Here is a 55,382-nt window from a genome sequence, read left to right as displayed (position 1 = left end):
TGGGTCGGGTAGCGGCGGAATCCGCGCTCCAGACTGTTGCCCTGACCGTCGTAATAGTTGCCGTCATCGGAGAGCCAGGCCGACACCGTCTTGCCCTGGCTGGTCACTTCCACACCCAGCAGCTGGCTGTTGCCAGTGCTCTTGCCTTCCACCGTCTCCTGGCGTACCAGCACTTTGAACTTGTCGCCCTTCTGCAGATCTTTGGCGAAATTCATTCGCCACTGGAACAGGTTGGCAATTTTCTGGATATGGTTGGCCGGAATCCCCGCATTGCGGGCGCTGACATAGAAGCTGCCGTTGATCACGCCGTTGTAACGCTGCGGTTGCCACTCAACCTTCTCATTGATCATGGAGGCGGTATAGGCATCGTCGCTGCGCGCCATCACCAGTGTCTGCTTGATGTTCAGGCGGATTTTGAGTTGCTGCAGGATGTTGTCCTGATCGATCAGCAGCTCGATATTCTGGCCCGGCTTGAGGCGCGCCAGATAGTTCTTGTTGTCCGCGTCCAGCACCTTGTAGAGGGTGGTGGTGGATAGACCGAGATTGTTAAAAATAGCGGTCAGGTTTTCGCCGTTGCGGACCCGGTAATCCTGCCACTGGGGGGTGGTGTCGACCGGGATGTCGTCATCCGGCGCACTCTGATCAACCAGTTCGTGATCGGGGATTTCGTTAAAGTCGGTGTTGTTTTCGTTGGTTGCCGTACCGGCGGTATCAATGGGCAACTCAAGACGCAGCGGCCGCTCGAGGATGTCACCCGGAGCTGGCAATAATGCCACTGCTGACAGGGTCATGGCCGTCAGCATCAGCATGGCGTAAAAGTGTTTGCGGGGAACCGGTGGTTCCCAATTGGCAGCCTGTACTACCAAGGGACGGAGACGTTTCATCCGCTATCCTGTATTTAGATCTAAAGAGTGTGAGTTGCGATGTCAGTTGTGACAAAACCGTATAAAACTGTTTGTTGGACACAAATAGTTACAAATAGTTCATCACAATCTGCATGAACCTCACATTTTATGCATAACCCGCCCGGATGGGCAGAAATGATCGTCTTTTTTAACCATTTTTTCCTATTTTTAAGAACCGGGTCGGATTCGATACTGAATAGAAACCTGAAATGTTGCGATAACTTTTCCATGGAGTGGATATGTCGTTAGCAAAACTGTTAATCAGAATAATTGTCGTCCTGTTCCTGATCGGTGCAGCGCTGCTGTTTGCACTGGAAGTCACGACGGTCCGCCAATCCATTCTCGACCAGATGTCAGCCAACCTGGAAACCGCCATCACCGCTCTCGGGCTGGTGCTGCAAGGAACCCTGCTCAATGACGACAATGTGCTGGCCGAGACCATAGTCAATGCCATGTTCGATGGCGGTTTCGTCAGCTCGGTCATTCTGGTGGATCCGGATGGTCAGGTGCTGTTTCAGAAGGTCTTCCACTCTACCCAGCAAAATGTCCCCGGCTGGCTTCCCTCGGTTATCGGCATGCCCCCCGTCAAGATTGAGCAAGAGTTGACCGATGGCTGGCGCATGCTGGGTACTCTGACCCTTGAGGGGCATAGCGGCTACGCCTATCAGCATCTGTGGAATGCCATCAGTCGCACCGGTCTGGCGCTGCTGGCGGGCCTCGTCGTATTTACCCTGATCATCTCCCTGGTGTGCAAACGCCTGCTGCAGCCCCTGGAGCAGATCAACCTGCAGCTGATCCGTATCCGCAAACACCAGTTCAACAGCACCCTGCCCACTCCCTGGTTGCAAGACCTCAAAGAAGTGGCACTTTCCATCAACCAATTGGTTTCCGAACGCAAACGGGATCTGCTGCAACAACGACTCAAAATCACCCAGCTGGGAAAACAGCTGCTACTGACGCCCCCACAGCCGCTGCAAGGAGTGAGCCCACTGCCGGAAGGCGGGCAACTGCAAAAATTTGTCTCCACACAAGGGGAGATCGCGCTCTATCAGCGTTTCTTGCCCAGTCAGCCCCTCGGTGCCGACAGCGATCTCGCAACCATCCAGAGCGCCCTGCAACAGTGGCAGCACTCTCATATAGAAGGGGTCTTGCTGCCCCTCTCCCTGCTCAATCACCCGCAATGGTCCGAGATTGCCCCTCTGCTAAGCCAGGGTCGAGGAAAAACACTGGATTGGCGCTGGGATGTGGCCACATTCCCCGCCCACGGCCAGTCCACATTGGCCGCGCTACAGGAACAGGGGTGTGAGCTCGCCTTCAGCGCCATTCCCCTCAATGCAGATACCTTCAATCAACTTGATCCGCTCAATCCCATCTTTATCAGCTGTCAGCTGACCGATGCGCCGCTCTACTGGAATCTGCTCTCCCAAACCATGCATGCTGCCGGTTATACCCTGCTGGCAGAATCGGGAGAGTGCCGCGACATCGACAAACTGCGGACCTGGGGTATCGATGGTTATGCCAAGGAGGCGCAATCATGAAGAAGCTCGCCATGCTGTTGCCCCTGATGTGGCAACCCGGCCTGATGGCTGAAACCGTCACTATCACCACCGGGGGTGAGCAGGGGATTTATCACCAGATAACCAAAGAGTTTTGCCGTCTGGCTCATGAGGTCGACGAGCAACTTGCGTGCACATTGCAGAGCTCATCGGGTTCAATAGAAAACCTGAAGCGGCTGAAGAGTGGCGAGACCGCCTACGCCATGGTGCAGTCAGACTGGCTGTATCAGGCAAGCCAGGGCTTGGGCCCTTTTGCCACGCAGCCGCAACCTGAGCTGCGCGCCCTGTTTGCCACCCATGCCGAGCCCTTCACCATAGTGATCCGTGCCGATGGCGATATCACTTCACTGGAACAGCTCAAGCTCGCCCCCATCGACATGGGGTTGAAGAGCTCGGGTACCCGCCAGACGGCGCTGGCTCTGTTCAACATCCTGGGAGCGAAAGAGCAGGATCTCGATCTGAAGAGCATGGCCAACCTGCCGGATGCACTCTGCAGCAAGCAGATCGACGCATTTGCACTGGTGATGGGACACCCTAACCGGATTGTGCTCGACACCGCCAAACGCTGCGCGGTCAGTTTCCTCCCCATCGATGGGGCCACCCGTGATCAGCTACTCAAGGGGGTCAAATATTACCAACGCAGTCAGGTGCCTGCCCGCATCTACCCCGGCAATCTGAAGGCGACGCCCACCTTTGCCATTGCCGCCACTCTGGTTACCAATGCCACCATGCCGGAAGAGTCTGTCTATCGCCTGACCAAGGCCATGCTGACCCAGCAGACCAAGTTCAATGAGCAGACTTATGGCTACGCCAATATGTTTCACCGGGCACGCAATAAAACCGGCCCGGTGCTGAGTATTGAGCAGCATCCGGGCGCAGCGGAATATTTCGATGAGTTGAAGGCGGCGGGCAAGCTATAGCTGACGACGGGGAGAGCGCAGTTGCTCGCTGGAGAAGCGGGTCTTCATAGATGTCCACTGCGCCAGCCGATCGGCACTCCCCGCCAGCGTCCCTTCCCGCCGTGACTTCATGATCCAGATGCTTTTGGCATCGAAACTGTAAACGGGAATGAGGTCGGTACGCTTACTGCCCGGCAGGATCCGGCTGTTGATGTTGTCGAGCACCAGTGGATCAGCCTTGGGCGTCGGGAAGTAGAGCGTCACCATGTGGAATTGGTTGTAACGCACCGCCTTGACGTAGGCCAGCCGCAGCTTCTTCTCATCCACCCCCAGCTCCATCAGGGTGTAGTACTTGGAGATGCTGTAATCCTCGCAATCCCCACCCCGGGCACCGATGAACTCCAGCGGATTGGCCCAGTAATCCTCATCCCCCCACAGCTTGGGATCCTCGCTGTAGGTGAGATTGTTGAAGTAGTTGTTCACCAGCTCGATCTTCTGCTGGTCGGTTGTACCCGCTCTGGGGGTGAGCAAGCGAGAAAATGCCTCGGCCCGCTGGATGGCCCTGCCACCATACACTTCCTGCAGCTTGGCCCGCAGGTCCGGACTGGCAATATATTCGGAAAGACGCGAAGCCTGTACGTTGGCGCAACATAGCGCCAGAGTACAGGCCGGGATCAACAACCATTTCATACCGGACACTCCATGTCAGATGCTGGAGGTCAGTATAGTCCGTCCGGATGAGAGGCTCAGCCGCTGATCAGCGACACTGGGCGAATGCGTCTGCCAGTTGCTGCATGAATTGGGGATAACCATCCGGGCCGAGCGGTACCTGCTCACCCACCTCATCAAGCAACAGCACCTTGGCGCCGGTATTGCGAGCCACCGATTCGATCACAGCCGGTGAGAATTGCGGCTCGGCATAAATGCAGCTCGCCTGCTTCTCTTCCAGCGCCTTGCGAATATCCACCAGGGTCTTGGCGCCCGGGCGACGCTCAGGGCTCACGGTAAAGTGACCCTTTGAACTCATGCCGTAGTGGCGCTCCCAGTAGCCATACGCCTCGTGGAATACAAAGTACCCCTTCTCATTCACCGCCTTCATCTGGCCAGCAATCACCTTGTCTTTGGCATCCACCTTGGTATCAAATGCCGCGAGGTTGGCGTCATAGCGAGCCTGATTGGCCGGATCCAGCTTGCCCAATTCACTTGCGATCGCCTTGGCAATCACTTTGGCCTGCGTCGGGCCAAGCCAGATATGGGGATCGACCCCTTCGTGATGATGTCCCTCATGCCCTTCATCATGGTCACCGTGCCCGTGGGCGGCATGATCGTGATCATCATGGTCATGGGAATCGTGACTATCCTGAGTCGCGTAGTTGAACAGCGGCATCCCCTCAACCTGAGTCAGGGCCAGAGCATGGGGATGGTTGGCCAGCGGCTTGGCCATAAAACCTTCCAGCTCGGGGCCAACCCACACCACCAGATCGGCACTGTTGATGCTGCGAATATCGGACGGACGCAGGGAGAAATCATGGGGAGAGGCACCGGTCGGCAGCAATACCTTGGGCTCGCTCACCCCGTCAGTGATCGCCGCGGCAATGAAGCCTAGCGGCTTGATGGTGGTCAGTACCTCAATGGCACGAACAGGCAAACTCACCGCCAGCAGGGCAGTGAAAAGCGCAATAATTCTCATTGGTGAATCTCGTCAGGGGGTAAGTATGTGATAATATAACAGCTGCTTTTTGTTATATTATAACTCTCAATGGCTGTAAACCCCGGAGTTGTCATGAGCCAACTGGTAGAGCTGAAAGAGGTCTCTCTCTCGTTTGATGGACGCTCTGTGCTCGACAAGGTCTCCTTTACCCTCAATAAAGGCAAAATCACCACGCTAGTCGGCCCCAACGGGGCGGGCAAGAGCACCCTGAGCAAGCTGGTGCTGGGTCTGCTCACCCCGGATTCGGGCAAGATCACCCGCAGCCGCGATCTGAGAGTCGGCTATGTGCCACAGCGCCTCTATCTGGATCCCACCCTGCCGCTGACGGTGCGCCGCTTCCTGCAGCTGGGCAAAAATAGCCGCCTCTCCATCGAGGAGGCACTGGCCCGGGTTGGCGCAGAGGGATTGCTTGAGAACCGGATGCAAAAGCTCTCCGGTGGTGAGATGCAGCGGGTACTGCTGGCTCGCGCCCTGCTGGTCAAGCCCGAGCTGCTGGTGCTGGACGAACCTGTGCAAGGGGTCGATATCACCGGCCAGATCGAGCTCTACGCCCTCATCGGCCAGCTCGCCGCCGAATTCAATTGCGCCGTGCTGATGGTCTCCCACGATCTGCATCTGGTGATGGCCAGCACCCACGAGGTGATCTGCCTCAATCGCCACGTCTGCTGTCATGGCGAGCCGGAAAGCGTGGCGCGCCACCCCGAATTTGCCCGTCTGTTCGGGCGACCGGAGCAGGAGGTGCTGGCGGTCTATACCCACCACCACCACTGCGATGGCGAACACCATCATAATGAACCGCAGGCCCCCGTCATCCGCCTGCCCTCTCGCAACAACGCTCACAGCAAATAGCGCAAGCAACAGGACATTCAAGTGGACAGCTTTCTGTTATACGCCCTCGCGGCCGGTCTCGGCATCGCCCTGCTGGCCGGCCCCCTCGGCAGCTTCGTGGTATGGCGCAAGATGGCCTATTTTGGCGACACCCTCTCCCATGCCTGCCTATTCGGCATCGCGCTGGGCATCCTGCTGCAGGTCGATCTCACCCTGGCGGTGGTGGTCTGCTGCCTCGCCATGGCGATGCTGCTGGTAATCATGAGTCGCAACCAGCAGGTGGCAACTGATACCCTGCTCGGCATTCTGGCCCACAGCGCCCTGTCCCTCGGTCTGGTTACCTTGAGTTTTATGGATAACGTGCGGGTGGATCTGATGGCCTACCTGTTTGGCGACCTGCTCTCGGTACAACCGATGGACCTGCTCTGGATCTATGGCGGTGGCGCGCTGGTGCTGCTCACCCTGTGGCGGTTGTGGGATCCCCTGCTCTCCATGACCATCTCGGAAGAGCTGGCACGGGTAGAAGGGATCCGGGTCGATGTGCTGCGCTGCGTCTTGATGCTGCTGATTGGTCTGGTGATTGCCGTGGCGATGAAGTTTGTCGGCGCGCTGATCATCACCTCCCTGCTGATCATCCCTGCCGCCACCGCCCGTCGTTTCAGCCAGACGCCGGAGCAGATGGCTGGCTTTGCCGCGCTGATCGGCTGTCTCGCCGTGCTGGGGGGGCTGACCCTCTCCTGGTATCAAGATACTCCGGCAGGGCCTTCGGTCGTCGTCTGTGCCACCAGCCTGTTTGTACTGAGTCAGTTCAAGAGAGCGTAACGTCGCAGGCTAGAGCGGCATGCTCTGGCGTGTCTCCATCATCAGCCACTGGCGCAACCGGCTGATGGCGGGCTCATGGGCCCGCGAGCGCTTGCAGGTAAAGTAGAAGGCATCCCCCGTCTCCAGCTGGTGTACCGGCAAGGCCACCAGCTGGGGATCATCGGGTCGCAGCATGTAGTCATTCACGAACGCCACCCCCTGATCCCAGGCCGCAGCCTCCATCGCCAGCAGCACATGGCTGAAGTGGTGCATTCGCGCCTCGTCAGGGATCACCAAGCCACCTGCCTTGGCCCAGCGCTGCCAATCCTCCCCCCGCGCCTTGTAAATGGACTGCACCGAGAGCAGCGGCAGCTGCCAGATGGCCTCGGGCCACTCCCCGCTGATCTGCTGCAACAGGCGGCGACTGCAGACCGGAAAGAGCCGCTCCTGATAGATAAGATCGTGACAGTAGCCCCGCCCGTTGGGTGACACAGTGATAAAGCAGTCTGCCACCCGATCAGATAGCTCGGGATCCTCCGCCACCATCTCCAGACTCAAATCAAGCTCGGGGTAGAGCTGGCGCAATCCGGCCAACCGCGGGATTAGCCACTTCACCGCAAACGAGCTGTAGACCGCGAGCCGGACTCGCATCTCGCCGCCCCCGCGCAACTGTTCGCTGCTTTGGGCAATCTGGCTGAGCCCGGCGGCAATCCCTTCGAAGTAGCTCTCCCCCTGCGGCGTCAGCGAGAGCAGCCGACCCTGACGCAGCAGCAAGCGCTCACCCAGAAAATCCTCCAGCAGGCGGATCTGGTGGCTGACCGCACTCTGGCTGACGTTCAATTCAAGGGCGGCACGGGAGAAGCTGAGCAGCCGGGCCACTACCTCGAAATATTGCACCGCACGCAGAGGAGGAAGCTTCATTATCTAAATATCTCATGAGTGGTCATTTTTTATCATTTTACTGGATATCAACCGGCACGCTACCCTCCGCTCATCTGAAGTGGGAGGTGGTATGAATGCAGTAGGGATCGGCATCCTTTATCTGGTGCTGGGCAATATGGTGGCGGTTTTTTCCGATGCGCTGGTCAAGGTGCTGGAGCCGGATCAGCCCATCTTCCAGTTTGTCTTTTTCCGCCAGCTCTCGGCCGCCATTCTGCTGATGCCCTGGCTGCTCTGGTCATGGCGCCGCAACCCGCCGGTGGCCATCAAGTGGCACCTGCTGCGGGCTCATATCTGGGCGGTCGGCGTCTGCCTGATGGTAGTGGCCCTCACCCGCTTGCCGCTCGCCACTGCCAATGCCCTCTTCTATGCCGCCCCCCTGATGATGGTGCCGCTGGCGGTGTGGATGGCGGGGGAAGCGATCTCGCGCCAGAAGGTGCTGACCGCAGTCATCGGATTTATCGGGGTTTTGATCGTGCTGCGCCCGACTGAAGTGAACTGGGCTGCGCTGGCGGCGCTTGGGGTGGCGCTGTCGATGGCGCTCAACAACCTGCTGATCAAGCGGATCCCGCTCAAGCAGCCCATCGCCCAGACCCTGTTTTTCACCAACGTGCTGAGCATGCCCTTTATCCTGGCGCTGGCACTGTGGGAAGGGGGCGACTGGCAGTGGCAGATGTGGTGGCCCGCCTTCGGCTCCTCGGCGCTGATCATGGTCTATGCGGGATTGTGCGTGGTGGCCTATCGCAAGGCGGAGGCGAGCAAGATCGCCTCGGCGGAGTACACCGGTCTGCTGATGGCGGTGGCCATCGGGGTATGGTTGTTTGACGAGCAGCCCGGTCTGCCGCTGCTGCTGGGCTGTATCTGCATCGTCCTGCCGCTCATCGCCATGGCGCGCAGCAAGCCAAAACCGCTGGCCGAGCCAGCGCTCTAATACTCAGGGTCTCCCCAGAAGCGGGGCGACCCTTTGCTGCAGATGGGGGACGATCTCATCCTCGAACCAAGGATTCTTTTTGAGCCAGAGGGTATTGCGCGGGGAGGGATGCGGCAACGGCAGCCAGCCGGGGCCATAGTCGGCCCAGCTGCGCACCGTATCGGTGAGCGATCCCTTGGCTGCCCCCCGCAGATAGTAGGCTTGTGAATATTGTCCGATCAGCAGGGTCAGCTCGATATTGGGCAGCAGCATCAGCACCTTGTCGTGCCAGGTGGGTGCGCACTCGGGTCTGGGTGGCAGATCGCCGGATTTTCCCCTGCCGGGATAGCAGAGCCCCATCGGCATGATGGCGATGCGGGATTGGTCGTAAAAGGTAGCCTTATCGACACCAAGCCACTGGCGCAGCCTGTCACCGGAGGGGTCATCCCACGGGATACCGCTGGCATGCACCCGGGTGCCGGGCGCCTGACCGATGATCAGCAGGCGGGCACTCTCGGCCCCGCGGATCACCGGACGAGGCCCCAGCGGCAGATGAGCCTCGCACAGACGGCAGGCCCTGATTTGCTCAAACAACTTATCGATTCGCTGCATGACGTTGATAGTACCAGCATTTCCCTGTTTTCCCTCTTGTGGAAACAGGGCGCGCCCCCTACTATCGCCATGGGTGTTTAATTTAATAAACGGATAATAATGAAAAACTGGCTAGGTACCGGCACCGCGACCCTCTCCTTCATCCTGTGGGGGATGCTGCCGCTCTATTATCAATTCATGCCCGAGGTCAACATGTGGGAGCTGATCTCCCACCGGGTGCTCTGGTCTGTGGTGCTACTGGGGGCCCTGTTTTTGCTGCTTGGCCACAAGGTGCCTTGGGCACAACTGCGCAGCGAGCCACGCCAGCTCGGCCTCATTCTGCTGGCGGGCCCCGTGATGTCCATCAGCTGGTGCATGTTCACCTGGTGCCTCACTACCGGGCAGGTGCTGACCACCAGCCTCGCCTTCTTTATGACCCCGCTGTTCAATATCGTATTCGCCGTCATCTTCCTGAAAGAGCGGCTCACCCCGCAAAAGCATCTGGCGGTCGCCCTGGCGCTGGCGGGTCTCGCCTACATGCTCTTCTGCTACGGCCAGCTCCCCTGGTTCTCCCTCATCATGGGGGCCAACTTCGCCTGCTACGGCCTTATCAAGAAGAAGATCCACTACGACACCGGCTCCAGCCTCTATCTGGAAGCCATGGTGCAACTGCCCGTCGCGCTGATCATCATCGGCACGCTGGCGTGGCACGGGGAAGGGGCATTCGTGAACGGGGATTTGGCCGACAAGCTGCTGCTGATGGGCAGTGCGCCCGCCACCCTGCTGCCGGTGGGGCTGTTCTGCTACGCAGTGGCGAGAACCCGGATGAGCACGGTGGGGCTGCTGCAATATATCGAGCCCAGCCTCGCCTTCCTGCTCGCCATCTACTGGTTTGGTGAGGCGCCGGACCCCATCAAGGCAGTCGGTTTCGCCTTTGTCTGGGCAGGTCTGCTGGTGAGCCTGTTGCCACTACACCGGCTCAAGCGCCGCCCTCAGGGCGTACCGCGATAGGACTCCAGCACCTTGTGCCAACGGGGATCCCTGTCCATCTGCTCGGCGATGTCGTTGAAGGTGGCATGCAGCTCGGGACGGGATTTGGGCAGCAGGATATGGCGGGTATAGCTGGATTGGGGGAAGGGCGAGATAAACAGCTTGCCCTGATAGTGCTGTGCGTCGATGAAAAAGCCCAGCGATGAACCACTTACCAGCGTCACATCGATGCGACCGCGCACCAGCAGCTCAAGATTGGTCTTCACCTTCTTGGCATCCTGACGCACCAGCTCCCCGCGGCCAGCTGCATCATCGATCCCCTGATAGCGGTAGCCCTCCACCCCGCCAAACACCAGCCCCTTGAGGGAGTCTGGCCCGCGATAGGTGACCGGGTTGTCAATGTTCGAGACCAGCTCGTTGGTGTCGCGCATCACCGGAAAGGTCCAGAGATAGCGTTCGCGATGGGGATCCCCCACCCAGGCGGGATTGACCCAGACCACCAGACCGTCAAAGTCGGGATCTGCCATCTCCAGCGCCAGCCGGGCGCGATTGACCAGCCAAAGCTCGATTCTGGGTTCACCCCTCAGCTTTTCATTGAGATACTTGACCAGCTCGCGGCTCAGCCCTGCATCCACTCCGGTGTTGAAGGGGGGATGCTGATGGTAATCGTAGAGACGGATCGTCTCCCCCAGAGCCGGGACCGACAACAGTAACCACAACCAAAACCAGACTCTCATCGCACCTCCTTGAGCTGCCTCTGAGTTTGGCACAGAGAATTTGAATGAGAGAACCCGCGACCACCACACCGGTACAGCAACCTTCCGCCCCTTCCCGCTGGTCTGTCTATATGGTGCGCACCGCCACCGGCCTGCTCTATACCGGGATCAGCACGGATCCGCTGCGCCGCCTGCGCCAGCACCAGAGTGGCAAGGGCGCTCGCGCCCTGCGCGGCAAGGGGCCACTGACGCTGGCGTGGCAACAGGAAGTCGGCGAGAAGGGGGCGGCCCTGCGCATCGAATATCGTCTCAAGCAGCAGCCGAAATCCTTCAAGGAGCAGCTGATCCACAGCCCGGCACTCTGGCAGAGCTGGAGCCCCCAGTGGTTACCCGCAGCCACCCAGCCTTGAGGACGACAGGCAAAAAAAGGCCACTCGAGGAGTGGCCGGAAAGGGGAAATCAGGGAGCATCACACAACGTCTTGCACAACCTCAGGCGGGTTAGAGGTAGGTATTGGAACGCTTGCTGCGGTTGCTGATCAGCCAGCAAACCGCCAGCACCAGCAGCAACCAGGGGGCCAGCTTGATGATCAGAGCAAGCATGCCGCCCAGCGCCCCAAGCAGCACGAACAGGCCGCTCACCAGCAACATGGCTACCAGGGTAAAACCGGTCAGTGCCATGACCAGCAGCACCACCAGCAATATGAAAAATTCCAGCATAACTTGCTCCTTATCAGTACCTTGTCTGCCGACTGTTCAACCCTTCGGTCAATCCAGCCAGCGCTTCAATTCATAACGGGGCGGCATCACCAGCACCGCCAGCAGATAGGCGGCCAGAGCCAGCGGCGGCATCAGGATCAGGGCGAGCAGTGCCACCACCCGCACCGTGACTCTGGAGACCCCCAACCGCCTGGCAATACCGGCGCAGACCCCGGTCAGCTTGCGATGCACCAGATCCTTGGGCCAGGGGCTCATGATTACACCTCCGCCTTCTGGCCTTTGAGGCGAGCCAGCTCGCGCTCGATCTCGTCATTGAGCTCCAGCTCGCGGAACTGGGCCTCCAGCGAGGGATTCTGCCCCAGGGTGGCCGCCTCCAGCTGGGCTTCCAGCTGATCGACCCGGCCCTGAAAACCATCAAAGCGCGCCATCAGCTCATGCATCCGCAGGTTGTCCACCTGGGCGCGAGCACGAATGCGGCTATGGGCTGTCTGCTCGCGCAGGGTCAGCAGTTTCTGCTTCTCGCGGGCCTCGGTCAGCTTGGAGGCCAACCGTTCACTGTCGGCGGTGAGCTGGGCCAGCACTTCGGCGACCCGGGCCTTGTCCTGCTCCAGCTGTTCACATTTTTTGACCTCCGCCAGCTTCTCGGTGAGGGCGGCGCGGGCCAGATCCTCACGTCCCTTCTGGATGGCGAGCTCGGCCTTGGCCGACCACTCCAGAATCTGCGCGTGCAACGCCTGCTGGTGACGCTCCAGCTGCTTCTGTTCGGCAATCACGCGGGCGGCCTGGGTACGCATCTCGACCTGCACCTGCTCCATCTCTTCGATCATCAGGCGCAGCATCTTCTCCGGCTCTTCACTCTTGTCGAGCAGGCTGTGCAGGTTGGCATTAATCACGTCGGTCAGGCGGCTGAATACGCTCATGGTCTGGCTCCTTGTTGATGGGATGGCTATCTCTTCCCATTGCATTACAAGAGCCGTGCCAAGAAAAATTATTGTTGTTTTACATATAGATGGGAATTTACCGAGGAAATTCAATAAGCGTTTATTGGTGAGAATAGCCAACCAGGTGGTGATTTTTACCAACAAAAAAGGGAGCCTGTGGCTCCCCTTTCAATGCAGTTATGATGGCGTTCAGGCGGCGTGATGGCGACCCAGCTTGCCATCCAGCTCGGCCAGTTTGGCCTCCATCCGGGCGCGGCAGGTATCGGAGAGATCGCGAATGCCGCTGGCACCGTGCTCCTTGCTGCAGACCGGCGCCATCACTTCCACCAGCACTTCGCCGTTGTCCCAGCGATTGAGATCGACCTGACCGAAGTAGCTGGAACAGACGATGGGCACCACGGGCACTTCAGCCTGTACCGCAGTGTGGAAAGCGCCCGCCTTGAACGGCAGCAGGCCACGCCCCTGGGAGCGGGTCCCTTCCGGGAACATCCAGATGGAGGTGCCACGGTTCTTGATGCGATCCACCACCTGACCTATGGTGCCGATAGCACGGGAGCGGTTGGAGCGGTCGATCAGCACGTTGCCGGAGAGCCAGAAGATAAGGCCAAACAGCGGCAGCCAGAGCAGGCTCTTTTTGCCCACTGCCACCACGCCAGGCTGCACCGCACCGGTCACGGTGAAGATGTCGAAGTTGCTCTGGTGGTTGCAAACGTAGACCGCCGGGCCGACCGATTTGACCTCGTCGGCCACCGTCACTTTGACTCGCAGCCCGATCAGCGGGCAGACCGCGTGATACATGCGGGCGAAGACATAGACGTTGTTGGGATGGCGCGGACGAACCAGACAGAGCAGCAGGCCGAACAGGAACCAGAAAATGAGCAGCAGACCAAGCAGCAGCACACGGGCAATTTTGAGCATCGAACACCTCGAGTTTTAACTCGGCGCAGTATACTGATCCCCCTTTTAGCGAACAAGCGTTCGCCAAACAGAACCGACCACCCTCCCCGTCGCGCCACCCACAGTCCTGCACATCAATACGACGCCGCCGACTTGCCCCACCCACCATTGGTCGTTAGGATGGCCCCATCTTGATGGACGGGGCGAACATGATGTTGCAACAACGGGTAGCGAAACATCTCCTGCTGCTGGTCTGCCTGCTGGTGCTCAATTGTGCGGCCCAGCCGCTGGCCCGGCTTGCCCTGCTCGATCACGCCCTCAGCTGTCAGGCGCTGCCGGTTCCAGGCTCGGCAACGGATCAAGAGGATGCCAAACCGGCCAGCCCGCAGCCCACCAGCTGCCAGCTCAACGGCAAGTGGCTGAGCGCCGCCACCCTGCTCTGCGTCGAACAGCTCTTCTTTGCCGTGGCCGTACTGATCGCCCTGCTGGCCCCCCTTTGGCGCTACACACCGCCACTGCCCCCTCCCAGAGTCATCTCGCCGCCCGAGCGGCGTTTGCACCTCACCCTCTGCGTCTGGCGGGAATGAGTTCGGCAGCGTTCTTTCGTTAGCTGTCACTCAATTTTTGCGAGACCAAAAAGATGTCGAATCTCTTCAAGGCGGCCCTGCTACTGGGCGGTCTGCTGTGGCAATCCATGGGATTGGCCAGCGACACGGGCTGGCTCACCAGCCCACAGAATGATCACGCCCGGGTACGGCTGCAGGCCGACCGCAGCACGGCAGATCAGACCCGCATCCTGCTCGATGTCGAGCTGGAGTCGGGCTGGAAAACCTACTGGCACAGCCCGGGAGAAGGGGGCATTGCCCCCCAGATCCTCTGGGATGAGCCGGTCGGAGACTTTCAGTGGCGCTGGCCGGTGCCACGCCACTTCGAGGTAGCCGGGCTCAGCACCCAGGGTTATCAGGGGGACGTGACCTTCCCCCTCAGCCTCAATTACCCAACCGGGCAACCGCTCAAGGGGACTCTGCGCCTCTCGACCTGCAGCAACGTCTGCATCCTGACCGACTTCCCTTTCACCCTCGCGCTGGATGGCGCAGCCCCAGCCGACTTCGATTTTGCCTGGGCGAAGGCGATGAGCACCCTACCCCAACAGTTGCCAGCCGAGACCCGGGTCGAGCTCGGTTATCAGCACAACCAGCTGCAACTGCGCGCCGAGCGGGCAGAGGGCTGGCAATCACCAGCGCTCTTTATCGACGCTCTGGAGGGGGCCGAGTTTGGCAAACCGGCGCTTGAGGTCGAGGGCAACACCCTGATCGCCCGGGTGCCGGTGAGCGATGGCTGGCAGGGGGATGCGCCGGATCTGCGCGGCCAATCCCTCGGCCTGCTGCTCACCAGCGGCGAACAGGCGTGGCAGGGCAAGGGGACGATCGGCGCGCCGCTCGCGCTGCCCAACCAGAGCCATTCGCTGTTCTGGTTGCTGGGAGTAGCGCTGCTCGGCGGCCTGATCCTCAACCTGATGCCCTGCGTGCTGCCGGTGCTGGCGCTCAAGCTGGGAACTGTGTTGCAACATCAGGAGCGTGAACAGGGCGCGGTGCACAAGCAGTTCCTCGCCGCCAGCGCCGGGATCATCGCCTCCTTCTGGGTGCTGGCGGCCATGAGCAGCCTGCTACGCGCCACGCAAGGGGCCGTCGGCTGGGGCATCCAGTTCCAGAGTGCCGGTTTTATCGGCTTGATGGTGCTGGTCACCCTGCTGTTTTGCGCCAACCTGTTGGGGCTGTTCGAGATCCGCCTGCCCAGCGCCCTCAGCACCCGCCTCGCCACCAGCGGCGGCAACAGCCTCGGCGGTCACTTCCTGCAGGGGAGCTTCGCCACTCTGCTGGCGACACCCTGCTCGGCCCCCTTCCTCGGCACTGCAGTGGCCTTTGCGCTGGCAGCGCCCCTTGGCCAGCTCTGGCTGATTTTCACGGCATTGGGAATTGGCATGAGCCTGCCCTGGCTACTGGTGGCGGCCCTGCCACGGCTCGCCCTCTGGTTGCCGAAACCGGGGCGCTGGATGAACCATCTGCGCATCCTGCTCGGCCTGATGATGCTGGGCTCCAGCCTCTGGCTCACCAGCCTGCTCGACAACCATCTCGGCAGCTATGCCACCGGCTGGCTGATGGTTGCCATGCTGCTGGCACTGCTGACTGGCATCATCTGGCGTTACGGCATGCGCGGCTTCACGCTGGCGATCGCCCTCGCCGCCCTGATTGGCAGCCCCCTGCTGCTGAGCGGCGCCTTTAGCGCGCAGGGCTCGGCCAGCGTTGACAAGGTGGTCTGGCAGCCGCTCTCCGAACGCGCCATCACAGATGCGCTGGCCCAGAACAAGCGGGTCTTTATCGATGTCACCGCAGACTGGTGCGTCACCTGCAAGGCCAACAAATACAACGTGTTGCTACGCGATGAGGTGCAACAGGCCCTCTCGGCCCCCGATGTGGTGGCCCTGCGCGGCGACTGGAGCAAACCAAGCGACACCATCGCCGCCTTCCTGCGTAAGCGGGGCGCGGCGGCCGTCCCCTTCAACCAGATTTACGGCCCGGAGTTGCCGCAGGGGGTCACGCTGTCACCCCTGCTCGACAAGGACGATCTGCTGACCACATTGCACAAGGCTGGCCTGCTTCAGGCTGGCACCACCCGATTTTAAGGAGCAACCATGAAACCGACTCTTAGCGCCCTGACCCTGCTGGCCTCCCTTTCCGCAACCCTGCTGGCTCCGGCCCTGCACGCAGCCCCCTTCACCCCGGAGCAGGAGGCGCGCATCAAGGAGCTGATCCGCGAGACCCTGATAGCCAACCCCAAGATCCTCGACGAGGCCGCCGAATCCTGGGAGAAACAGAACGCGGCAGCCCAGGAGGCGCAGCTTGGCAACTTCATCAAGGGCAACAAGGATGTGCTGTTCAACAGCGCCACCAGCCCGCGCCTCGGCGCCAAGAACCCCAAGCTGACGCTGGTGCTGTTCACCGACTACAACTGCCCCTACTGCAAGCAGTTCGATCCCCAGCTGACCAAGCTGCTCAAGGCCTATCCGGACGATCTGGGGCTGGTGATCAAGCTGCTGCCGTTCAAGGGGCAGACCTCCGCCAAGGCGGCCCAATACAGCCTGACCCTGTGGCAGCAGGATCCCGCCCGCTTCCTCACCCTGCACGACAAGCTGATGAGCAAGCAGGGGATGTTGACCGAGGCGGACATCAACAAGGCGCTGGCCGCCACCGGCAACACCGCGCTCAAACCGGCCGCCAAGGCGACCGAAGAGCTGCGCAACAGCCTGCGCATCGGCACCATCCTCGGGGTACAGGGCACACCGGCGACCCTGATTGGCAACCAGCTGGTACCGGGCGCCATCCCCTATGAGGAGCTGGAGCAGCTGGTGAAGGCCGAACTGGCCAAGCAGGGGTAAAGAATGACCACCAATCCTCAACCCCGCTGGCGCCGCTGGGGCAAGGAGGCGCTCTGGCTGCTGCTGATGGCGCTGGTCATCTCGACGTTGCTGGATCTGTGGCGCAGCCCGACCCTGCCGGAGGGGGCGATGAGCGCCCCCGTCACATTGCAGGACGGCACCAGCACGGATCTCGCTACCTTAAGTCAAGGCAAGCCGCTGCTGGTCTACTACTGGGCCAGCTGGTGCGGGGTGTGCCGTTTCACCACCCCGGCGGTGCAGCAGCTCTGGCAAGAGGGGGAACACGTGCTGACGGTGGCGCTGCGCTCCGGCAATTCGGAGCAGTTAGCCAATGGGATGAGCAAGAAGGGGCTCGCCTTCCCGACCCACAACGACGAGTCGGGAGCGCTGGCCGCCAAGTGGCAGGTAGGGGTCACCCCGACTTTCCTCGTTATCAAGGATGGGACGCTTGTGAGCAGCACCACCGGCTGGAGCTCGAAGTGGGGCTTGCAACTGCGGCTCTGGTGGGCGTCGCTCTAGCCACGCAACAACATTGCCTTCAACAGGGCCATCCCACCGGATGGCCCTTTTTTATGCCGACATCAGGCGGGGAGCTGCATCCCGCGCACCTGCTCCAGCAGGGCAGTCACCGCCGCCGAGCGCAGCGCATCGGGGGCGTAGCAGAGCCCTACCCGCCGCTTGAAGGAAGAGGCCGCCAGCTCGGCGACTGTACAACCGGGCGGGCAAAGCGAACGGGGCAACCAGCCGATCCCCGCCCCGGCGGCCACCATAGTCGCCGCCAGTCGCAGCGACCCCGCCCGCCGTGGATAGAGTGGCGCCTGATTGCCGAGGATGGCGATCAGCCGCAGGTGGGAGTCGTGGCGCGGGCAGGTGACCCAGGGCTCGTCCGCCAGCGCATCCGGGGTGAGCGATCCCTTGCCCGTCAGCGGGTGATCCGGCGGCAGCACCAGCACAAACTCCTCCTCCAGCAGGGGGATAAATAGCTCGTCGCCGCAGCGCAGGAATTCACAGCCCAGCCGCACATCGCCACAGCAACCCTCCTCCAGAGTCAGCAGGATCTCCTCGTGGGCGAGTACCCCGTTGACCAGCGTCCCCACCACGCCATCGCCAAGGTCTGCCTCAATCCCCACCGTCAGCTCGAGGCAGGGGGAGGTTTCACGAAACTCGCGGGCGAGGGAATCGGTGTCGGCGATCAACCGCTTGGCGCGGGGATAGAGCCGGTGCGCCGCTTCGGTTCCCTCCACCCCGCGCGCCTGCCGCACAAACAGGGTCACCCCCAGCTCATCCTCCAGCGTTTTGATGGTGGTGGAGAGGGTGGGCTGGGTAATGAAAAGGCGGGTAGCGGCCGCCGTGATGTTGCGCTCCTCGAAGACAGCCACAAACGCACGCAGGGTTCGCACATCCATAGAATTCACCTATACCAGACAGTCATAAAAGCCATTTTTCACGGCGACACTGGGCAAATATAGTGGCTTACCTGCCACAAGGCATCCCAATTTTCTATATCAGCGTTTATCAACACCGTCAGGAGCCATCATGCGCCATCTCTCTGTCATCGGCCTCGGGGCCATGGGCTCCGCCCTCGCCACCACCTTGCTCAAGGCGGGCCATCCGGTCACCGTCTGGAATCGCAGCGCCGCCAAAGCGGCCCCGCTGCAAGCGCTGGGCGCGACTCTCGCCCCCTCGGTTGGCGAGGCCATCGCCGCAAGCGATATCACCCTTGTCTGCGTAGATAACTACGCCGTCAGCCAGCAGTTGCTGGACGAAGCAAGCGATGCGGTGGCGGGCAAGCTGCTGGTGCAGCTCTCTACCGGCAGCCCGCAGGGGGCCAGAGCGCTGGAGAGTTGGAGCCACGCCAGCACCGCCCGTTATCTCGATGGCGCCATCCTCTGCTTCCCGGATCAGATCGGCACCAGCGATGCCAGCATCATCTGCTCCGGTGCCAGCGCTGCCTTTAGCGACGCCGAGCCGGTGCTGCGCCTGCTCGCCCCCACCCTCGACCATGTGGCCGAGGCGGTGGGCGCCGCTGCGGCGCAAGATTGCGCCGTCGCCGCCTACTTTGCTGGTGGTCTGCTCGGGGCCCTGCACGGCGCGCTCATTTGTGAGGCGGAAGGGTTGCCGGTAGCCAAGGTGTGCGCCCAGTTCAGCGAACTCTCGCCCATTCTCGGTGGCGATGTGGCCCACCTGGGCAAGACGCTGGCGAGCGGCGATTTCGATCACCCCTACGCCAGCCTGAAAACCTGGAGCGCCGCCATCAGCCGTCTCGCCGGTCATGCCACCGACGCCGGGATCGACAGCCGCTTCCCGCGCTTTGCCGCCGATCTGTTTGAGGAAGGGGTGGCGCAAGGGTTTGGTCAGCAGGAGGTGTCGGCCCTCATCAAGGTGCTGCGGGCGCGCAATGGAGCGGCACAATGAACGAGCTGACCAACCAACCCCAAATTGCACTGGTCACCGGCGCGGCTGGCGGGATTGGCCGCCAACTCTGCATCGGGCTGGCCGAGGCGGGTTATCGGGTGATCGCCACCGATCTGGCTCCTCACGCTTTCGACCATCCCGAGATCCACTTTCACCCGCTCGATTTGCGGGACGAGCAGGCCATCGTGCGCCTCTTTGCCGAGGTGCGCGCGCAGCATGGCGGCCTCCATCTGCTGATCAACAACGGCGCCATCAGCAAGTTCCACACCCGCTTCGAGGATCTGAGCGCATCCCAGTTCGATCAGGTGATGACAGTCAATGTGCGCGGCGCCATGCTCTGCGCCCGCGCCTTTGTGCAGGCCAACCGCGGGTTGCCCTATGGCCGCATCATCAATATTGCCTCCACCCGCTGGCAGCAGAACGAACCGGGTTGGGATGCCTACGGCGCTTCCAAGGGGGCACTGGTCGCCCTCACCCAGTCCCTCGCCAACTCGCTGGCCGACTCCCCCATCACGGTCAATGCCATCAGTCCGGGCTGGATCCAGGCGGAGGATTACCACACCCTGACCGAGGCGGATCACCGCCAGCACCCGAGCGGCCGGGTCGGGCGCCCCGACGACATCACCCGCGCCTGCCTCTTTCTGGCGGATCCTCGCAACGACTTTATCAACGGTGCCAATCTGGTGGTCGATGGCGGGATGAGCAAGAAGATGATCTACCACACCTCCGCCTCCTTCTGGGAGGAGTAACCCCTGCGGCGGCAGCCTCGCCCCGGACTGCCGCCCGCCCCTTTTCTGCCCGTTTTTTCATCGCTTTTGCCCCGCCGCCCTTGCACTGACCAGATCGACTGGCAACAATAGACGCTCAACTGACACCTCTTCATCTCGCCCGTTAATTGATCGCCCAACTCATCGCGTTGGCGGGCTGTTTCCGTTAAAATGACGGGTTTTTGCCGTGCCTGGTTTGCCAATCCCCACCATCAGGCACTCGCAGCGTGAATCCTATGATGCCAGTGATGCAGGATCTGCCATGAACAACTACTTTCGGGTGCTGGGCGTCAAGTCCAACGCCAGCGAAAACGACATCAAGAAAGCCTATCGTCGGCTCTCAAACCAGTACCACCCCGACAAGCTGCACGGGGCCAGTGAAGAAGAGAAAGAGCAGGCAGCCATCAAGCTGCACCAGATAAAGCAGGCCTATGAAGTGCTGTCCGATCCGAAACAGCGGGCCGCCTTCATCAAGGATTTCAACAACGTCATCGTGACCGACCCCACCTCCGCCATGCAGGAGATGTGGGATCAGTTCTACCCCTGAAACAGCAGGCAGAAAGAGCAACTATGCAAAAGAGATGGGACCAGGCGCGGCTCAAGTCGCTGCAAAGCGATGCCAGCGAAAACATCGAATCCTACCGGGATCAGGACGACCCCAAGGGGCTGGAACAGTTCACCGACCAGATGAAGAGCCTGCTGCTGGCCGATATGAGCATGCTGGAGTTTATGCCCGAGTATCTGCCGCTGGCCCTCTATGGCCGGGTGCAGTTCCCGGCCAAGGCCAAGTCGCAGTGGAACAAGTGGCTCGCCAGCGGCGAGCAGCCAAGCTGGGACGAGTTCAAGGTGAGCGTCGGCTTCAACAATGCCGCCCTGCCGCTGGTCAAGGCGGTGCGGGCCCAGAGCGAAGATCAGCTGATGGAAGCCTGCGCCGTGCTGTTCCTGCTCGACAACCCGCTGCCGCGCGGTAGCCACCGCGGCGATGACGATTATGAGCTGCGCGACGAAGCAGATGAAGACGGGGAAGATGCCGACGCCGACTACCACGGCGGCAGTGACCGCTATGGTGATGACGACGGCGATCAGGATATGTACGACGAAGTCCGTTTCTAATTGGGGCAAGGCATGAGCAACAGTCTGATAGAAATTACCGCCATCGAGATCAAAGAGCTGGCCGTTATCGAGCCGAAGCAGGCCAGCGAGAAGTTCGAGCTGATCGCCAAGACCATGTCTGACGACCAGCTGGCAGAAGTGATTGAAAACATTGATATCGTTACCCTGACCCAGATTAACGGCCAGCACGATATCTCCTTCCCCTCCATCATCTCCGAGCTGATGACCCCGGAGCGGATCCGCGACATCGTCTGCCAGCAGCCGCTCTATTGGGAAGAGGCGATCAAGAACAACGCCGATGAGCTGCAACAGCACACCTTCGACTTCCTCAACTACCTGATCCGCACCCAGGATAGCGAAGCCAAGCAGCGCGAGATCCTCGAGTGCGTGGCCGAAGATCCGGCCGGTCTCTTCTACCTCGCCATCCCCTTTATCGAGTTCTATCGCGGCGATCGCTATGAAGAGGACGAAGGCTATCGCGACGTGCTGCACGCCGAAGAGGAAGATCTCGAAGAGTCCCTGCGCTACAGCGAGCGCCAGCAGAGCGAGGATGTCCACGACTATGCGCTGGATGACCCGAGAAGCCTGTTGATGCTCATTCGCGAGCTGGCCCCCGAGGTGGAGAAAGCCATCAAGGCGCTGCTGCGCAACGAGCACTCCACCTGGGACGGCATCATCAACAAGTTTGCCGCCGAGCTGGTGATGCAGGCCAAAGAGAAGAACAAGGTCGAGGAAGACGAGTACGGCGACGTCGACGACATGTTCAGCTTTCTGGATTAAGGAGCCCATTCATGCAGTTAGTCATTCGCGATGCCAACCAGGGCCCCTTTCTGACCCAGGTGCTGCGCTTTGGCCGCGACAATGAACGTTTGAGCGAGCAACAGCTGGCCGCCATCAAGGGCAAGGCGGTGCTGATGAGCCTCAAATTCGCCGACAAGTACTACAACAAGTACAAGATGCACCTGCTGGAGCAGGCCGCCCACGACGTCATCGGCGTGGTGAGCCTCGGCCTGCAGGAGCTCTCGGCGCGGGATCCGGCCAAGGCACTGGCGCTGCTGCAGGCGCCGGAAGGCCCCATCAAGCCGTTCCAGAAGGGCTGGTCGATGCTCATCACCGTCAGCCCCAAGCAGGCTGGCAACAGCCTCTACGGTGACGTGGATGCCCGCCTGCTGGACAAGATCTCGAGCCCGCCCGATGTGGAGGAGTGGCAAGGGTGGCAGGAGTACGAGAAGGCGCTGACCGAGCACAACAAGAGCCGGCTGATGGGGCTCATCGACCAGCACTTCTTCGCCTGCGAGAGCGACCACCCCACCATGGAGGACAAGCTGGCCGAAGCACTGCTCTACCGCATCCTCTGCGGCAAGGGCAGTGGCGCCGCCCCGCTCAAGGTGAAGCAGGATCTCAAGCGCAAGCTGGCGCGGGAGATTGAGCTCGACGAGGGCTGGTATGACACCGACTACCTCGCCGCCCAGCTCGCCCTGATGCTAAGCGCGCTGCCCGCCGACATGGCCGCCGCCCTGCGTCAGGAGCTGAGCCCGGGCTTTGTGCCGAACCTGCTGCACACCCTCGGCTTTGTGCGCCAGTACCAGCGGCTGCAAAAAGAGAACGCCTCGCCGGAGAAGCTCGACAACATCGAGATGCGTGCCGGGCTCAAGCACCCGCTGCTTGGCTGGCCGCTCTACCACAACTTCTAGGGCGCCCTTCGCCGCCTCTTTTGTTGCCCCCAATGTGGGATAACCCAACGCCCGGCCCGCCGGGCGTTGTTCTATCCGGGATGTCCCCTCACCCTGACCCTCTGCCAAAGTGAGAGGGGAAAAACGCAAACTCCCTCGGGCTGCCCCTTCTCTTCCCGATATTTATTCACTCAATACCCGAGGATGAATAAACAACCTGCAATACAACAACTTGGCGCCAGCTGCGTTTCGGGACAACAAAGCTGGACGCAGATCCCGTTACAGCGCCACAATCGGCACCAAATAGCCGACTGGATCACATCAACCATGCCGCAATCCCGTGGTAAGCCGAGCTAAAACCACGGCTCAATCGCGCATAAAAAGGCGGAATAGATCAATAAAAAGCAATTAATCGCGCCGGATTAAATTTCAGGTATGGCTATTTGCACCGCTTGGCCGCTAAATGACAGACCGGCCTTCAGACCAGCATGGAAGCGCACAAGGCTAGCCGGCAGCAGACCGGTACGCTCTCAGGACGAGTTATGACTTTCTTCTCTCACAGGAGACAGACCGTGAGCGCTTCGAATCAACACCCCACCATTCCCCCCGGCTCCGGGGCGCTGTTCTTTATCCAGACCTTCTCGACCCTGGGGTTTGCCGTGCTCTACTCCACGCTGGTGCTCTACGCCACCAAGCGGCTCGGCTTCAGTGAATCCCAGGCCAACGCCATGATGGGGGTCTTCGGGGCCTTCAACTATGGCCTGCACCTGTTTGGCGGTTATCTCGGCGGGCGCTACCTCAGCAACCGCAACCTGTTCGTGATGGGGATGGTGCTGCAGGTGATCGGCTGCTACTTCATCGCCGAGATGGGGAGCACCGGCCTCTACTGGGGGCTCGCCATGTTCCTTACCGGCAGCGGCCTCAACGTCACCTGCCTCAACATGATGCTGACCCAGCGCTTCGCCCCGGATGATCACCGCCGCGAGAGCGCCTTCCTGTGGAACTACGCCGGGATGAATCTGGGCTTCTTTATCGGCTTCACGGTGGCGGGCTACTTCCAGCTCACCGAGGATTACCGCACCCTGTTCCTGTTTGCGACGCTGGGCAACATCATCGCCATTATCGCCACCTTCGCCTGCTGGCCCATTCTGGCGGATATCAGCACCCCGCTGCGCCACGTCAAAGGGAGCGGCTTCTACCGCCGCATGCTGGCAGGTATCGCCATTCTGGCCATGCTGGTGCCGGCGCTGCGCCTGCTGCTGACCCACGCCAGCTTCAGCGGCAGCTTTGTGCTGATCCTGGGGGCCGTGGTGCTGGTACTGCTCTGCGTGATGACCGCCCGCCATCCGGACGCCGCCGAGCGCAGCCGCATGGTGGCCTACCTGATCCTCGCCCTTGGCTCCCTCATCTTCTGGTCGCTCTATCAGCTGGCGCCCATGGGACTGATGCTCTTCTCCGAGCACAACATCAACCTCAACGTGTTCGGGCTGCGGGTCGCCCCCCAGTGGATCCAGAACATCAACACCCTCGTCATCGTCATCGGTGGCCCCCTGATGGCGCTGCTGTTCAAGCGGCTGCGCGAACAGGGCTGGAATATCGATATCCCCTCCCAGTTTGCCGCCTCCCTGTTTTGCATGGGGCTCGGCATGCTGGTGCTGCCGATCGGCATCCATCTGGCGGGGGCCGACGGGCTGGTCGCCTTCAAGTGGATCGCCATCAGCTATGTGCTGCAGAGTTTTGGCGAGCTGCTGATCTCCCCCATCGGCTACGCCATGATTGGCAAGCTGGCCCCCGCCAGCCTGCAAGGCTTGATGATGGGTTGCTGGATGATGGTGACTGGCATCGCCTCGGTGCTGGCGGGCTATGTCTCCGGCGCCATGCCGCAGAATATCGGCAGCTCTCCGGTGGCCACCAACCCGGGCTACAGCTCGGTGTTCAATATGCTCGGCTGGGGCTCACTGGCGGGCGGCGTGGTGTTGCTGCTGCTGGTGCCCCGCCTGCGACAGCTGATCGCCTCCAAGATCACCCCGCCTCCGGCGGCCACTGCCATTCCTGTCTAATCGGGTTCGGGCCAGCCATTTCACTGGCCCCTGCCACTGCGAACGGTTGAATCAGCAACGCGGCTGATCATGCAAAGGGCCCCGCCATCATGGATGGCGGGGCCCTTCTCTTTTGGTGGGATGGGTGGATCTTTTGCTGGCTGGCAACCTGGCGCCCATTGTGATGTTTGCCCCTATAGTCAGCTTTCCCTCACCCTAACCCTCTCCCAAGGGGAGAGGGAACCAGTGCCTGCCAACCTGTAGCCATAGCTGTCACCCTTAGCTATCACGCCATACCACGGTCACTATCAATGGCTGCGATCTCTGCTCCCTTCTCCCACTCTTTGTCATAGATAAGGGGAGAAGGGTCGGGGATGAGGGGACACAAGCCATCCCAGCAGAAGCCATCGACAAGCCGCAGGGCGTTAAATCAAGCAGGAGCACGTAGGGTCGATTAGCGAAGCGTAATCGTCCGCACCGCAATCTCGGTGTCTATGGACATAGAGAAGAGATCAGCTGGAGCACCAACAGAATTACGGCAACCGGTTTTCGCGATCGTCTGATTACGCTTCGCTAATCAGACCTACGACCAGATTACGTGACAACCATCACGACAATAACCCCTCCCATTTTATAACCTGTTGATTAAATAAAAATTAGTTTTTTATAGTGGAGTTATATTTGAACTAAGTCCAAATCATTGAACTCAGCCTATTTAGTATCGGAGTTAAAATTGAATAAAGTTAAAATAAGCTCAATTAAATTCACTAATTTTAAAGCTCTTAGGGATTACTCCGTAAGCTTAAGTGACACAAATATTTTAGTAGGCCCCAATAATGCGGGCAAATCCACAATTATTAGTGCATTCAGAATCCTAGATGTTGCATTAAGAAAAGCGAGAAGACTTAATGCGGAAAGAGTCCCATTCTTCGATGGTCGAACAGGCTTCGGCCATAGAGTGCCGGAGCAATCCATTAGCCTATCTCTTGAAAATGTTGCTACCGATTATAATGAAGAGGATAGTAAAATTGAATTTAGGCTAACAAACAAAAACAAATTATTTCTATTCTTCCCTAATGAAGGTGGATGTATTCTATATTGGGAAAATGAAGGCGCGATAGTAAATACAACAACAAAATTCAAAAAGGCCTTCCCAATTAACATACAAGTAGTTCCAGTCTTGGACCTCTTGAACACCAAGAAATGTATGTCAACGAGGATACAGTTAAAAATTCATTAAATACCCACCGAGCATGTAGACACTTTAGAAACTACTGGCATTATTTTAGTGACGACTGGTTATCATTCTCAGAAATGATATCATCAACATGGCCTGGGATGAAGATAACTAAGCCAGAGTTAGATATTCAAAATAAAAAACTAAGTATGTTTGTATCGGAAAACAGAATTGATAGAGAAATATATTGGGCTGGATTTGGATTTCAAATCTGGTGCCAATTACTAACTCATTTATCTAGAGCGAATGATGCAAATATCGTTGTTATCGATGAGCCTGAAATATATTTACATCCAGATATCCAACGCCAATTGCTTAACATCCTAAGAGATATTGATGCTGATGTATTATTAGCAACACATTCAGTAGAAATTATTGGTGAGGCAGACCCATCAGAGATACTCTTAGTAGAGAAAGGAACTCACTCAGCCAAAAGACTCAAAGACATAGAAGAGATTCAGGTTGCAATAAAATCTCTAGGCTCTACACAGAACGTTACATTAACTCACTTAGCTAGAACAAAGAAGATACTTTTTGTTGAGGGATTCAGTGACTATAAAATAATTAGAAGATTTGCAAAGAATCTAGGATTCAATGATCTCTCTTCAGGTAATGACTTGACTGCATTTGAATCAGGTGGTTTTTCATCATGGGAAAAAATAAAAGCCTTTGCATGGGGAATGAAAAGCACTATCGATGCAAACATAAAGCTTTTTGCGATCTATGATAGCGATTATTATTGCAAAGAGGAAATCCATGAAATATCGAAAGACCTGAGAAGTGAACTGGCATTTGCGCACATTCATAAGCGAAAAGAAATTGAAAATTATTTGCTCATAATTCCAGTTTTAGAGCGAGTCCTTACCAATCAGGTTGAAAATAGGAGCAAAAGGTCTGGAAATATAATCAACATTGATAAAGGCATTGTGGATTTTCTGGAGGAAATATCAAACCAACTGAAACATGAAGCTCAAGCCCAGTATATCTCAAAAAAGATTTCTTTTTATAAAAAAAGCAATCTTGACACAAGCACCATTAGCTTGGATGCAATTAAAAACTTTGAATCTCTATGGAGCGACATTAATTCAAGAATGGAAATCATTCCAGGAAAATTAACTCTAAGGATGCTTAGAGATGCAATCCAAGAGAGATATAAGGTGAACCTTACAGATGTTCAGATAATAGATGCATTCAATAAAAATGAAGTGCCAACTGACTTGCTCGAACTAATATACCAGCTTGACCAATTTAGAACTAATTGACATGTGATCTATATCATTTATGACTAAGCACATGTACTTTTTTAATAAAATTGAAGGGCGCTTTCGCGCCCTTCTATATTAATTACCCTTCCTGATTTTCCCCGGCTGTCGGTTCGGTTCCAGCAGCGGGTTCAATCTCGATGCGATCGACGCGCTGCAAACCGCGGGGCAGCTTGGCGCCGCGGCGGCCGCGCTCGCCACGGTAGTAGTCGAGATCGGACGGTTTGAGGGTCAGCTTGCGTTTGCCGGCAAACAGGGTGACCGACTGGCCCTGCGGGATGACGGCAGCCATCACCACAAACTCCTCCCGCGCCTTCACGCGCGCCGACGGGATGCTGATGAGCTTGTTGCCCTTGCCCTTGCCAAGCACCGGCAGGGTGTTCATCGGGAACAGCAGCATGCGCCCCTCGTTGGAGATGGCCATGCAGAGATCGGTCTCTGGCGAGCCAATCTTCTGGGGTGCCATCACCAGACCCCCTTCCGGCACGGTGAGCAGCGCCTTGCCGTTCTTGTTCTTGCCGATGAGATCGTCATAGGTGCAGACAAAGCCGTAACCGGCGTCGCTGGCGATCAGATACGGCTCGCCTTCGTTGCCCATCACCAGATGACGCACCTCTTCACCGGCGCCCAGCGCAAAGCGGCCGGTGAGCGGCTCGCCCTGACTGCGGGCGGAGGGCAGGGTGTGCGCCTCCAGCGAGTAGGTGCGGCCAAAGCTCGACAGGAACACCGCCTGCTGGTTGCTGCGACCAAAGGCGTGGGTGAGGTAGTTGTCCCCCGCCTTGTAGGAGAGCCCCTCGACATCTACATCGTGGCCCTTGGCGGCGCGCACCCACCCCTTGTCGGAGAGGATGACGGTGACCGGTTCGCTCGGCACCAGCTCTTTCTCGGTCAGCGCCACGGCGGTGGCACGCTCCACCAGCGGGGTGCGGCGATCGTCGCCGTACTTCTCGGCATCGGCCAGCAGCTCTTTCTTGAGCAGGGTGTTGAGGCGGCGCTCGGAGCCCAGGATCAGCTCCAGCTTGTCGCGCTCTTCGGCCAGTTCGTTCTGTTCGGCGCGCAGCTTGAACTCTTCGAGCTTGGCCAGATGGCGCAGTTTCAGCTCGAGGATTGCTTCGGCCTGGGTCTCGGTAATGTTGAAGCGCTCCACCATCACCTTGCCCGGCTCATCCTCGGTGCGGATGATCTCGATCACCTCGTCGATGTTGAGATAGGCGATCAGCAAGCCTTCGAGAATGTGCAGGCGAGCCAGCACCTTGTCGAGGCGGAATTGCAGACGGCGACGCACCGTCTCGCGGCGGAACTGGATCCACTCGCTGAGGATGGTCTTGAGGCACTTCACCTGCGGCCGGTTGTCGAGACCGAGGATGTTGAGGTTGACCCGGTAGTTCTTCTCCAGATCCGTGGTGGCGAACAGGTGGGCCATCAGCCCCTCTACATCCACCCGGTTGGAGCGCGGCACGATCACCAGACGGGTCGGGTTCTCGTGGTCAGATTCATCGCGCAGATCGGTGACCATCGGCAGCTTTTTCGCCACCATCTGGGCGGCGATCTGCTCCATGATCTTGGCGCCGGAGGCCTGATGAGGCAGCGCGGTGATGACGATGTCGCCATCCTCCTCGCTCCAGACCGCCCGCTGCTTGATGGAGCCCTTGCCGGTCTCGTAGATTTTGCGGATATCGTCGCGCGGGGTGATGATCTCGGCGTTGGTCGGGTAGTCCGGCCCCTGAATGTGCTGCATCAACACATCCAGCCCCGCATTGGGGTTGTCGAGCAGCTCGGCACAGGCGTAGGCCACTTCCCGCGCGTTGTGGGGCGGGATGTCGGTCGCCATGCCCACCGCGATACCGGTCACCCCGTTGAGCAGGATGTGCGGCAGACGGGCGGGCAGCACCACTGGCTCCTTCATGGTGCCGTCGAAGTTCGGCGTCCACTCCACCGTGCCCTGACCCAGCTCGGAGAGCAGCAGCTCGGAGAAGCGCGACAGCCGCGCTTCGGTATAACGCATGGCGGCGAAGGATTTGGGATCGTCCGGCGCCCCCCAGTTACCCTGACCATCCACCAGCGGGTAGCGGTAGGAGAAGGGCTGGGCCATCAGCACCATGGCTTCATAACAGGCGATGTCGCCGTGGGGGTGGTACTTACCCAGCACGTCACCCACGGTACGGGCAGACTTCTTGTGCTTGGAGAGCGCCGACAGACCCAGCTCGCTCATGGCGTAGATGATACGCCGCTGCACCGGTTTGAGGCCGTCGCCGATATGCGGCAAAGCCCGATCCATGATGACGTACATGGAGTAGTTCAAGTAAGCCTGTTCGGTAAAGGTGCGCATTGGCTGGCGCTCTACCCCGTCCAGACTGAGCTCGATAGCATCACTCATGTGATTTTCTCTTTCGGTTCGGGAGCCGCCACAAGGCGGCTCCGGCTAAATGCTTGCCGGCCCTGAGAGGGCCGGCCGACGGCTTAGATGATGGCGAGGTTGCCCTTCTCTTCGAGCCATTCGCGGCGATCGCTCGCCCGCTTCTTGGCCAGCAGCATATCCATCAGTTGCAGAGTCTCGTCAGCCGCATCCCCTTCGCTCTCTCCTGCCGGATCCATGGTGAGCTGCACCAGACGGCGGGTGTTGGGATCCATGGTGGTTTCCCGCAGCTGTTTCGGGTTCATCTCGCCCAAGCCCTTGAATCGGGTCACCATCACCTTGCCCTTCTTCTTCTCGGCTTCGACCCGCTGCAGCACGCCGTTCTTCTCGTCCTCATCGAGGGCGTAGTAGACCTCTTTACCGATATCGATCCGGTAAAGCGGCGGCATGGCGACATACACATGGCCCTTCTCCACCAGCGCGCGGAAGTGCTTCACGAACAGGGCGCAGAGCAGGGTGGCGATGTGCAGACCGTCCGAGTCCGCATCCGCGAGGATGCACACCTTGCCGTAGCGCAGGCCACTGAGGTCGTTGGAGTCGGGGTCGAGCCCGATGGCCACCGATATGTCGTGAACCTCCTGCGAGGCGAGCACCTGACCGGCCTCCACCTCCCAGGTGTTCAGGATCTTGCCGCGCAGCGGCATGATGGCCTGAAACTCGCGATCCCGCGCCTGCTTGGCACTGCCGCCCGCGGAGTCACCCTCCACCAGGAACAGCTCGCCCTGCATGGGGTCGGCGCAGCCACAATCGGTCAGCTTGCCGGGCAGCGCCGGGCCTTGCGTGATCTTCTTGCGCACCACCGTCTTGGCGGCGCGCATCCGGCGCTGGGCGCTGGAGATGCAGAGCTCGGCGATCTGCTCCGCCAGCTCGGTGTTGCTGTTCAGATAGAGGCTGAAGGCATCCTTCACCACGCCGGAGACAAACGCCGAGCTCTGACGGGAGGAGAGGCGCTCTTTGGTCTGGCCGGCGAACTGCGGATCCTGCATCTTGATGGAGAGGATGTAGGCACAGCGATCCCAGATATCTTCCGGGGTCAGCTTGACCCCGCGCGGCAACAGGTTGCGGAACTCGCAGAACTCGCGCATGGCGTCGAGCAGGCCCTGACGCAGACCGTTGACGTGAGTACCACCCTGCGCAGTGGGAATGAGGTTCACATAGGATTCGGCGAGGCATTCGCCCCCTTCCGGCAGCCAGCAGAGCGCCCAGTCCACGGCGGACTGTTCGGAGCTGAACGAGCCGATAAAGGGCTGCTCCGGCAGGCAGGTGAACTGCTTGACCGCGTCGACCAGATAATCCTTGAGGCCATCTTCGTAGCACCACTCCAGCTTGATGCCGGTGTTCTTGTCGAGGAACTTGATGGTGAGGCCGGGGCAGAGTACCGCCTTGGCTTTGAGCAGGTGCTCCAGCTTGGTGACCGAGAATTTGGGCGAATCGAAGTAGCTCGCCTGCGGCCAGAAGCGCACCCGGGTGCCGGTGTTGCGACGGCCGCAGGTGCCGGTGATGGTCAGCTCCTGCACCTTCTCGCCGCGCTCGAAGGCGATGTCGTAGACCTGACCGTCGCGACGCACCGTCACCTCGACCCGATCGGAGAGGGCGTTTACTACCGAAATACCCACCCCGTGCAGACCGCCGGAGAACTGGTAGTTCTTGTTGGAGAACTTGCCGCCCGCGTGCAGCTTGCAGAGGATCAGCTCCACCCCGCTGACCCCCTCTTCCGGGTGAATATCGACCGGCATGCCGCGGCCGTCGTCGATCACTTCGAGGGACTGGTCTTCATGCAGGATCACCTCCAGATTGCGGGCGTGACCTGCCAGCGCTTCATCGACGCTGTTGTCGATGACCTCCTGGCCGAGGTGGTTGGGCCGGGTGGTGTCGGTATACATGCCGGGGCGGCGACGCACCGGTTCAAGGCCATTGAGGACCTCAATGGCATCCGCATTGTATTGAGTAGACATGGAGGGCCTTGCGAATTGACGTTTGGAGGGAATCTTAACTGCTAGGCGGGGGTAGAACAAACTCCCCGCACCGAAAGCTTGATCTGGAGAAGAACAAGCAGGGCGAGACCACCCTTATTGACTCAAAACCTGACTATAACCCGAGGAAGCGGATGATCTGGGCGGGGTAGCGCTCGAACGCCACAAAGGCATGGTCGCCGCCGCACTCCAGCGAGAGGTGGGCAAAGCGGTATTCGTCCAGCGCCTTGCGATAGTCGAGCACCTCGTCCCCCTGCTGTTGCAGCACCCAGAGTCGCTCCGGCACCGTCACAGGTACCGCCAGTGCCCGCAGCTCGTCCATGTGTTCAGGCAGCAGTTCGTACTGCTCACCCGTATAGGGATTGGTCTGGGTGCCGAGGTAGTCGCAGAGCAGCTCGTGCGGGCGCACTGCCGGATTGATCAGCGCAGCGCGGCAGCCGTACTGCTCGCTGACCCGGGTCGCCATAAAGCCGCCGAGGGAGCTGCCCACGGCGCCAAGCTTGAATTCGTTGCCATAACGGCTCTGCAGATCAGCGATGGTCTGCTCGATGGCCGCCCAGGCCGCCGCAGGCGTATTGGGTTGGGCCGGGATGATCACCTCGATGTCGGGCCGGTTGGCAGCCACCCAGGCAGCCATTTGCTGTGCCTTGGCTGAACCGGGCGAGGAGTTGAAACCGTGCAGGTAGAGGAGAACGGGCTGCATGGCGACTCCTCAATAACCGGTGGCGTTGGGGTCGGGCACAAACTGCCCCACCGGCAGACGCCACACCTCGCTGGCCACCCGCCCATCCGGATAGAGGGTGAGATAGCGCCAGCCCGGGCCAGATTCATCCAGCGTGAAGTCATCACAAAGCGGTTTGAACTGGATGCAGGTAGAGGGGCTGGCGATCAACCGAACCCCGCGGTGCACCTCGTCAAACTCCTGATGGACGTGACCAAACAGGATGGTCTTCTGCTGCGGGTGACGGGCCAGCACGGCAAACAGGTCGTCGGCATTTTTGAGATTGTGCTGATCCAGCCAGGCACAGCCCACCGGCACCGCCTGGTGATGCAGGGTGATCAGGGCGTGGCGGTCCGGATACTGACGCAGAGCGCGGTCGAGGGCGGCCAACTGGTGATCGCCGATCATGCCGTGGGGTTTGCCGCGCACCTGGGTGTCGAGCAGGATCACCTGCCAGTGGTCGCCCACCAGCAGCTTGGATTCGCTGATCCCGGCGGCATGAAGCTGCTCGGTCATCAGCGGGTTGTCATCGTGATTTCCGGGCAGCCAGTAAATGGGACGGCCAAGGGGCGCCATCATGGAGGCGAAACGCTGATAGGACTCCGGGCTGTGATCTTGTGACAGGTCGCCGGTCGCCAGAATCACCTCATAGGGGTGTTCGTTGGCCTGCACCTGTTCCAGCACCGCAGCCAGACTCTCTGCGGTACGCACAGCCAGCAGCCGACCCTCGGCACTGGCAAAAAGATGGGTATCAGTAATTTGCAACAGGTGCACACTGCCGTCCTGCACCTGGGGGAGCTCTGTTTCCAAAATCACGCTTCTTTGTTATTTGTTCAACTGGAGATATTGATCGGGCTGGTACCATGTCTGAGACAAAATTTTAGCCACTCGGCCAGAAACAGATTTACCTGCTCCTTTTCATCCCGCTGGTGCATCTTTTTATTGGGATAATCATAACGTGGTTGCAAACGGGAAATCTGTTGCGCTGCACACACTTCCGCCATCCGCACATCATGGTACAAACGAATCTCGATTTGAGCCTGCAGATATTCGGGCAATTCGGGGTTGTGCTGACTCAAAAGAACCTGAGTTGTGAAGCGGCTCTCACCACAAATGGTGAGCTGGAACTGCAGATCGTTGCCAACCCGATAGCGGCGTTCAGCCCCGACTTCCCCATCAGGCGGTAGCAGTTTCATCAATGCCATGTAATTGACCTCGCAGGTACGCTGCAAGGACATCAGATCAGGCACATAGCGCCTGCTCTGTTGCAGGGTCAGCGCCACCTCAGCGATCCGCTAGCCAGCGGGCGCGCAGATCGCCATGGTTAAGAGCCAGCCACTGCAGGGCAATGACAGAGGCCGCATTGTCGATGCGCCCCTCTTTGAGCCAGGCATAGGCCTGCTCGCGGCTCACCACGTGCACCCGGATATCCTCGCCCTCATCCGCCAGACCGTGCAAACCGCTCGCCTTGCTGGCATCCACCTCGCCCACATAAACCTCGATCCGCTCGGTGCTGCCACCCGGGCTCACCAGATAGCTGATGGCGTGCTCGCAACGGGCAACCTCGATCCCGGCCTCTTCCACCGCTTCGCGGCGCACCACCGCCTCGGCGGTCTCCCCTTCATCGATGATGCCGGCTACCAGCTCCAACAGCCAGGGGGTCGGGCAGGTCTCCATGGCACCGATACGGAACTGCTCCACCAGCACAATCTGGTCGCGCACCGGATCATAGGGCAGCAGTGCGGCCGCATGACCCCGTTCGAACAGCTCGCGCACGATGGGCTGGTTCCAGCCGCCCGCAAATAACCGATGCTGCAGACGATAGACGTTCACCTTGAAGAAGCCGTTATATCCTGCTGATTTTTCGATGATTTTCACATCATCAGCGGCGTAATGCCGATCTTGTGGCAAGGGTTGCTGCGACATCCGGGGCTCCCGTCAGCTTGACTTGTATCAGTTTGACCATAAAATCCGAGGAACATGAATGAACGTTCATTCACTCGGCGTACCATGGCAATGAGGGGTGGATTTTAGCAGCCACAGACCATTTGGCTAGGCGCGCGAGGAGAAAACTGCATCCGGTTCTTGACGTTCCCGTCACCGGACCTGAGACTCTTAGCATTAAATTTTGCTTATAGTAGAGTGATTAAGCTGCAATCAAGCTTGGTCGGTGACAATATTTGCCTCTCCAGCAACCAGTTTGGGTTACTACATAAGGTTAAAACGATCTATGAAAAGAACACTTTTGTCAGTCATGGTGTTGCTGGGCGTCAGTGCCGGTGCCCATGCCGAAAACCTGCTCGACATCTACCAGCAAGCCCAGATCAAAGACCCGCAGTTGCTGCAGTCCAAAGCCGTTCGCGACCAGGCCTTCGAGAAGATCAACGAATCCCGTGCTCCTCTGCTGCCCCAGATCGATCTGGGTGCCGGGCTCAATTATCTGCAAAACAAGAACGATACCCAGAGCAATACCAACGCCAAGGGTGAGGTGACGCTGTCGCAATCCCTCTATCGTCGCAGTAACTGGGTCAATCTGGATATCAGCGAGAAGCAGGCCACCCAGTCAGATGTCGCCTACAACCTCGAAATCCAGAACCTGATGGTGCGCACCGCCAAAGCCTACTTTGATGTGCTCAAGGCGATGGATACCCTGGAGTTCGTTCGTGCCAACAAGGTTGCGGTAGAGCGTCAACTGGAGCAAACCCAGCAGCGTTTCGAAGTGGGCCTGACCGCCATCACCGATGTGCATGAAGCCGAAGCCTCCCGCGACCAGGCGCTGGCCGACGAGATCAATGCCGAAAACTCGCTGGACAACAGCTACGAGACCCTGCGCGAGCTGACCGGTATCGATCACCGCAATCTGGACGTGCTGAACACCGATCGTTTCAGCCCGCAGAAGACCGCCTTCGGCTCCGACAAGTGGCTGGAGCTGGCGCTGGACAAGAACCTGCAACTGCACAGTGCCCGCATCAGCAAGGACATTGCCAAGGAGCAGATTGATCTGGCCAAAACCGGCCATGAGCCGACGCTGGATCTGGGTGCCGGACTGCAAACCAGCAATACCGATTACAAGCTGGATAGCATTCCGGGTGGCAATGACAATCAGGCCAATATCGGTCTGACCTTCAAGCTGCCCATCTACAGCGGTGGCGCCACCAGCTCCAAGGTGAAGCAGGCTCAATACAACTACGTAGCGGCCAGCGAACTGCTGGAGAAGAACTTCCGCTCGGTGCAGAGCACAGTGCGCTCCTCCTACAACAACGTGAACGCCAGCATCGGCTCGGTTCGCGCCTACAGCCAGTCTGTGGTCTCCGCCGACAGCGCCCTGAAGGCGACCGAAGCCGGTTACGAAGTGGGTACCCGTACCATCGTCGACGTGCTGGACTCCACTCGCAAGCTGTACGAGGCCAAGCAGAAGCTCTCGGAAGCCCGTTACAACTACATTCTCAATATTCTGAGCCTGAAACAGGCTGCCGGTATTCTGGAAGCGCAGGACCTGGTGGAAGTAAACCAGGGCCTGATGCCTGCCACGGCAAAAGCCAAAGGCTGATAGCCGCTATCGGACATGAAAAAGGCGACCGCAAGGTCGCCTTTTTCATGTCCGTATTTCTGCCGCTTGCTACCGCCGATAGTTAGCCCCGCCAGATTGCGGGGCTAACAGAACGTTAGCCGCGCTCGCGGATCGTCTTGATGATGTCGGTGGTGGAGCAGCCATCCTCGAAGTTGAGAACGCGCACCTCGCCGCCATTGGCGGTCACCTCGGCGTAACCGGCGATATCTTCCGGCTTGTAGTCACCGCCCTTGACCAGCAGATCCGGCAGGATCTCGGCGATCAGGCGCTGCGGGGTATCTTCACCGAACGGCACCACCCAATCCACCGCGCCCAGCGCAGCCAGTACGGCCATGCGACGCTCGGTCGGGTTGACCGGACGACCCGGCCCTTTCAGACGGCGAACCGACTCGTCGGTGTTGACCGCCACGATCAGGCGATCCCCCAGCTTGCCGGCGTTGGCCAGATAGGAGACGTGGCCGGCGTGCAGGATGTCGAAGCAACCGTTGGTCATCACCACCTTCTCGCCGCGCAGACGGGCGGCACGAACCGCCACTTTCAGCTGGGCTTCAGACATGACGCCGAAGCCTGTCTCCTGCTCGGTGTAGAGGGCGTTGGCCAGCTCGACCGGGCTGACGGTAGAGGTACCCAGCTTGCCGACCACGATACCGGCAGCGGTATTGGCCAGCGCACAGGCTTCGTCCAGGCTCTTGCCTGCCGCCAGCGAGGTAGCCAGGGTCGAGATGACGGTATCACCGGCACCGGTCACATCGTAAACCTCGTGGGCCTGAGCCGGCAGATGCAACTCCGGCTGACCTTCGCGGATCAGGGTCATGCCGTTCTCGGAACGGGTGACCAGCAGGGCATCCAGCTCGAAGCGCTTGACCAGATCCAGCCCCTTGGCGACCAGCTCCTCTTCGCTCTTCACCTTGCCCACCACGGCCTCGAATTCGGACATGTTGGGGGTCAGCAGGGTGGCACCGCGGTACTTCTCGAAGTCGGTACCCTTGGGGTCGACCAGCACCGGAATACCGGCGGCACGGGCTCTCTGGATCATGCCGGGCACGTCGTTGAGAGCACCCTTGCCGTAGTCGGAGAGGATCATCACGTCGCTATTCGGCAGCGCCTGCTCGACCTTGCTCATCAGCAGGGTGGCATCGACGGAGTGGAAGGGCTCTTCAAAGTCCAGACGCAGCAGCTGCTGGTTGCGTGACAGCACCCGCAGCTTGGTGATAGTCGGGAAGTCGGCCAGACGAACGAAATCACAGGCCACCTTGACACCAGCCATCTGACCTGCCAGCGCATCGGCCGCTTCATCCTGACCGGTCAGGCCAAGCAGCACGGCATGAGCGCCAAGGGCGGCGGAGTTGAGGGCCACGTTGGCCGCGCCACCGGGACGCTCCTCAATGTGTTCAACCTTGACCACGGGCACCGGCGCCTCGGGGGAGATCCGACCGGTGGGGCCATGCCAGTAACGGTCCAACATGACATCGCCAACGACCAGAACGCGGGCTTTTTCAAAATCGGGCAGGGTGATCTTCATCTGTATCGACTCTCAAAACCTGAAAAATCAGCGGGCGATTTTATCACACTCTTTTATCCGGTGTAGAAAAAGCCGACCGCAGTTGCCGCCGCTGTCACGCTAACCGGACGCAGGCTACCCCTCTGACCAGCACACAGCCATTCGCCCCCGCCCCCCCTTTTCGGCTAGAATCCCCCGATTGTGTTTGCGAACAAGAGATTAGCCATGGCCCATGACAACGCTCCCCGCCTGGAGCCCCGCCTGTTTCATCCCCGTTACTGGGCCAGCTGGTTCGGCCTAGGCCTGCTCTGGCTGCTGACCCTGCTGCCGTGGCGTAGCCAGATGTGGCTGGGCCGTCAGCTCGGTCGTCTCGCCGCCAGGATATTGAAGTCCCGGGTCAAGATTGCCCGTCGCAATCTGGAACTGGCGATGCCCGAGCTGACCCGGGATGAGCGGGAGAAACTGCTCAAGGCAAACTTCGAGAGCGTGGGCTGCGCCGTGTTCGAGGTGGGGATCGCCTGGTTCTGGCCAGACTGGCGGATGCGCAACCTGATGAAGGTGGAAGGGGAAGAGCACGTCATCGCCGCCATGGAAAAAGGCCAGGGCATGCTGCTGCTCTCCTGCCACTTCCTGACGCTTGAACTCAACGCCCGCTGTTTCGGTCTGGTTCGCCCCGGCGTGGGGGTCTATCGCCCCAACACCAATCCGGTGCTGGAGTATGCCCAGTACCACGGTCGCTGCGCCTCCAACAAATATCTGGTAGACCGGATGGATGTGAAGGGGATGATCAAGGCGCTGCGCAACGGTGACGCCCTCTGGTACGCGCCGGATCACGACTACGGCAGCCACGCCAGCGTGTTCGTGCCCTACTTCGCGGTAGAGCAGGCCGCCACCATCACCGGCACCGCCACCCTGGCGCGGGTGAAGAACACCGTCACCCTGCCCTGCTACAACATCCGCACCAGCGAGGGTTACACCCTACATATCGGGGCGCCGCTCGCCGACTACCCGAGCGGGGATGACACGGTTGATGCCGCCCGCGCCAACCGCGAGATTGAAGCCGCCGTGCGCAAGGCGCCGGAGCAGTACATGTGGCTCCATCGCCGCTTCAAGACCCGCCCCTCTCCCGAGGATGCCGGCTTCTACTAAGCCGCAGCCCCGACAGGGCTCAGATCGCAAAAACCGACAAACCGCCTGCTGGCGGTTTGTTTTTATCTGCTATCAGCCCTGCGCGGCAAACAAGCGCCCCGAACATCTGCCGCGCAATCACATCCTGCATGTTGGCGCCCATTCCCATCAATCAGCCGCGCCCCGACAGGGCTCAGGGCTCAATCGCAAAAACCGACAAACCGCCTGCTGGCGGTTTGTTTTTATCTGCTATCAGCCCTGCGCGGCAAACAAGCGCCCCGAACATCTGCCGCGCAATCACATCCTGCATGTTGGCGCCCATTCCCATCAATCAGCCGCAAAAGAGCCCTCATCACCGATCGTAAAAACTGAAAGCGGGTTACAAATTTATTGATTCATTGGTAAGCAATGGAGTGTTTCGATAGATCCATCGTCACTACCCGCTGATGAGTGACTGAGTGATGTGTCCCATTCGAATACAAAAATTGAATTTGTGACGATGATCACCATTCAACAAGAGAGCCACAAAACAACTTTAGTGATTTAAGTCACAAAAAATGACTATGCAAAACAGAAAAGATCGAAATGTAGCCGAATTACAGCTCTCGAATGTGATCAATATCACTTGTTTTGGAGGGGGTATCGCTGGGTATCTGAGAGTTGGATCACAAGACACCCCGTTTTCAGCCTAATTTGATATCAAGCTGGTAGATTGAAGTTGCTTAGACGACCGGGATGGCGGTTCGGCAAAACCGGCCAGCCCGACTACCACTTTTAATCAAACAGGCTTAAAACGGGGTCCCGACATGTTATCACCGGATACCAAAGTCAAGATACAGAATTTTGGACGCTTCCTGTCCAATATGGTCATGCCCAACATAGGCGCCTTCATCGCCTGGGGCTTTATTACCGCCCTCTTCATCCCCACCGGCTGGCTGCCGAGCGAAACCTTGGCCAAGCTGGTCGGCCCCATGATCACCTACCTGCTGCCGCTGCTGATTGGCTATACCGGCGGCAAGCTGATGGGCGGTGAGCGCGGCGGCGTGGTCGGTGCCATCACCACCATGGGCGTCATCGTGGGGACCGACATTCCCATGTTCATGGGCGCCATGATGGCCGGCCCGCTCGGTGGCTGGGCCATCAAGCGTTTCGACAAAGCGATGGAAGGTCGCGTCAAGAGCGGCTTCGAGATGCTGGTCAACAACTTCTCTGCCGGTCTTATCGGCATGCTGCTGGCAATCCTCGCCTTCTTCGTGATCGGCCCCTTCGTCAAGGTGCTCTCCGGCCTGCTGGCCGGTGGCGTCGGCTTCCTGGTGGACAACAACCTGCTGCCGCTCACCTCCATCTTCGTCGAGCCGGCCAAGATCCTGTTCCTCAACAACGCCATCAACCACGGCATCTTCTCGCCGCTGGGGATCCAGCAGGCGACCGAGCACGGCCGCTCCATCTTCTTCCTGATTGAAGCGAACCCGGGCCCGGGCATGGGCGTGCTGCTGGCCTACATGGTGTTCGGTCGCGGCGCCGCCAAGCAGTCCGCTGCCGGTGCCTCCATCATTCACTTCTTCGGCGGCATCCACGAGATCTACTTCCCGTACGTGCTGATGAACCCGCGCCTCATCCTGGCGGTGATCGCCGGCGGCATGACCGGGGTGTTCACCCTGACCCTGTTCAACGCAGGTCTGGTCTCCCCCGCCTCACCGGGTTCCATCTTCGCCGTGCTGTTGATGACGCCGAAAGCCTCCCTCATCGGGGTGCTGCTCTCCATCGTCGCCTCCACCACCGTCTCCTTCCTGGTCGCCGCCGTGTTCGTGCGTGCCCAGCAGCCGGAAGCCGACGAGGCCGATGCTCTGGGTGAAGCCACTCGCAAGATGAAAGCCCTGAAGGGTGCCAAGCCCGAGACCGCAGCGGCCAAGAAGCCGGGCGGTGAACTGATGGCGGTGCGCAACATCGTCGTCGCCTGCGATGCGGGCATGGGCTCCAGCGCCATGGGCGCCGGCCTGCTGCGCAAGCGGGTGCAGGCCGCCGGCCTCGACATCAGCGTCACCAACCGCGCCATAGATCAGCTCGACGATCAGGTGGACTGGGTCATCACCCACAAGGATCTGACCGAGCGGGCCCGTCGCCACGCGCCACACGCCCACCACATCTCGCTCACCAACTTCCTCGACAACGGCCTCTATCAGGAGCTGGTACAGAGCCTGAGCCGCGCCGCCAACGATGATGTCGCCAACCCGCAGCTGCTGGTGGCCGCCAACGACGACAGCTACGAGCCGCAAGCAGCCGAAGTCTTTACCCTGAGCCGTCATGACGTGCATCTGGGACTGAAAGCGGACAACAAGGAGGCCGCCATCCTGACTGCAGGCCGACTGCTGGCCGAGCGCGGCTATGTGGCGCCCGACTACGTCAACGCCATGCTGGAGCGCGAACAACTGGTCTCCACCTACCTCGGCGAATCCATCGCCGTGCCCCACGGCACCATCGCCGCCAAGGAGTTTGTGAAGCGTACCGGCATCGTCATTTGCCAGTACCCGGCCGGGGTCGCCTTTGGCGAGGCTGCCGATGAGGTAGCGCGGCTGGTGATCGGCATCGCCGCCCGCAACGACGAACACATGCAGGTGATAACCCGCCTGACCAATGCACTGGATGAACCCGGTCTCATCGACCGGCTGGCCAGCACCACGGATCCCCAGGCCTTCCTGGATCTGTTGGGTGCCGAACAGGCTGCGTAATCATCTTTCATCGTCTTTGGTTCAAGAGGTTAATATCATGAAAACATTGCATTTTGGTGCTGGTAACATCGGTCGCGGCTTTATCGGCAAAGTGCTGGCGGATGCCAGCCATCAGGTCACCTTCGCCGACGTCAACGACACCCTGATCGACCAGCTCAACCACCGTCAGGAGTACAAGGTCCATGTGGTGGGGGCGGATCAGAAGCTGGATGTGGTGCGCAACGTGGCAGCGGTGAGCTCCGCCGGTCACGAGGTGATCGCCCGCATCATCACCGCCGATCTGGTCACCACCGCCGTCGGCCCCAACATTCTGGACAAGATTGCCAGCACCTTGGCCAAGGGGCTGCAGGCCCGTTTCGATGCCGGCAACCTGACTCCGCTCAACGTCATCGCCTGCGAAAACATGGTGCGCGGCACCAGCCACCTCAAGCGGGAGGTACTCAAGTACCTGCCGGTCGCGTATCATGCCACGCTCGAATCCTGTATCGGCTTCGTCGACTCGGCGGTGGATCGCATCGTGCCGCCCGCCGCGGCTGCCAACGATGATCCGCTGGAAGTGACGGTAGAGAGCTTCAGCGAGTGGATCGTCGACCAGACCCAGTTCAAGGGAGAGCTGCCACAGGTGGCGGGCATGGAACCCACCGACAACCTGATGGCCTTCGTCGAGCGCAAGCTGTTCACCCTCAACACCGGCCACATCGTCACAGCCTACCTCGGCAAGTTGCGGGGCTACCACACAGTGCGCGAGGCGATCGAAGATCCGGTGATCCGCAGCAAGGTGCGCCGCGCCATGGAGGAGAGCGGTGCCGTGCTGGTAAAACGCTACGGTTTCGACCCGCGTCTGCACGCCGCCTATATCGAGAAGATCCTGGCCCGCTTCGCCAACCCCTATCTGGTGGACGAGATTGACCGGGTCGGTCGTCAGCCGCTGCGCAAGCTGGCGGCGGGGGATCGACTGGTGAAGCCGCTGCTGGGCACCCTGGAGTACGGCCTGCCCAACGAGCAGTTGCAGGAGGGGATCGCCGCGGCGCTCCACTATCGCAATGCCGATGACCCGCAGGCGGTGGAGCTGCAAGCCCTGCTGGCGGAGCTGGGCCCGGCCAAAGCGCTGGCCCGCGTCACCGGACTGGATGAAGAGAGCGAGGTGGTTCGCGCCATCGTCGCCCGTTACGAAACCCTGTAATGACCCTGCTTGCGGCGCATTCAGCCACCACTGATAGCGCGCCAAGCGCTTGAATGGCAAGGGAATGTGCCCCATATGATAGAAACCGGGAGAGAGGCTGACTCTCTCCCTGTCAGCTGGACCCAATGCACCTATGACCACACACCAGGAAGATGAAGTACTGGAACGACTGAACGAGCAGGATGGCCCCCGCGGCTTCTTTCTCGAAGCCGTGACCATCCTGGAAGAGGCGGTCGACTCCCTGATGCGACGCGCCTTTCGTCAGGAGGAGTATGCCGTCAAATACGCCATCGAACCCCTGCTCAACCAGAGCGGCCCCCTCGGCCAGCTGGAGGTGCGCCTCAAGCTCATCTTCGCCCTCGGCCTCATCTCCCTTGAGCGCTATCAGGATCTGGAAGCCTATCTCAAGATCCGTGACTTTCTGGTGCGCGACCCCAAGGATTACCGCTTCAGCGACAAGCCGATCCGCGATCTGCTCGACCGCCTGCACGGGGTCAATCAGGGCGGCATGATGAAGCTGGAGCCCCCTGCCAGCGAAGAGGATTGGGCCTTCTACCAGATGCAGCTCAACCGGCTCGATCAGATGGTGCGCTCCGCACTGGTACTGGCGCTGGCCGACTGTGTCGGCGAGCTCCACAAGGAGAGCCCCATCTAATCCGGCCCCGAGGCCACCCATCACCACGGTTGGCGTCTGGCTGGCGCCCTGCACACCACCGCCAGCCACCATGACGCCGACTGTCGCACATCTCCCCATCCCGGCCATGACGCCCGCACCTTCGGGTGTCAATCTGACCAACTTAGCCACTACACTAGCTCCATACTCACTGCCTGAATCGAGGTCTGCATGATTGCCCTATCTCTGGCCGGGATCGCCCTGGTCTCCGTGCTGGCCCAATGGCTTGCCTGGTCGCTGCGGGTACCCGCCATCCTGTTTCTGCTGCTCACCGGCCTGACTCTGGGCCCGGTCAGCGGCCTGCTCGACCCCGATGCCCTGCTCGGGGAGCTGCTGTTTCCGCTGGTCTCCCTGTCGGTGGCCATCATCCTGTTCGAGGGGGCGCTGACCCTCCATCTCGCCGAGCTCAAGGGGATCGGCAAGGTGGTGCGCAATCTCTGTTCCACCGGCATGCTGGTCAGTTTCGCCGTCATCGGCAGCGCCGGTTACTTCCTGCTGGGACTGGACTGGCGGGTCGCCACCATGCTCGGCGCTGTACTGGTGGTAACGGGCCCGACGGTGATCGCCCCCATGCTCAACGTGATCCGCCCCACCCGGGAGGTGGACCGTATCCTGCGCTGGGAGGGGATCGTCATCGACCCCATCGGCGCCCTGTTTGCGGTGCTGGTGTTCGAGGCGGTACGCCTCGGCAGTCAGGGGGATCTCATCAGCCATACCCTGCTGGCGCTGGGCAAGACAGTGCTGGTCGGTTCCCTGATCGGGGTGGCGGCAGGCTGGCTCACCACCCTGCTCATTCGCAAGGACTGGCTGCCGGTCAGTCTGCACAAGTTCGGGGTGCTGGCGCTGGTGCTGGTCACCTTCAGCCTCTCCAACTGGCTGAGCCACGAATCGGGCCTGCTGGCGGTGACCGTGTTCGGCATCTGGCTCGCCAATCAGGAGGGGCTGGATCTGGAGGAGGTGCTGGCGTTCAAGGAGGATCTCGCGGTCATCCTTATCTCCAGCCTGTTTATCCTGCTGGCGGCCCGCCTAGATCTGGCACAGCTCTGGCAGCTCGGCCCCATGGTGCTGGCGCTGCTGTGCGTGGTGCAATTCGTGGCGCGCCCGCTCTGTATTCTGGTCTCGACCTGGGGCTCGGATCTCTCCTGGCGAGCTCGCGCCCTGCTGAGCTGGATCGCCCCGCGCGGTATCGTTGCGGCGGCGGTCAGTGCCTCGTTTGCCATCAGCCTGCATCAGGCCGAGATCCCCGATGCCGACAAGCTGGTGCCGCTGGTATTTGCAGTGATCATCTCCACCGTGGTGTTGCAGAGCCTCACCTCGGCACCGCTGGCCAGCCTGCTCAAGATGCGCCAGAGCGCCCCCAACACCTGGCTCATCATAGGGGCCAACTCGGTGGCGCGGGCCATAGGCCGGGCGCTGGCGGATCAGGGGGTGCCGGTGCAACTCTGCGATCCCGCCTGGGAGTTCTGCAAACAGGCGCGGATGAGCAACCTCCCCTGCTACTTCGGCAACCCCCAGTCGGAACATGCCGAGCTGCACCTTCCGCTTACCAGCATCAGTACCGTGCTGGCGCTCTCCCCCAACCGCCACAACAACGCCCTCGGGGTACTGCACTTTGCCCACCTCTACGGCGAGGAGCAGGTCTACTCCCTGCGCTCCAGCGAGCAGCACGGCAAAGCCAACCGGGAGAGTGCCACCTTCCGCGCTCGCCAGAACCTGTTCGGCCCCGACATCAACTATGCCAGGCTGAGCAGCCTGCTGAGCCGGGGCGGCCAGATCAAGGCGACCCGCCTGAGCGAGGCGTTCGACTGGGCCCAGTATCAAACCGCCAATCCCGGCGCTATCCCGCTGTTCATCATGGATGGCAAGGGTAAGCCCCAGATCGTTACCGGCCCCGTCACTCCGCAGGCGGGTGAGCTGCTGATCGCCCTGCAGCCGCCCAGAGAGCAGGGTGCCGAATGAACGAAGCCAACCACAATCCGCTGGTCGTCCCGCTGCTGGTGCTATTGCAACAGGCGGCGGGCAGCTACAAGGTGCATGAGCTGATGGCCGCTCTGCGCCAGCAGGGGGCGATCCCCCGGCTGGCTGACGATGAGCAGCTGCAGCTGTTTCGGGTCAACTTCCTGATCATGAACGCCCTCTACCAGTTGCAAGCCGAGCTTTATGAAGAGGGTTGGTGGCTGATGATCAGCACCCTGGATATCCGGCTCGAACCGCTGGCCGGGAATCAGGAGGCCAACCACGGCTTTGCTGTTGGCGAAAATCTGCGTAGCTACTATCTCGACTGGCAGGTGTTCTGGCAGACCGACCGTGCCGAAATTGAGGCCCTGCTCAACCGCTTCTGGCGCGCTTATGACGGTGAGGGGCACAAAGGCGAGGCGCTGGCACTGTTCGAGTTGAATGAGGGGGCGAGTCAGGAGGCGATCCGCCGCCGCTGGCGGGAGCTGGCACTGCAGCACCATCCGGATCGGGGCGGCAATGCCGAGACCTTTATCCGCATCTGCTGGGCATGGGAGGTCCTGCGGGGATGATCCCGTTGCCGCACCACTGTTGCCGCACATAAAGGGCAGGCATAGACTGGAGCTGGATATTCCCCACAGGAGAGCATCATGACAGTCAGTGAACTTCGTAAGCTCTATCAGCAACAGATCCTGCAAGAGGCTGAAATACTCCACGATGTTGCCATTCCCGGCTGGCTCATCGAATTCAGAGGCAAGGATGGCACCCTCTACGAGCTGACCGACACCCTCGGCTGCCCGGTCAGCTTCGGCACCGTCGAGCAGGCCCGCGAACATCTGCATCAGGTGGCCGACTGCCCGGTTCAGGTGGAGCACCTCTACCGCTTCTTCGAACGCTAGCGCCACCCACCGCACAGTAAAAAGGCTCCCGAGGGAGCCTCTTTCTTATTCCGGTTGCAGCGGTTCCACCACCTTGCCCTCCAGCTTTCTGACCGGCTTTTGCAGGATCAGGTTGGCCGGATAGGTGACCAGATCGCCGTTGTCATCACGCACCCGCACATAGAAGAGGCCGATCTCGGTGATGACGCCGGTGACCGAATCATCCTTGTCGAGGATACGGATCCGGTCGCCAATCTTGTAGGGGAAGGCGAAGAAGATGGTGATGCTGGCGGTGATGTTGGAGAGGATCGACCACTGGGCGACCATGGCGACCCCCAATACTGCAAAGAAGGAGGAGGCGAGCACCACCAGTCGGGAGAAGTCGAGCCCCCACACCCCGGCCAGCACCAGCAGGGTGGCGCAGCCGAGCAGGAAGTGGAACACATGGGCCACGTAGAGCACCCGGTTCTCGCTCACCTGCCTGCTCTGGCCGAGCGCCAGCAGACTCTTGTGAATAAGCCGCCGGATCAGGGTATGACCCAGCAACAGCAGCAAGGTCAGGCCAATTGATTGCCACATGGGTTATGCCTCCTTACCACCAGCGCCGATGTTTGAGCCAGATAGCCAGCCCGCTTGCCAGCGCCACCAGCGAACCACAGAAGACCCAGAAGGCAGTCGGATTCTCGGCCCCGGGGATACCGCCGAGGTTGATGCCAAACAGACCGGTCAGGAAGCTGGCAGGTAAAAAGAGCAGTGCCATCACCGACATCTGGTAGGCGCGGCGGTTGGTCGCCTCCGCCATCAGATTGTTGATCTCGTCTGCCAGCACAGCGGTGCGCGCCACCCCGGCATCGAGGTCATCGAGCCAGCGCCGCAGCCGGTCGGCGATATCGAGCAGACGACGGCGGTCATCCTCATCCAGCCAGCTGATCTTCTCGTTGGCGAGGCGCGCCACCAGATCCCGCTGGGGGGAGAGGTAGCGGCGGATCATGATGAGCTGCTTGCGGATCAGCGCCAAGCGGCCATTGGCGGGCAGGTCGCGCATTAGCACCATCTCCTCCAGATCGAGGATCTTGTCGTGCAGCTCCTCGACAAACTCCCCCGCCCGATCGGTCAGGGCATCACAGATCTCCACCAGCCAGTCGGCTGGGCTATCAGCGCCGCCCCCCAGCTTGAGCTGGTTGAACACATCCTGCTCGGAGAGCAGCGGGCGACGACGGCTGCTGATGATGAGATCCGGGGTGATGAAGATGCGCAGCGCCACCATCTCCTCGGGCCGGTGATCCTTGTTGTGGTTGATGCCACGCAGGATCAGCAGCACCGTCTCCCCCATCCGCACCAGCTTGGGACGATTGCTCTGGCCGAGCAGCGACTCCTTGGCCGCCTCACCCAACAGCGGGGTTTGCAGCAACCAGCGCGCCGAATCGGGATGGCCGTAATCCAGATGCAGCCAGCCGGGGCGATCCCCCGGGATCTCGCTTCCCGCCGTCAGCGGCGCCATGCCACCCTTGCCATCCAGGGTCAGGGCATAAATCACTTCACCGGGCACCCGATCCATCTCGTCTCCTTCTCGTTTCATGTGCTGGCCCCAGCTTATACCAAAGGTTGGGCCGACTCAGCCCCGCGCCGGGAAGGGAGGCCTGTGTTAACATGGCCGCTCTCGTTTTTTATCCGCTTTCACTACAGGAAAACATGCCATGCCCATCTGGGTTGATGCCGATGCCTGCCCCATTCCGGTCAAGGAGATCCTCTACCGCGCCGCCCACCGCGCCCAGGTCGTCACCACCCTGGTGGCCAATCAGGGATTGCGGGTGCCCCCCTCGCCCTTCATCAAAACCCAGCAGGTGGAAAAGGGATTCGATGTGGCAGACCATGTCATCGCCCAGCAGGTTCAGCCCGGCGATCTGGTGATCACCGGCGATATTCCCCTCGCCTCCTGGGTGATCGATGCTGGCGGCGAGGCACTCAATCCCCGCGGCGAGATCTACACCCGCGAGACCATCAAGGCGCGGCTCGGCATGCGCAACTTTATGGAAGAGCTGCGCTCGGCTGGCGTGCAGACCGGCGGCCCGGCCCCCTTCAATGCCGCTGACAAACAGCGTTTTGCCAATGCCCTCGACAAGTGGCTGGTCAAAGGCAAGCTGTAAAGAGACCCTAAAGGCGCCCAATATGGGCGCTTTTTCGCCGTAACATCCTGATTTTTAAAATAAGAGCTGACCACAACCGTCAGGCTGGTAAGATGCGCCGCCATCTTGTCCACGCCGTAATCATCATGACCGCCCAAGGGCACCTGCTCTTCTCCGTTACCTGCACCCTGATCGCCCACAAACTGCAGCTCACTCCGGCGCTGGCCGATGCCAGCCTGTGGCAGACCATCCCTGCCGCGCTGGCCAGCGCCCTGTTGCCCGACCTCGACCACCCCAAATCGGTGCTGGGGCAGCGCCTGCCGTGGATCTCGAAACCTCTGTCGCGGCTGTTCGGCCATCGCGGCTTCACCCACAGTCTGCTGGCAGTCGCCGCCGCTGTCTGGGGGCTGAACCAGAGTCTGCCGCCGGGCACTCTGCCCATGGGGGTCAAGGATGCCCTGATCGTCGGCTACCTCAGCCATCTGCTGGGGGACTGGCTCACCCCGGCGGGCATTCCTCTCTTCTGGCCCATCAAGCGCCGTTACCGCCTGCCGGGCTGGCCGCTGCGCAGCGGCGGTGCCATCGAAACCGGCTTTTGCACCCTCACCTTGCTGGCCGCCGGCTGGTGGTGCGGCTGGCGGCTGTGAGCCAGAAACAAAAGAGCCCCTGACGAGGTCAGGGGCTCAAACCGTGGCGGGTGCCGCCAGAGGATCAGATCATGATGCCTGCGATAACGGCAGAGAGCAGGCTGACCAGGGTAGAACCGTAGACCAGCTTCAGGCCGAAGCGGGAAACCATGTTGCCCTTCTCTTCGTTCAGCGCTTTTACCGCACCGGCGATGATGCCGATGGAGCTGAAGTTGGCGAAAGAGACCATGAAGATGGAGAGGATGCCGACGGTGCGCGGAGAGAGCTCGGCAGCCACCTTGCCCAGATCCATCATCGCCACGAACTCGTTGGTCACCAGCTTGGTCGCCATGATGGAGCCCGCTTGCAGCGCTTCACCACTCGGGATACCCAGGATCCAGGCGATCGGGTAGAAGAGGTAGCCCATGACGAACTGGAAGTTCACGCCAAATGCCATCTCGAACAGGTAGTTGATGAGGGCGATCAGAGCGATGAAGCCCACCAGCATGGCACCCACGATCACGGCAACGGTGAAACCGGCCATGATGTATTCGCCCAGCATCTCGAAGAAGTTCTCTTTCTTCGGCGTGTGGTGCTCGTCACCTTCGGCAATGGCCTTGATGTCGGTCACGGAGTTATCCGGCTCGTAGGGGTTGATCAGCGACAGCACAACGAAGGTACTGAACATGTTGAGCACCAGCGCGGCAACCACGTAGCGCGGCTCGATCAGCTGCATGTAGGCACCGACGATGGACATTGAGACGGTAGACATGGCCGTCGCCGCCAGGGTGTACATCTGCTTCTCGTTCAGGTGCGGCAGGATGTTCTTGAGGGCGATGAAGTTCTCGGATTGGCCGACGATCATCGAGCTGATGGCGTTGAAAGACTCCAGCTTGCCCATGCCGTTGATCTTGGCCAGCACGGTACCGATACCGCGGATCACCAGCGGCAGCAGGCGGATGTACTGCAGAATACCGATCAGCACGGAGATGAAGACGATGGGCATCAGCACCATCAGGAAGAAGGAGAAGGCCCCTTCGTTGACCAGACCACCGAACACGAAGTCGGTACCCTGTTTGGCAAACTCCATCAACTTGGTGAAGCCGGCCGCGAAGCCCCCCACCACCGCCAGACCCACTTCGGAGTTCAGCATGAACCAGGCCAGCGCCAGTTCGACCACCAGCAGTTGGCCGATATAACGCAGTTTGATCTGTTTCCAGTTGTGGCGGTTAGCCAGCAGAGAGAGAGCGAGGACCATCACCAGTCCGAGCACAAAGTGAACGTATTCCATACCTGTAGCACCTGAGTAAATTGTAATTTTTGACCGGCGCCATCATAGACATTTGCACATTTAAAAATCAGATAGCCATCACAATCCCGCGCAATATTATGGAGGCAGGATAATACAAACGTTTTTAAATTAATTGTGCAATGAACTGATATTAATCGCGCAACACAGATAACATAAATCCTTTTAAAACATAATGTTGAGTAATGGTGGCGCCGTTTTCATATTCTTTAAAAATATTTAATCAGCATTTTCGCAACATTCCCTATGGCGCAATAACTACTCGTGGAATATTTTCCAGTCATTATATTAAAACACTGAAAATAGAAAACGTTTATCCGCGATAAATAATTAGATGTGTGTTTGAAAAATAGTCCTTATTACATTGTCAGTGCTCGCCCGCGATCGGTTTGGCAACAAATGAACCTTTAATGGCCCCTCGTGGCCAGCCGTTCAAAAATCCGCCACATCCGGTGCCACATTCTGGTATGATGCGCGGCCTTAGCGCTCGCGCATCCCCGTTTTCTCCGAAATAGAGTCCTTTTGTGAACAACAGCGAATTTAGCAGCCTCAATCTCTCCCCCGCCCTGCAAGAGAACCTCACCAGCCTGGGTTACCTGCAGATGACCCCGATCCAGGCCCAGAGCCTGCCCCTGGTGCTCGATGGCAAAGACCTGATCGCCAAAGCAAAAACCGGCAGCGGCAAGACCGCCGCCTTCGGCCTCGGCCTGCTGGCCAAGCTCAACGTCAACCGCCTCGAAGTGCAGGCGCTGGTGCTCTGCCCGACCCGCGAACTGGCGGATCAGGTGGCTCAGGAGATCCGTCGTCTGGCGCGTGCCCTGCCCAACGTCAAGCTGGTCACCCTGTGCGGCGGCACCCCGACCGCACCTCAGTCCGCCACCCTGAGCTTTGGTGCCCACATTGCCGTCGGCACCCCGGGTCGTATTCTCAAGCATCTGGAGCAAGGCACGCTGGAGCTATCCGGCCTCAAGACGCTGGTGCTGGATGAAGCGGATCGCATGCTGGACATGGGCTTTGGCGAAGATATCAACCGGGTCATCAGCTATGCCCCCCAGCAGCGTCAGACCCTGCTCTTCTCCGCGACCTATCCGGAAGGGATCGCCCAGATGAGCCGCGGCGTGCAGCGCAATCCGGTCGAGGTGAGCGTGGAGTCCCTGCACGAGGGGAGCGCCATCGAACAGAAGCTCTATGAAGTGCCGGCCGGTCAGCGCCTCGACGCCCTCACCTGGCTGCTGAGTCACTACCAGCCAAGCTCCTGCGTGGTGTTCTGCAACACCAAGCGCGCCTGTAACGACGTGGCCGACCATCTGGCCGCCAAGGGCTTCTCGGCGCTGGCGCTGAATGGCGATCTGGAACAGCGCGAGCGGGATCAGGTGCTGGTGCGCTTTGCCAACGGCAGCGCCACCATTCTGGTGGCCACCGATGTGGCGGCCCGCGGCCTCGACATCAAGGAGCTGGGCGCCGTCATCAACTACGAGCTGACCTACGATCCGGAAGTGCACGTGCACCGCATCGGCCGTACCGGTCGTGCCGGCCAGCAGGGTCTGGCTCTGAGCCTCTATCAACCGAACGAAGCTCAGCGCGTCAACTTTATCGAAGAGTACCAGCAGGCTCCGATGCCGCTGGGTGATCTCGACAGCATCGGCCGCGACATCAAGCCGATCGCCCCGCAGATGGTGACCCTCTCCATCGATGCAGGCCGCAAGACCAAGGTGCGGGCCGGTGACATTCTGGGTGCCCTGACCGGTGAAGGCGGCATTGCCGGCGCCGATGTGGGCAAGATCCAGATCTCCGAGCAGTACTCCTACGTCGCCGTGAAGCGCAGCGTGGCGAGCGCCGCCCTCAAGCGGTTGCAGGAAGGCAAGATCAAGGGTCGCAGCTACCGCGCCCGCAAACTGGGCTAAGGTTTTTTGCAAGCCGTTAGCCAGACCACAGGCGCCTGACAGGCGCCTGTTTCATATCTCCGATGCCGCCATGCGGCAAGACAGGCACCATGACCCAAGCAATCCAAACCGATGTGAGCTGCCAGAACTGCGAAGCCTGCTGCTGCCGCCTCGAAGTGATGCTCTTTACCGATACCGGCGTGCCGGACCGTTATGTACTGGAACGGGATGGCGAGATACCGGTCATGCGCCGGCTGGACGATGGCTGGTGTGCGGCGCTCGACCGCAACACCATGATGTGCCGTATCTACGAGGTGCGACCGCTGATCTGCCGCGAATTCGAAATGGGTGAACCCGACTGCGTTGACGAGCGGGACAAGTGGTTTATCAAGCTGGAGTGAAGCCCGTCCACGCGGGGAGCGGGGTTGTCAAGCGCTCGCAGATTCACAGGGAGCGGTGTTGAGCTGCTCCCCCAGCCACTGGATGGCCGCAGCCTCCTGCTCAAAGTAACGTACCGCCCGAAAGGGCAATCCCTTGAAGATGTTATCCGCCAGATAGCGCTTGAAGCCCCCCACGAAGACCACCGCCAGAAACTGACAGCCACTCTCGGCACACCAGCCAAACTGGCGACGAAAACGGGCCAGCACCTCGGGCCCGGCCGCTTCAAACTCGGTCGCGACCTCGACAATCCCCCAGGGGCCATCCATCAGACCGGCCAGTTCGTGACGAAAGCGCGCCTCATAGGCCATGGCACCTGCCAGATTGAAGGGGCCACTCGGGCGGCAGATCAGCATCTGGCCCCTGCGCTCCATGTCGAATTGCCCATGTGGCTGCATGACTGCTCCCATTCCGTTACCACCACCATCGCCTGCAAATTGTTACCACAAGGTAATAATTTATAAGGAAAAGTCCAGCAGCAAACAGGCTTTCCCCAAAGCGTGGTCATCCTATCCAGCAAACCGTCGGCACCTCATGTTACCCACATCCCGCACTGAATCGATCTCAAGATGTGCGATTGCAGTTAACGAAACGTTACTGCTATTATCCGCGCCGCCACAAACATTCCACCTGCCGAAAGGTTTGGCACCCCAACAAGGATGTGCAATGAAAAACAGGGACTCGAGTCATTACCAACGGATCTGGCGCTGGCACTTCTACGCCGGTCTCTTTGTCGCCCCTTTCCTGATCCTGCTGTCACTGACCGGGATCGTCTATCTGTTCAAACCCCAGCTCGACAACCTGATGTACCCCGAGCTGATGAAGGTCGCCCCCGCCAGCCAGACCCTGAGTGCCGACCAGCTGCTGGCCAAGGCGATGATGACCATGCCGGATGCCAGCCTGCGTAAGTACCTGCCGCCTGCCGCTCCCGACCTGAGCGCTCAGTTCATCGTCAATCGGGGTGAACAGGAACTGACCCTGTTTATGGATCCCGCCAGCGGCGCCCTGCTCGGCACCATGGACAACAAGTGGAATCTGCAAGCGGTGGCTCGCTCCCTGCACGCCGACCTGCTGCTCGGCACCACGGGGGATAGGCTGATCGAGCTGGCCGCAGGCTGGGGGCTGGTGCTGCTGCTGAGTGGTCTCTACCTCTGGTGGCCACGCAAGGGGCCCGGGGTGGGCGGCATCCTCTGGCCCAGAGTCAGCCAGCGTGGCCGCCTCTGGTGGCGCGATCTGCACGCCGTGGTCGGCTTCTGGGGCGCCGGTTTCCTGTTGCTATTGCTGCTGAGCGGCATGACCTGGACCGGTTTCTGGGGCGATCAGTTTGCCGCGGTCTGGAACCGCTTCCCCGCCGCCATGTGGAACGAGGTGCCCAAATCGGCGCCGCTGGCCCGCAACCTCAATCAGGCACACGAGCAGACCGTTCCCTGGGCGGTGGAGAACACTCCCATGCCCAGCTCGCAACCGGTTGATGAGGGGCACGATCACGGCGCCATGAACCACGGCGAGCACAAGGGAGTGGTGATGGCCAGCCAACGGATCCCGCTGCAACAGGTGGTGGATATCGCCACAGCCCGAAAAGTGAGTCCGGGCTACAGCATCACCCCGCCGGTCGGCACCACCGGTGTCTATACCATCGCGATCTTTGCCGATGATCCGCGCAACGATGCCACCCTGCATATCGATCAATACAGTGGCAAGGTGCTGGCCGATGTGCGCTGGCAGGATTACGGCCTGGTCGCCAAAACGGTGGAGAGTGGCGTCATGCTGCACATGGGCAAGCTCTACGGCTGGCCCCATCAGCTCGCCATGCTGCTCATCTGCCTGATGGTGCTGGCCAGTGCCGTGAGCGGCCTCTGGATCTGGTGGTGCCGCCGCCCGCAGGGCCGTCTCGCCGCACCGCCGCTGCCTGCCAAACTCCCGCCGATGCGCGGTGCCATCGCCCTGCTCATTTTGCTGGGGATCGCCTTCCCGCAGGTCGGCGCCTCCATGGTCGCCATCTGGCTACTGGATACCCTGCTCTTCTCCCGCCGTACACTCAAAGTGGCTCGAGCCAGCTAAACCCGCCAAAACCAAAAAGGGCTCCCATCTCGGGAGCCCTTTTCATTGTTCGCCTTGGCGAGCTGCGACCAGCGGTCAGGAGAGCGCCAACCCGATGGAGAGCAGAAGGCTGAACAGAAACGCGCTGATGGCGGTCTTCTTGAGGGAACCAGTCAGCACCTCGCCATCGTAGCTTTCGCGCAAGGTGCGCGCCGCATCGCTGAGGGGCTTCATGGCGGGCAGGAAGATCCACGGCCAGAAACTGGCGGGCTGGATCAGGATAAAGACGATGGTCGCCAGCAGCGCCGCCCCCAACAGTACCCAGTGATAAGCGATGGCCCGGTTGCGGCCAAGGCGTACCGCCAGAGTGATCTTGCCACTGGCGGCGTCGGTCTCGATATCGCGCACATTGTTGATATTGAGCACGGCGGTGGCCAGCAGACCACATGCGGTGGCAGGCAATAGCAGATCCCACTCCAGCGTCTTGGTGAAGAGGTAGTAGGAGCCGAGCACCCCCAGCAGGCCAAAGAAGAGGAACACAGAGATATCGCCAAACCCGCGATAGCCGTAAGGAGTCTTGCCGACGGTGTAGGTCACCGCCGCGACGATGGCTGCACCACCCAGCACCACAAATGCCAAAATCTGCAGCCACTGGCCGCCGAAGGCGCAGCCGAGCAGCAGCAGGCCACTGGCCACCGCCGCCAGCGCGGTCAGCCCCATCGCCACGCACATCTGCTTTTTGGTGATAAGACCGGAGACCACCGCCCGCTGCGGGCCGATCCGCTCACCGTTGTCGGCGCCGGAGACCGCATCGCCGTAATCGTTGGCCAGATTGGAGAGGATCTGCAGCAGGATGGCGGTCAGCAGGGAGAGCGCCATGATGGTG

56 protein-coding genes (2 of these 56 running past the window's edge) are annotated in these 55,382 nt (G+C 60.1%); 33 read left to right on the top strand and 23 right to left on the bottom strand.

Features of this window, described 5'->3' with window-relative positions; translation table 11 throughout:
* On the bottom strand, window positions 1-884 hold the 5' portion of the coding sequence (gene mepM / locus ACTG27_RS20030; RefSeq protein WP_005354854.1) for a murein DD-endopeptidase MepM. Its footprint begins 454 nt before the window's first position; 884 of the gene's 1,338 nt are visible here — the first part of the coding sequence; its start codon is at window positions 882-884; its stop codon lies off the left edge, out of view.
* Between the two features lie 260 nt (window positions 885-1,144).
* On the opposite strand from mepM, the gene ACTG27_RS20025 reads away from it, so the two are divergent.
* Both ACTG27_RS20025 and ACTG27_RS20020 read left to right on the top strand, forming a co-directional pair.
* Entirely contained in the window at window positions 1,145-2,443 is a 1,299-nt protein-coding gene (locus ACTG27_RS20025) for a LapD/MoxY N-terminal periplasmic domain-containing protein (RefSeq protein ID WP_439980263.1), read from the top strand.
* Window positions 2,440-3,381, top strand: a complete 942-nt coding sequence (locus tag ACTG27_RS20020; RefSeq protein WP_439980261.1) for a TAXI family TRAP transporter solute-binding subunit — start codon at window positions 2,440-2,442, stop codon at window positions 3,379-3,381. Before ACTG27_RS20025 ends, ACTG27_RS20020 begins: the two co-directional genes overlap by 4 nt.
* Here the strand turns inward: ACTG27_RS20020 and ACTG27_RS20015 are convergent.
* Together ACTG27_RS20015 and znuA are read right to left on the bottom strand one after the other, a co-directional pair.
* Window positions 3,376-4,050 carry a transglutaminase-like cysteine peptidase gene (locus ACTG27_RS20015; RefSeq protein ID WP_005335848.1) on the bottom strand — a complete coding sequence of 225 codons (675 nt, stop codon included), beginning with the start codon at window positions 4,048-4,050 and terminating at the stop codon, window positions 3,376-3,378. The two genes, ACTG27_RS20020 and ACTG27_RS20015, sit on opposite strands and share 6 nt — an antisense overlap.
* A 67-nt stretch (window positions 4,051-4,117) precedes the next feature.
* Complete coding sequence (znuA, locus tag ACTG27_RS20010) at window positions 4,118-5,050, bottom strand: zinc ABC transporter substrate-binding protein ZnuA (RefSeq protein WP_371178897.1); 933 nt, start codon at window positions 5,048-5,050, stop codon at window positions 4,118-4,120.
* Between the two features lie 93 nt (window positions 5,051-5,143).
* Between znuA and znuC the strand changes: the two genes are divergently transcribed.
* The gene (znuC, locus tag ACTG27_RS20005) at window positions 5,144-5,920 is read left to right on the top strand and encodes a zinc ABC transporter ATP-binding protein ZnuC (protein ID WP_439980260.1); all 777 of its coding nucleotides are present in this window, start codon (window positions 5,144-5,146) and stop codon (window positions 5,918-5,920) included.
* Window positions 5,921-5,941: 21 nt separating this feature from the next.
* Window positions 5,942-6,721: a zinc ABC transporter permease subunit ZnuB gene (gene znuB / locus ACTG27_RS20000; RefSeq protein WP_005354863.1), complete on the top strand. Its 780-nt coding sequence runs from the start codon at window positions 5,942-5,944 to the stop codon at window positions 6,719-6,721.
* Between the two features lie 9 nt (window positions 6,722-6,730).
* On the opposite strand, the gene ACTG27_RS19995 is transcribed toward znuB, so the two are convergent.
* On the bottom strand, window positions 6,731-7,621 hold the full coding sequence (locus tag ACTG27_RS19995; protein WP_058058364.1) for a LysR substrate-binding domain-containing protein: 891 nt from the start codon (window positions 7,619-7,621) through the stop codon (window positions 6,731-6,733).
* Between the two features lie 91 nt (window positions 7,622-7,712).
* On the opposite strand from ACTG27_RS19995, the gene ACTG27_RS19990 reads away from it, so the two are divergent.
* Window positions 7,713-8,570 carry a DMT family transporter gene (locus tag ACTG27_RS19990; protein WP_005335858.1) on the top strand — a complete coding sequence of 286 codons (858 nt, stop codon included), beginning with the start codon at window positions 7,713-7,715 and terminating at the stop codon, window positions 8,568-8,570.
* A 3-nt stretch (window positions 8,571-8,573) separates the two neighbouring features.
* Here ACTG27_RS19990 and ACTG27_RS19985 read toward each other — a convergent pair whose 3' ends face one another.
* Window positions 8,574-9,161, bottom strand: a complete 588-nt coding sequence (locus tag ACTG27_RS19985) for a uracil-DNA glycosylase family protein (RefSeq protein WP_335839131.1) — start codon at window positions 9,159-9,161, stop codon at window positions 8,574-8,576.
* Between the two features lie 99 nt (window positions 9,162-9,260).
* On the opposite strand from ACTG27_RS19985, the gene rarD reads away from it, so the two are divergent.
* The gene (gene rarD, locus ACTG27_RS19980; protein WP_005363056.1) at window positions 9,261-10,151 is read left to right on the top strand and encodes an EamA family transporter RarD; all 891 of its coding nucleotides are present in this window, start codon (window positions 9,261-9,263) and stop codon (window positions 10,149-10,151) included.
* Here rarD and ACTG27_RS19975 read toward each other — a convergent pair.
* Window positions 10,133-10,867, bottom strand: a complete 735-nt coding sequence (locus ACTG27_RS19975) for a substrate-binding periplasmic protein (RefSeq protein ID WP_267518675.1) — start codon at window positions 10,865-10,867, stop codon at window positions 10,133-10,135. The genes rarD and ACTG27_RS19975 overlap by 19 nt on opposite strands.
* Window positions 10,868-10,911: 44 nt before the next feature.
* Between ACTG27_RS19975 and ACTG27_RS19970 the strand changes: the two genes are divergently transcribed.
* On the top strand, window positions 10,912-11,256 hold the full coding sequence (locus tag ACTG27_RS19970) for a GIY-YIG nuclease family protein (RefSeq protein ID WP_047434463.1): 345 nt from the start codon (window positions 10,912-10,914) through the stop codon (window positions 11,254-11,256).
* 90 nt (window positions 11,257-11,346) lie between these two features.
* Here the strand turns inward: ACTG27_RS19970 and pspG are convergent, their stop codons facing one another.
* The 4 genes from pspG to ACTG27_RS19950 form a co-directional block, all read right to left on the bottom strand.
* Entirely contained in the window at window positions 11,347-11,565 is a 219-nt protein-coding gene (gene pspG, locus ACTG27_RS19965; protein ID WP_005335871.1) for an envelope stress response protein PspG, read from the bottom strand.
* 48 nt (window positions 11,566-11,613) lie between these two features.
* Window positions 11,614-11,820, bottom strand: a complete 207-nt coding sequence (locus ACTG27_RS19960; RefSeq protein WP_005335873.1) for a PspC domain-containing protein — start codon at window positions 11,818-11,820, stop codon at window positions 11,614-11,616.
* Window positions 11,821-11,822: 2 nt separating this feature from the next.
* On the bottom strand, window positions 11,823-12,485 hold the full coding sequence (pspA, locus tag ACTG27_RS19955; RefSeq protein WP_439980259.1) for a phage shock protein PspA: 663 nt from the start codon (window positions 12,483-12,485) through the stop codon (window positions 11,823-11,825).
* A gap of 210 nt (window positions 12,486-12,695) precedes the next feature.
* Window positions 12,696-13,424, bottom strand: coding sequence for a 1-acylglycerol-3-phosphate O-acyltransferase (locus ACTG27_RS19950; protein ID WP_215802015.1), 729 nt, complete (start codon window positions 13,422-13,424; stop codon window positions 12,696-12,698).
* A gap of 188 nt (window positions 13,425-13,612) precedes the next feature.
* Here ACTG27_RS19950 and ACTG27_RS19945 point away from each other — a divergent pair, with 188 nt between their 5' ends.
* The 4 genes from ACTG27_RS19945 to ACTG27_RS19930 are packed head-to-tail and all read left to right on the top strand — an operon-like array spanning window position 13,613 to window position 17,358.
* Window positions 13,613-13,990, top strand: coding sequence for a hypothetical protein (locus tag ACTG27_RS19945; RefSeq protein ID WP_005354882.1), 378 nt, complete (start codon window positions 13,613-13,615; stop codon window positions 13,988-13,990).
* 53 nt (window positions 13,991-14,043) lie between these two features.
* On the top strand, window positions 14,044-16,086 hold the full coding sequence (locus ACTG27_RS19940; RefSeq protein WP_439980258.1) for a protein-disulfide reductase DsbD family protein: 2,043 nt from the start codon (window positions 14,044-14,046) through the stop codon (window positions 16,084-16,086).
* Window positions 16,087-16,095: 9 nt separating this feature from the next.
* Window positions 16,096-16,839: a DsbA family protein gene (locus ACTG27_RS19935; RefSeq protein ID WP_005354886.1), complete on the top strand. Its 744-nt coding sequence runs from the start codon at window positions 16,096-16,098 to the stop codon at window positions 16,837-16,839.
* Between the two features lie 3 nt (window positions 16,840-16,842).
* A complete protein-coding gene (locus ACTG27_RS19930; RefSeq protein WP_439980257.1) occupies window positions 16,843-17,358 on the top strand; it encodes a protein disulfide oxidoreductase in 516 nt (171 codons plus the stop codon).
* Between the two features lie 62 nt (window positions 17,359-17,420).
* On the opposite strand, the gene ACTG27_RS19925 is transcribed toward ACTG27_RS19930, so the two are convergent.
* Window positions 17,421-18,245, bottom strand: a complete 825-nt coding sequence (locus ACTG27_RS19925) for a LysR family transcriptional regulator (protein ID WP_439980256.1) — start codon at window positions 18,243-18,245, stop codon at window positions 17,421-17,423.
* A gap of 130 nt (window positions 18,246-18,375) precedes the next feature.
* Between ACTG27_RS19925 and ACTG27_RS19920 the strand changes: the two genes are divergently transcribed.
* The 9 genes from ACTG27_RS19920 (at window position 18,376) to ACTG27_RS19880 (ending at window position 27,345) form a co-directional block, all read left to right on the top strand.
* Window positions 18,376-19,254 carry an NAD(P)-dependent oxidoreductase gene (locus ACTG27_RS19920; protein WP_439980255.1) on the top strand — a complete coding sequence of 293 codons (879 nt, stop codon included), beginning with the start codon at window positions 18,376-18,378 and terminating at the stop codon, window positions 19,252-19,254.
* Window positions 19,251-20,003 carry an SDR family NAD(P)-dependent oxidoreductase gene (locus tag ACTG27_RS19915; RefSeq protein ID WP_439980253.1) on the top strand — a complete coding sequence of 251 codons (753 nt, stop codon included), beginning with the start codon at window positions 19,251-19,253 and terminating at the stop codon, window positions 20,001-20,003. The genes ACTG27_RS19920 and ACTG27_RS19915 overlap by 4 nt, the downstream gene beginning before the upstream one ends.
* A 280-nt stretch (window positions 20,004-20,283) precedes the next feature.
* Window positions 20,284-20,568 (top strand): cold adaptation protein ActJcold adaptation protein ActJ, encoded by a 285-nt coding sequence (gene atcJ / locus ACTG27_RS19910; RefSeq protein WP_151287450.1) that lies wholly within the window; start codon window positions 20,284-20,286, stop codon window positions 20,566-20,568.
* Between the two features lie 23 nt (window positions 20,569-20,591).
* Complete coding sequence (gene atcA, locus ACTG27_RS19905) at window positions 20,592-21,134, top strand: cold adaptation protein AtcA (protein ID WP_439980252.1); 543 nt, start codon at window positions 20,592-20,594, stop codon at window positions 21,132-21,134.
* A gap of 12 nt (window positions 21,135-21,146) precedes the next feature.
* Window positions 21,147-21,914 (top strand): cold adaptation protein AtcB, encoded by a 768-nt coding sequence (gene atcB, locus ACTG27_RS19900; RefSeq protein ID WP_005335887.1) that lies wholly within the window; start codon window positions 21,147-21,149, stop codon window positions 21,912-21,914.
* 11 nt (window positions 21,915-21,925) lie between these two features.
* The gene (gene atcC, locus ACTG27_RS19895) at window positions 21,926-22,828 is read left to right on the top strand and encodes a cold adaptation protein AtcC (RefSeq protein ID WP_439980250.1); all 903 of its coding nucleotides are present in this window, start codon (window positions 21,926-21,928) and stop codon (window positions 22,826-22,828) included.
* A gap of 551 nt (window positions 22,829-23,379) precedes the next feature.
* On the top strand, window positions 23,380-24,867 hold the full coding sequence (locus ACTG27_RS19890) for a peptide MFS transporter (RefSeq protein ID WP_439980249.1): 1,488 nt from the start codon (window positions 23,380-23,382) through the stop codon (window positions 24,865-24,867).
* A gap of 712 nt (window positions 24,868-25,579) precedes the next feature.
* Window positions 25,580-26,086: an AAA family ATPase gene (locus ACTG27_RS19885; RefSeq protein WP_439980248.1), complete on the top strand. Its 507-nt coding sequence runs from the start codon at window positions 25,580-25,582 to the stop codon at window positions 26,084-26,086.
* A gap of 98 nt (window positions 26,087-26,184) precedes the next feature.
* Window positions 26,185-27,345 carry an ATP-dependent nuclease gene (locus ACTG27_RS19880; protein ID WP_439980247.1) on the top strand — a complete coding sequence of 387 codons (1,161 nt, stop codon included), beginning with the start codon at window positions 26,185-26,187 and terminating at the stop codon, window positions 27,343-27,345.
* Between the two features lie 82 nt (window positions 27,346-27,427).
* Here ACTG27_RS19880 and parC read toward each other — a convergent pair whose 3' ends face one another.
* The 6 genes from parC to nudF all read right to left on the bottom strand — a co-directional run bounded on the left by parC (window position 27,428) and on the right by nudF (window position 34,381).
* Window positions 27,428-29,722 carry a DNA topoisomerase IV subunit A gene (gene parC / locus ACTG27_RS19875; RefSeq protein ID WP_439980245.1) on the bottom strand — a complete coding sequence of 765 codons (2,295 nt, stop codon included), beginning with the start codon at window positions 29,720-29,722 and terminating at the stop codon, window positions 27,428-27,430.
* 83 nt (window positions 29,723-29,805) lie between these two features.
* Complete coding sequence (parE, locus tag ACTG27_RS19870) at window positions 29,806-31,716, bottom strand: DNA topoisomerase IV subunit B (protein WP_042032652.1); 1,911 nt, start codon at window positions 31,714-31,716, stop codon at window positions 29,806-29,808.
* Window positions 31,717-31,849: 133 nt separating this feature from the next.
* A complete protein-coding gene (locus tag ACTG27_RS19865) occupies window positions 31,850-32,437 on the bottom strand; it encodes a YqiA/YcfP family alpha/beta fold hydrolase (RefSeq protein WP_439980243.1) in 588 nt (195 codons plus the stop codon).
* Window positions 32,438-32,446: 9 nt separating this feature from the next.
* The gene (gene cpdA / locus ACTG27_RS19860; RefSeq protein WP_439980241.1) at window positions 32,447-33,265 is read right to left on the bottom strand and encodes a 3',5'-cyclic-AMP phosphodiesterase; all 819 of its coding nucleotides are present in this window, start codon (window positions 33,263-33,265) and stop codon (window positions 32,447-32,449) included.
* Window positions 33,266-33,288: 23 nt separating this feature from the next.
* Entirely contained in the window at window positions 33,289-33,693 is a 405-nt protein-coding gene (locus ACTG27_RS19855) for a DUF1249 domain-containing protein (protein WP_439980545.1), read from the bottom strand.
* A gap of 46 nt (window positions 33,694-33,739) precedes the next feature.
* A complete protein-coding gene (gene nudF, locus ACTG27_RS19850; RefSeq protein WP_204382553.1) occupies window positions 33,740-34,381 on the bottom strand; it encodes an ADP-ribose diphosphatase in 642 nt (213 codons plus the stop codon).
* 304 nt (window positions 34,382-34,685) lie between these two features.
* Between nudF and tolC the strand changes: the two genes are divergently transcribed.
* Window positions 34,686-36,005, top strand: coding sequence for an outer membrane channel protein TolC (gene tolC, locus ACTG27_RS19845; RefSeq protein WP_005335902.1), 1,320 nt, complete (start codon window positions 34,686-34,688; stop codon window positions 36,003-36,005).
* 115 nt (window positions 36,006-36,120) lie between these two features.
* On the opposite strand, the gene hldE is transcribed toward tolC, so the two are convergent.
* Window positions 36,121-37,548, bottom strand: coding sequence for a bifunctional D-glycero-beta-D-manno-heptose-7-phosphate kinase/D-glycero-beta-D-manno-heptose 1-phosphate adenylyltransferase HldE (gene hldE / locus ACTG27_RS19840; RefSeq protein ID WP_005335903.1), 1,428 nt, complete (start codon window positions 37,546-37,548; stop codon window positions 36,121-36,123).
* A 204-nt stretch (window positions 37,549-37,752) separates the two neighbouring features.
* Between hldE and lpxL the strand changes: the two genes are divergently transcribed.
* The 7 genes from lpxL (at window position 37,753) to ACTG27_RS19805 (ending at window position 46,095) form a co-directional block, all read left to right on the top strand.
* The gene (lpxL, locus tag ACTG27_RS19835) at window positions 37,753-38,676 is read left to right on the top strand and encodes an LpxL/LpxP family Kdo(2)-lipid IV(A) lauroyl/palmitoleoyl acyltransferase (RefSeq protein WP_064341620.1); all 924 of its coding nucleotides are present in this window, start codon (window positions 37,753-37,755) and stop codon (window positions 38,674-38,676) included.
* Between the two features lie 785 nt (window positions 38,677-39,461).
* On the top strand, window positions 39,462-41,384 hold the full coding sequence (locus ACTG27_RS19830) for a PTS mannitol transporter subunit IICBA (protein ID WP_439980240.1): 1,923 nt from the start codon (window positions 39,462-39,464) through the stop codon (window positions 41,382-41,384).
* 37 nt (window positions 41,385-41,421) lie between these two features.
* Window positions 41,422-42,567 (top strand): mannitol-1-phosphate 5-dehydrogenase, encoded by a 1,146-nt coding sequence (locus ACTG27_RS19825; RefSeq protein ID WP_075116023.1) that lies wholly within the window; start codon window positions 41,422-41,424, stop codon window positions 42,565-42,567.
* 133 nt (window positions 42,568-42,700) lie between these two features.
* Entirely contained in the window at window positions 42,701-43,222 is a 522-nt protein-coding gene (locus ACTG27_RS19820) for an MltR family transcriptional regulator (RefSeq protein ID WP_005354914.1), read from the top strand.
* Window positions 43,223-43,411: 189 nt separating this feature from the next.
* The gene (locus ACTG27_RS19815) at window positions 43,412-45,199 is read left to right on the top strand and encodes a cation:proton antiporter (RefSeq protein WP_139495120.1); all 1,788 of its coding nucleotides are present in this window, start codon (window positions 43,412-43,414) and stop codon (window positions 45,197-45,199) included.
* Window positions 45,196-45,768, top strand: coding sequence for a DNA-J related domain-containing protein (locus tag ACTG27_RS19810; protein WP_439980239.1), 573 nt, complete (start codon window positions 45,196-45,198; stop codon window positions 45,766-45,768). Before ACTG27_RS19815 ends, ACTG27_RS19810 begins: the two co-directional genes overlap by 4 nt.
* A 78-nt stretch (window positions 45,769-45,846) precedes the next feature.
* Window positions 45,847-46,095, top strand: coding sequence for a hypothetical protein (locus ACTG27_RS19805; protein ID WP_139747965.1), 249 nt, complete (start codon window positions 45,847-45,849; stop codon window positions 46,093-46,095).
* A 45-nt stretch (window positions 46,096-46,140) separates the two neighbouring features.
* On the opposite strand, the gene ACTG27_RS19800 is transcribed toward ACTG27_RS19805, so the two are convergent.
* Together ACTG27_RS19800 and zntB are read right to left on the bottom strand one after the other, a co-directional pair.
* Window positions 46,141-46,653, bottom strand: a complete 513-nt coding sequence (locus ACTG27_RS19800; RefSeq protein ID WP_005335914.1) for a mechanosensitive ion channel domain-containing protein — start codon at window positions 46,651-46,653, stop codon at window positions 46,141-46,143.
* A gap of 13 nt (window positions 46,654-46,666) precedes the next feature.
* Window positions 46,667-47,632 carry a zinc transporter ZntB gene (gene zntB, locus ACTG27_RS19795; RefSeq protein WP_320546154.1) on the bottom strand — a complete coding sequence of 322 codons (966 nt, stop codon included), beginning with the start codon at window positions 47,630-47,632 and terminating at the stop codon, window positions 46,667-46,669.
* Between the two features lie 139 nt (window positions 47,633-47,771).
* Here zntB and ACTG27_RS19790 point away from each other — a divergent pair, with 139 nt between their 5' ends.
* Together ACTG27_RS19790 and ACTG27_RS19785 are read left to right on the top strand one after the other, a co-directional pair.
* Window positions 47,772-48,221 (top strand): YaiI/YqxD family protein, encoded by a 450-nt coding sequence (locus ACTG27_RS19790; RefSeq protein WP_005335916.1) that lies wholly within the window; start codon window positions 47,772-47,774, stop codon window positions 48,219-48,221.
* 125 nt (window positions 48,222-48,346) lie between these two features.
* Entirely contained in the window at window positions 48,347-48,847 is a 501-nt protein-coding gene (locus ACTG27_RS19785) for a metal-dependent hydrolase (protein ID WP_439980543.1), read from the top strand.
* A 64-nt stretch (window positions 48,848-48,911) separates the two neighbouring features.
* Here ACTG27_RS19785 and ACTG27_RS19780 read toward each other — a convergent pair whose 3' ends face one another.
* Entirely contained in the window at window positions 48,912-50,117 is a 1,206-nt protein-coding gene (locus tag ACTG27_RS19780; RefSeq protein ID WP_005363118.1) for a NupC/NupG family nucleoside CNT transporter, read from the bottom strand.
* Between the two features lie 542 nt (window positions 50,118-50,659).
* Here ACTG27_RS19780 and dbpA point away from each other — a divergent pair.
* Window positions 50,660-52,039: an ATP-dependent RNA helicase DbpA gene (gene dbpA, locus ACTG27_RS19775; protein WP_005335919.1), complete on the top strand. Its 1,380-nt coding sequence runs from the start codon at window positions 50,660-50,662 to the stop codon at window positions 52,037-52,039.
* An 89-nt stretch (window positions 52,040-52,128) separates the two neighbouring features.
* A complete protein-coding gene (locus ACTG27_RS19770; RefSeq protein ID WP_005335921.1) occupies window positions 52,129-52,419 on the top strand; it encodes a YkgJ family cysteine cluster protein in 291 nt (96 codons plus the stop codon).
* A gap of 27 nt (window positions 52,420-52,446) precedes the next feature.
* On the opposite strand, the gene ACTG27_RS19765 is transcribed toward ACTG27_RS19770, so the two are convergent.
* Complete coding sequence (locus ACTG27_RS19765; protein ID WP_257699680.1) at window positions 52,447-52,854, bottom strand: hypothetical protein; 408 nt, start codon at window positions 52,852-52,854, stop codon at window positions 52,447-52,449.
* A gap of 268 nt (window positions 52,855-53,122) precedes the next feature.
* On the opposite strand from ACTG27_RS19765, the gene ACTG27_RS19760 reads away from it, so the two are divergent.
* Entirely contained in the window at window positions 53,123-54,517 is a 1,395-nt protein-coding gene (locus tag ACTG27_RS19760) for a PepSY-associated TM helix domain-containing protein (RefSeq protein WP_439980238.1), read from the top strand.
* A gap of 75 nt (window positions 54,518-54,592) precedes the next feature.
* Here the strand turns inward: ACTG27_RS19760 and ACTG27_RS19755 are convergent, their stop codons facing one another.
* Window positions 54,593-55,382 carry the 3' portion of a 1,4-dihydroxy-2-naphthoate polyprenyltransferase gene (locus ACTG27_RS19755; RefSeq protein ID WP_420939461.1) on the bottom strand. The gene runs 116 nt beyond the window's last position, so 790 of the gene's 906 nt are visible here — the last part of the coding sequence; its start codon lies beyond the right edge, outside the window; it ends in the stop codon at window positions 54,593-54,595.

It is taken from the genome of Aeromonas sp. 97A (assembly GCF_051919185.1).
Taxonomy (GTDB): Bacteria; Pseudomonadota; Gammaproteobacteria; order Enterobacterales; family Aeromonadaceae; genus Aeromonas; species Aeromonas veronii.
This window is presented reverse-complemented; position numbering and strand designations above follow the sequence as displayed.

Bases quoted from the DNA above. Each gene is read 5' to 3' on its own strand.
- ACTG27_RS20025 (WP_439980263.1), top strand. From the start codon at position 1,145: ATGTCGTTAGCAAAACTGTTAATCAGAATAATTGTCGTCCTGTTCCTG.
- ACTG27_RS20020 (WP_439980261.1), top strand. From the start codon at position 2,440: ATGAAGAAGCTCGCCATGCTGTTGCCCCTGATGTGGCAACCCGGCCTG.
- ACTG27_RS20015 (WP_005335848.1), bottom strand. From the start codon at position 4,050: ATGAAATGGTTGTTGATCCCGGCCTGTACTCTGGCGCTATGTTGCGCC.
- znuA (WP_371178897.1), bottom strand. From the start codon at position 5,050: ATGAGAATTATTGCGCTTTTCACTGCCCTGCTGGCGGTGAGTTTGCCT.
- znuC (WP_439980260.1), top strand. From the start codon at position 5,144: ATGAGCCAACTGGTAGAGCTGAAAGAGGTCTCTCTCTCGTTTGATGGA.
- ACTG27_RS19995 (WP_058058364.1), bottom strand. From the start codon at position 7,621: ATGAAGCTTCCTCCTCTGCGTGCGGTGCAATATTTCGAGGTAGTGGCC.
- ACTG27_RS19990 (WP_005335858.1), top strand. From the start codon at position 7,713: ATGAATGCAGTAGGGATCGGCATCCTTTATCTGGTGCTGGGCAATATG.
- ACTG27_RS19985 (WP_335839131.1), bottom strand. From the start codon at position 9,161: ATGCAGCGAATCGATAAGTTGTTTGAGCAAATCAGGGCCTGCCGTCTG.
- rarD (WP_005363056.1), top strand. From the start codon at position 9,261: ATGAAAAACTGGCTAGGTACCGGCACCGCGACCCTCTCCTTCATCCTG.
- ACTG27_RS19975 (WP_267518675.1), bottom strand. From the start codon at position 10,867: ATGAGAGTCTGGTTTTGGTTGTGGTTACTGTTGTCGGTCCCGGCTCTG.
- ACTG27_RS19970 (WP_047434463.1), top strand. From the start codon at position 10,912: ATGAGAGAACCCGCGACCACCACACCGGTACAGCAACCTTCCGCCCCT.
- pspG (WP_005335871.1), bottom strand. From the start codon at position 11,565: ATGCTGGAATTTTTCATATTGCTGGTGGTGCTGCTGGTCATGGCACTG.
- ACTG27_RS19960 (WP_005335873.1), bottom strand. From the start codon at position 11,820: ATGAGCCCCTGGCCCAAGGATCTGGTGCATCGCAAGCTGACCGGGGTC.
- pspA (WP_439980259.1), bottom strand. From the start codon at position 12,485: ATGAGCGTATTCAGCCGCCTGACCGACGTGATTAATGCCAACCTGCAC.
- ACTG27_RS19950 (WP_215802015.1), bottom strand. From the start codon at position 13,424: ATGCTCAAAATTGCCCGTGTGCTGCTGCTTGGTCTGCTGCTCATTTTC.
- ACTG27_RS19945 (WP_005354882.1), top strand. From the start codon at position 13,613: ATGATGTTGCAACAACGGGTAGCGAAACATCTCCTGCTGCTGGTCTGC.
- ACTG27_RS19940 (WP_439980258.1), top strand. From the start codon at position 14,044: ATGTCGAATCTCTTCAAGGCGGCCCTGCTACTGGGCGGTCTGCTGTGG.
- ACTG27_RS19935 (WP_005354886.1), top strand. From the start codon at position 16,096: ATGAAACCGACTCTTAGCGCCCTGACCCTGCTGGCCTCCCTTTCCGCA.
- ACTG27_RS19930 (WP_439980257.1), top strand. From the start codon at position 16,843: ATGACCACCAATCCTCAACCCCGCTGGCGCCGCTGGGGCAAGGAGGCG.
- ACTG27_RS19925 (WP_439980256.1), bottom strand. From the start codon at position 18,245: ATGGATGTGCGAACCCTGCGTGCGTTTGTGGCTGTCTTCGAGGAGCGC.
- ACTG27_RS19920 (WP_439980255.1), top strand. From the start codon at position 18,376: ATGCGCCATCTCTCTGTCATCGGCCTCGGGGCCATGGGCTCCGCCCTC.
- ACTG27_RS19915 (WP_439980253.1), top strand. From the start codon at position 19,251: ATGAACGAGCTGACCAACCAACCCCAAATTGCACTGGTCACCGGCGCG.
- atcJ (WP_151287450.1), top strand. From the start codon at position 20,284: ATGAACAACTACTTTCGGGTGCTGGGCGTCAAGTCCAACGCCAGCGAA.
- atcA (WP_439980252.1), top strand. From the start codon at position 20,592: ATGCAAAAGAGATGGGACCAGGCGCGGCTCAAGTCGCTGCAAAGCGAT.
- atcB (WP_005335887.1), top strand. From the start codon at position 21,147: ATGAGCAACAGTCTGATAGAAATTACCGCCATCGAGATCAAAGAGCTG.
- atcC (WP_439980250.1), top strand. From the start codon at position 21,926: ATGCAGTTAGTCATTCGCGATGCCAACCAGGGCCCCTTTCTGACCCAG.
- ACTG27_RS19880 (WP_439980247.1), top strand. From the start codon at position 26,185: ATGAAGATAACTAAGCCAGAGTTAGATATTCAAAATAAAAAACTAAGT.
- parC (WP_439980245.1), bottom strand. From the start codon at position 29,722: ATGAGTGATGCTATCGAGCTCAGTCTGGACGGGGTAGAGCGCCAGCCA.
- parE (WP_042032652.1), bottom strand. From the start codon at position 31,716: ATGTCTACTCAATACAATGCGGATGCCATTGAGGTCCTCAATGGCCTT.
- ACTG27_RS19865 (WP_439980243.1), bottom strand. From the start codon at position 32,437: ATGCAGCCCGTTCTCCTCTACCTGCACGGTTTCAACTCCTCGCCCGGT.
- ACTG27_RS19855 (WP_439980545.1), bottom strand. From the start codon at position 33,693: ATGTCCTTGCAGCGTACCTGCGAGGTCAATTACATGGCATTGATGAAA.
- nudF (WP_204382553.1), bottom strand. From the start codon at position 34,381: ATGTCGCAGCAACCCTTGCCACAAGATCGGCATTACGCCGCTGATGAT.
- tolC (WP_005335902.1), top strand. From the start codon at position 34,686: ATGAAAAGAACACTTTTGTCAGTCATGGTGTTGCTGGGCGTCAGTGCC.
- hldE (WP_005335903.1), bottom strand. From the start codon at position 37,548: ATGAAGATCACCCTGCCCGATTTTGAAAAAGCCCGCGTTCTGGTCGTT.
- lpxL (WP_064341620.1), top strand. From the start codon at position 37,753: ATGGCCCATGACAACGCTCCCCGCCTGGAGCCCCGCCTGTTTCATCCC.
- ACTG27_RS19830 (WP_439980240.1), top strand. From the start codon at position 39,462: ATGTTATCACCGGATACCAAAGTCAAGATACAGAATTTTGGACGCTTC.
- ACTG27_RS19825 (WP_075116023.1), top strand. From the start codon at position 41,422: ATGAAAACATTGCATTTTGGTGCTGGTAACATCGGTCGCGGCTTTATC.
- ACTG27_RS19820 (WP_005354914.1), top strand. From the start codon at position 42,701: ATGACCACACACCAGGAAGATGAAGTACTGGAACGACTGAACGAGCAG.
- ACTG27_RS19815 (WP_139495120.1), top strand. From the start codon at position 43,412: ATGATTGCCCTATCTCTGGCCGGGATCGCCCTGGTCTCCGTGCTGGCC.
- ACTG27_RS19810 (WP_439980239.1), top strand. From the start codon at position 45,196: ATGAACGAAGCCAACCACAATCCGCTGGTCGTCCCGCTGCTGGTGCTA.
- ACTG27_RS19805 (WP_139747965.1), top strand. From the start codon at position 45,847: ATGACAGTCAGTGAACTTCGTAAGCTCTATCAGCAACAGATCCTGCAA.
- ACTG27_RS19800 (WP_005335914.1), bottom strand. From the start codon at position 46,653: ATGTGGCAATCAATTGGCCTGACCTTGCTGCTGTTGCTGGGTCATACC.
- zntB (WP_320546154.1), bottom strand. From the start codon at position 47,632: ATGGATCGGGTGCCCGGTGAAGTGATTTATGCCCTGACCCTGGATGGC.
- ACTG27_RS19790 (WP_005335916.1), top strand. From the start codon at position 47,772: ATGCCCATCTGGGTTGATGCCGATGCCTGCCCCATTCCGGTCAAGGAG.
- ACTG27_RS19785 (WP_439980543.1), top strand. From the start codon at position 48,347: ATGACCGCCCAAGGGCACCTGCTCTTCTCCGTTACCTGCACCCTGATC.
- ACTG27_RS19780 (WP_005363118.1), bottom strand. From the start codon at position 50,117: ATGGAATACGTTCACTTTGTGCTCGGACTGGTGATGGTCCTCGCTCTC.
- ACTG27_RS19770 (WP_005335921.1), top strand. From the start codon at position 52,129: ATGACCCAAGCAATCCAAACCGATGTGAGCTGCCAGAACTGCGAAGCC.
- ACTG27_RS19765 (WP_257699680.1), bottom strand. From the start codon at position 52,854: ATGCAGCCACATGGGCAATTCGACATGGAGCGCAGGGGCCAGATGCTG.
- ACTG27_RS19760 (WP_439980238.1), top strand. From the start codon at position 53,123: ATGAAAAACAGGGACTCGAGTCATTACCAACGGATCTGGCGCTGGCAC.